50 protein-coding genes are annotated in these 54,810 nt (G+C 65.5%); 18 read left to right on the top strand and 32 right to left on the bottom strand.

What is annotated here, in order from left to right; genetic code table 11:
• Positions 1-5 precede the first annotated feature (5 nt).
• Both AC3WJD_RS12825 and AC3WJD_RS12820 read left to right on the top strand, forming a co-directional pair.
• A complete protein-coding gene (locus tag AC3WJD_RS12825) occupies positions 6-1,685 on the top strand; it encodes an amidohydrolase (protein ID WP_492747053.1) in 1,680 nt (559 codons plus the stop codon).
• A 411-nt stretch (positions 1,686-2,096) separates the two neighbouring features.
• A complete protein-coding gene (locus AC3WJD_RS12820; RefSeq protein ID WP_492747049.1) occupies positions 2,097-2,906 on the top strand; it encodes a hypothetical protein in 810 nt (269 codons plus the stop codon).
• Between the two features lie 10 nt (positions 2,907-2,916).
• On the opposite strand, the gene AC3WJD_RS12815 is transcribed toward AC3WJD_RS12820, so the two are convergent.
• Together AC3WJD_RS12815 and AC3WJD_RS12810 are read right to left on the bottom strand one after the other, a co-directional pair.
• Positions 2,917-3,534, bottom strand: coding sequence for a thioredoxin family protein (locus AC3WJD_RS12815; protein ID WP_492747048.1), 618 nt, complete (start codon positions 3,532-3,534; stop codon positions 2,917-2,919).
• A 20-nt stretch (positions 3,535-3,554) separates the two neighbouring features.
• Positions 3,555-5,624: a protein-disulfide reductase DsbD family protein gene (locus AC3WJD_RS12810; RefSeq protein ID WP_492747047.1), complete on the bottom strand. Its 2,070-nt coding sequence runs from the start codon at positions 5,622-5,624 to the stop codon at positions 3,555-3,557.
• 69 nt (positions 5,625-5,693) lie between these two features.
• Here AC3WJD_RS12810 and AC3WJD_RS12805 point away from each other — a divergent pair, with 69 nt between their 5' ends.
• Complete coding sequence (locus AC3WJD_RS12805; RefSeq protein ID WP_492747046.1) at positions 5,694-7,328, top strand: alkaline phosphatase family protein; 1,635 nt, start codon at positions 5,694-5,696, stop codon at positions 7,326-7,328.
• A 3-nt stretch (positions 7,329-7,331) separates the two neighbouring features.
• Here the strand turns inward: AC3WJD_RS12805 and AC3WJD_RS12800 are convergent, their stop codons facing one another.
• From AC3WJD_RS12800 to AC3WJD_RS12780, 5 genes are all read right to left on the bottom strand, one after another.
• Complete coding sequence (locus tag AC3WJD_RS12800) at positions 7,332-8,255, bottom strand: right-handed parallel beta-helix repeat-containing protein (RefSeq protein WP_492747045.1); 924 nt, start codon at positions 8,253-8,255, stop codon at positions 7,332-7,334.
• Positions 8,256-8,348: 93 nt separating this feature from the next.
• Complete coding sequence (metH, locus tag AC3WJD_RS12795) at positions 8,349-10,955, bottom strand: methionine synthase (RefSeq protein WP_492747044.1); 2,607 nt, start codon at positions 10,953-10,955, stop codon at positions 8,349-8,351.
• Between the two features lie 137 nt (positions 10,956-11,092).
• Positions 11,093-12,139 carry a homocysteine S-methyltransferase family protein gene (locus tag AC3WJD_RS12790; protein ID WP_492747043.1) on the bottom strand — a complete coding sequence of 349 codons (1,047 nt, stop codon included), beginning with the start codon at positions 12,137-12,139 and terminating at the stop codon, positions 11,093-11,095.
• Positions 12,136-13,077, bottom strand: a complete 942-nt coding sequence (metF, locus tag AC3WJD_RS12785) for a methylenetetrahydrofolate reductase (RefSeq protein ID WP_492747041.1) — start codon at positions 13,075-13,077, stop codon at positions 12,136-12,138. The genes AC3WJD_RS12790 and metF overlap by 4 nt, the downstream gene beginning before the upstream one ends.
• Positions 13,074-14,033, bottom strand: a complete 960-nt coding sequence (locus tag AC3WJD_RS12780; RefSeq protein WP_492747039.1) for an ArsR/SmtB family transcription factor — start codon at positions 14,031-14,033, stop codon at positions 13,074-13,076. Before AC3WJD_RS12780 ends, metF begins: the two co-directional genes overlap by 4 nt.
• Before the next feature lie 232 nt (positions 14,034-14,265).
• Here AC3WJD_RS12780 and AC3WJD_RS12775 point away from each other — a divergent pair, with 232 nt between their 5' ends.
• Positions 14,266-14,556: a hypothetical protein gene (locus AC3WJD_RS12775; RefSeq protein WP_492747038.1), complete on the top strand. Its 291-nt coding sequence runs from the start codon at positions 14,266-14,268 to the stop codon at positions 14,554-14,556.
• 83 nt (positions 14,557-14,639) lie between these two features.
• On the top strand, positions 14,640-14,846 hold the full coding sequence (locus AC3WJD_RS12770) for a hypothetical protein (RefSeq protein ID WP_492747037.1): 207 nt from the start codon (positions 14,640-14,642) through the stop codon (positions 14,844-14,846).
• 117 nt (positions 14,847-14,963) lie between these two features.
• Here the strand turns inward: AC3WJD_RS12770 and groL are convergent, their stop codons facing one another.
• Both groL and groES read right to left on the bottom strand, forming a co-directional pair.
• A complete protein-coding gene (gene groL, locus AC3WJD_RS12765) occupies positions 14,964-16,601 on the bottom strand; it encodes a chaperonin GroEL (protein ID WP_492747036.1) in 1,638 nt (545 codons plus the stop codon).
• A gap of 87 nt (positions 16,602-16,688) precedes the next feature.
• Complete coding sequence (gene groES, locus AC3WJD_RS12760; protein WP_492747035.1) at positions 16,689-16,976, bottom strand: co-chaperone GroES; 288 nt, start codon at positions 16,974-16,976, stop codon at positions 16,689-16,691.
• A gap of 428 nt (positions 16,977-17,404) precedes the next feature.
• Here groES and sppA point away from each other — a divergent pair, with 428 nt between their 5' ends.
• Both sppA and AC3WJD_RS12750 read left to right on the top strand, forming a co-directional pair.
• Positions 17,405-19,282, top strand: a complete 1,878-nt coding sequence (gene sppA, locus AC3WJD_RS12755) for a signal peptide peptidase SppA (RefSeq protein ID WP_492747034.1) — start codon at positions 17,405-17,407, stop codon at positions 19,280-19,282.
• Complete coding sequence (locus AC3WJD_RS12750; RefSeq protein ID WP_492747033.1) at positions 19,279-19,842, top strand: GNAT family N-acetyltransferase; 564 nt, start codon at positions 19,279-19,281, stop codon at positions 19,840-19,842. Before sppA ends, AC3WJD_RS12750 begins: the two co-directional genes overlap by 4 nt.
• On the opposite strand, the gene AC3WJD_RS12745 is transcribed toward AC3WJD_RS12750, so the two are convergent.
• The 13 genes from AC3WJD_RS12745 to AC3WJD_RS12685 form a co-directional block, all read right to left on the bottom strand.
• Positions 19,839-20,423 (bottom strand): trimeric intracellular cation channel family protein, encoded by a 585-nt coding sequence (locus tag AC3WJD_RS12745; protein WP_492747052.1) that lies wholly within the window; start codon positions 20,421-20,423, stop codon positions 19,839-19,841. The two genes, AC3WJD_RS12750 and AC3WJD_RS12745, sit on opposite strands and share 4 nt — an antisense overlap.
• 177 nt (positions 20,424-20,600) lie before the next feature.
• Positions 20,601-21,233: a hypothetical protein gene (locus AC3WJD_RS12740; protein WP_492747031.1), complete on the bottom strand. Its 633-nt coding sequence runs from the start codon at positions 21,231-21,233 to the stop codon at positions 20,601-20,603.
• Between the two features lie 72 nt (positions 21,234-21,305).
• Positions 21,306-22,700, bottom strand: a complete 1,395-nt coding sequence (gene lpdA, locus AC3WJD_RS12735; protein WP_492747030.1) for a dihydrolipoyl dehydrogenase — start codon at positions 22,698-22,700, stop codon at positions 21,306-21,308.
• Between the two features lie 46 nt (positions 22,701-22,746).
• Complete coding sequence (gene odhB, locus AC3WJD_RS12730) at positions 22,747-23,982, bottom strand: 2-oxoglutarate dehydrogenase complex dihydrolipoyllysine-residue succinyltransferase (RefSeq protein ID WP_492747029.1); 1,236 nt, start codon at positions 23,980-23,982, stop codon at positions 22,747-22,749.
• An 8-nt stretch (positions 23,983-23,990) separates the two neighbouring features.
• A complete protein-coding gene (locus AC3WJD_RS12725; protein WP_492747028.1) occupies positions 23,991-26,912 on the bottom strand; it encodes a 2-oxoglutarate dehydrogenase E1 component in 2,922 nt (973 codons plus the stop codon).
• A 58-nt stretch (positions 26,913-26,970) separates the two neighbouring features.
• Positions 26,971-27,855 carry a succinate--CoA ligase subunit alpha gene (gene sucD / locus AC3WJD_RS12720; protein WP_492747027.1) on the bottom strand — a complete coding sequence of 295 codons (885 nt, stop codon included), beginning with the start codon at positions 27,853-27,855 and terminating at the stop codon, positions 26,971-26,973.
• Positions 27,856-27,954: 99 nt separating this feature from the next.
• Complete coding sequence (gene mdh / locus AC3WJD_RS12715) at positions 27,955-28,917, bottom strand: malate dehydrogenase (RefSeq protein ID WP_492747025.1); 963 nt, start codon at positions 28,915-28,917, stop codon at positions 27,955-27,957.
• A gap of 156 nt (positions 28,918-29,073) precedes the next feature.
• The gene (locus AC3WJD_RS12710; RefSeq protein ID WP_492747024.1) at positions 29,074-29,892 is read right to left on the bottom strand and encodes a shikimate 5-dehydrogenase; all 819 of its coding nucleotides are present in this window, start codon (positions 29,890-29,892) and stop codon (positions 29,074-29,076) included.
• 104 nt (positions 29,893-29,996) lie between these two features.
• Positions 29,997-31,139 carry a cell division protein ZapE gene (zapE, locus tag AC3WJD_RS12705; RefSeq protein ID WP_492747023.1) on the bottom strand — a complete coding sequence of 381 codons (1,143 nt, stop codon included), beginning with the start codon at positions 31,137-31,139 and terminating at the stop codon, positions 29,997-29,999.
• Positions 31,136-31,591 carry a PaaI family thioesterase gene (locus tag AC3WJD_RS12700; RefSeq protein WP_492747022.1) on the bottom strand — a complete coding sequence of 152 codons (456 nt, stop codon included), beginning with the start codon at positions 31,589-31,591 and terminating at the stop codon, positions 31,136-31,138. The genes zapE and AC3WJD_RS12700 overlap by 4 nt, the downstream gene beginning before the upstream one ends.
• A gap of 28 nt (positions 31,592-31,619) precedes the next feature.
• Complete coding sequence (locus tag AC3WJD_RS12695) at positions 31,620-32,405, bottom strand: succinate dehydrogenase iron-sulfur subunit (RefSeq protein ID WP_492747021.1); 786 nt, start codon at positions 32,403-32,405, stop codon at positions 31,620-31,622.
• Between the two features lie 69 nt (positions 32,406-32,474).
• Positions 32,475-33,275: an NTP transferase domain-containing protein gene (locus AC3WJD_RS12690; protein ID WP_492747020.1), complete on the bottom strand. Its 801-nt coding sequence runs from the start codon at positions 33,273-33,275 to the stop codon at positions 32,475-32,477.
• The gene (locus AC3WJD_RS12685; RefSeq protein WP_492747019.1) at positions 33,272-34,294 is read right to left on the bottom strand and encodes a D-alanine--D-alanine ligase family protein; all 1,023 of its coding nucleotides are present in this window, start codon (positions 34,292-34,294) and stop codon (positions 33,272-33,274) included. The genes AC3WJD_RS12690 and AC3WJD_RS12685 overlap by 4 nt, the downstream gene beginning before the upstream one ends.
• A gap of 164 nt (positions 34,295-34,458) precedes the next feature.
• Here AC3WJD_RS12685 and AC3WJD_RS12680 point away from each other — a divergent pair, with 164 nt between their 5' ends.
• From AC3WJD_RS12680 to AC3WJD_RS12670, 3 genes are all read left to right on the top strand, one after another.
• Entirely contained in the window at positions 34,459-35,943 is a 1,485-nt protein-coding gene (locus AC3WJD_RS12680) for a hypothetical protein (RefSeq protein WP_492747018.1), read from the top strand.
• 34 nt (positions 35,944-35,977) lie between these two features.
• Positions 35,978-36,547, top strand: coding sequence for a pseudouridine synthase (locus AC3WJD_RS12675; RefSeq protein ID WP_492747017.1), 570 nt, complete (start codon positions 35,978-35,980; stop codon positions 36,545-36,547).
• A gap of 74 nt (positions 36,548-36,621) precedes the next feature.
• On the top strand, positions 36,622-36,942 hold the full coding sequence (locus tag AC3WJD_RS12670; protein ID WP_492747016.1) for a hypothetical protein: 321 nt from the start codon (positions 36,622-36,624) through the stop codon (positions 36,940-36,942).
• Between the two features lie 9 nt (positions 36,943-36,951).
• On the opposite strand, the gene AC3WJD_RS12665 is transcribed toward AC3WJD_RS12670, so the two are convergent.
• Positions 36,952-37,977: a D-alanine--D-alanine ligase family protein gene (locus tag AC3WJD_RS12665; protein WP_492747015.1), complete on the bottom strand. Its 1,026-nt coding sequence runs from the start codon at positions 37,975-37,977 to the stop codon at positions 36,952-36,954.
• Between the two features lie 56 nt (positions 37,978-38,033).
• Between AC3WJD_RS12665 and AC3WJD_RS12660 the strand changes: the two genes are divergently transcribed.
• Together AC3WJD_RS12660 and AC3WJD_RS12655 are read left to right on the top strand one after the other, a co-directional pair.
• On the top strand, positions 38,034-39,608 hold the full coding sequence (locus AC3WJD_RS12660; protein ID WP_492747014.1) for an oligosaccharide flippase family protein: 1,575 nt from the start codon (positions 38,034-38,036) through the stop codon (positions 39,606-39,608).
• A 13-nt stretch (positions 39,609-39,621) separates the two neighbouring features.
• Entirely contained in the window at positions 39,622-40,770 is a 1,149-nt protein-coding gene (locus AC3WJD_RS12655; RefSeq protein ID WP_492747013.1) for an alpha-hydroxy acid oxidase, read from the top strand.
• 3 nt (positions 40,771-40,773) lie between these two features.
• Here AC3WJD_RS12655 and AC3WJD_RS12650 read toward each other — a convergent pair whose 3' ends face one another.
• Genes AC3WJD_RS12650 through sdhC form a run of 6 tightly spaced genes read right to left on the bottom strand, consistent with a single transcriptional unit; the run spans position 40,774 to position 45,395 of the window.
• A complete protein-coding gene (locus AC3WJD_RS12650) occupies positions 40,774-41,178 on the bottom strand; it encodes a thiol-disulfide oxidoreductase DCC family protein (protein WP_492747012.1) in 405 nt (134 codons plus the stop codon).
• 34 nt (positions 41,179-41,212) lie between these two features.
• Positions 41,213-42,307: a saccharopine dehydrogenase family protein gene (locus AC3WJD_RS12645; protein WP_492747011.1), complete on the bottom strand. Its 1,095-nt coding sequence runs from the start codon at positions 42,305-42,307 to the stop codon at positions 41,213-41,215.
• Between the two features lie 5 nt (positions 42,308-42,312).
• Entirely contained in the window at positions 42,313-42,783 is a 471-nt protein-coding gene (locus AC3WJD_RS12640) for a DUF2269 family protein (RefSeq protein ID WP_492747010.1), read from the bottom strand.
• A 22-nt stretch (positions 42,784-42,805) separates the two neighbouring features.
• On the bottom strand, positions 42,806-44,611 hold the full coding sequence (sdhA, locus tag AC3WJD_RS12635; RefSeq protein ID WP_492747009.1) for a succinate dehydrogenase flavoprotein subunit: 1,806 nt from the start codon (positions 44,609-44,611) through the stop codon (positions 42,806-42,808).
• Positions 44,611-45,000, bottom strand: coding sequence for a succinate dehydrogenase, hydrophobic membrane anchor protein (gene sdhD, locus AC3WJD_RS12630; protein WP_492747008.1), 390 nt, complete (start codon positions 44,998-45,000; stop codon positions 44,611-44,613). Before sdhD ends, sdhA begins: the two co-directional genes overlap by 1 nt.
• Positions 45,000-45,395 (bottom strand): succinate dehydrogenase, cytochrome b556 subunit, encoded by a 396-nt coding sequence (gene sdhC, locus AC3WJD_RS12625; RefSeq protein ID WP_492747007.1) that lies wholly within the window; start codon positions 45,393-45,395, stop codon positions 45,000-45,002. The genes sdhD and sdhC overlap by 1 nt, the downstream gene beginning before the upstream one ends.
• Positions 45,396-45,801: 406 nt before the next feature.
• Here sdhC and AC3WJD_RS12620 point away from each other — a divergent pair, with 406 nt between their 5' ends.
• Genes AC3WJD_RS12620 through AC3WJD_RS12605 form a run of 4 tightly spaced genes read left to right on the top strand, consistent with a single transcriptional unit; the run spans position 45,802 to position 50,084 of the window.
• Positions 45,802-46,947: a methyl-accepting chemotaxis protein gene (locus AC3WJD_RS12620; RefSeq protein ID WP_492747051.1), complete on the top strand. Its 1,146-nt coding sequence runs from the start codon at positions 45,802-45,804 to the stop codon at positions 46,945-46,947.
• Positions 46,948-46,985: 38 nt separating this feature from the next.
• Positions 46,986-48,353 carry a methyl-accepting chemotaxis protein gene (locus AC3WJD_RS12615; protein WP_492747006.1) on the top strand — a complete coding sequence of 456 codons (1,368 nt, stop codon included), beginning with the start codon at positions 46,986-46,988 and terminating at the stop codon, positions 48,351-48,353.
• Between the two features lie 47 nt (positions 48,354-48,400).
• On the top strand, positions 48,401-49,117 hold the full coding sequence (locus AC3WJD_RS12610; RefSeq protein WP_492747005.1) for an SDR family NAD(P)-dependent oxidoreductase: 717 nt from the start codon (positions 48,401-48,403) through the stop codon (positions 49,115-49,117).
• Positions 49,107-50,084 (top strand): 50S ribosomal protein L11 methyltransferase, encoded by a 978-nt coding sequence (locus AC3WJD_RS12605; protein ID WP_492747004.1) that lies wholly within the window; start codon positions 49,107-49,109, stop codon positions 50,082-50,084. Before AC3WJD_RS12610 ends, AC3WJD_RS12605 begins: the two co-directional genes overlap by 11 nt.
• 11 nt (positions 50,085-50,095) lie before the next feature.
• Here the strand turns inward: AC3WJD_RS12605 and phhA are convergent, their stop codons facing one another.
• Entirely contained in the window at positions 50,096-50,968 is an 873-nt protein-coding gene (gene phhA / locus AC3WJD_RS12600; protein ID WP_492747003.1) for a phenylalanine 4-monooxygenase, read from the bottom strand.
• 105 nt (positions 50,969-51,073) lie between these two features.
• Here phhA and AC3WJD_RS12595 point away from each other — a divergent pair, with 105 nt between their 5' ends.
• Positions 51,074-51,421 (top strand): DUF6152 family protein, encoded by a 348-nt coding sequence (locus AC3WJD_RS12595; protein ID WP_492747002.1) that lies wholly within the window; start codon positions 51,074-51,076, stop codon positions 51,419-51,421.
• Between the two features lie 4 nt (positions 51,422-51,425).
• Entirely contained in the window at positions 51,426-51,908 is a 483-nt protein-coding gene (locus AC3WJD_RS12590) for a hypothetical protein (protein WP_492747001.1), read from the top strand.
• Here AC3WJD_RS12590 and AC3WJD_RS12585 read toward each other — a convergent pair.
• Positions 51,899-52,528 carry a PilZ domain-containing protein gene (locus tag AC3WJD_RS12585; RefSeq protein ID WP_492747000.1) on the bottom strand — a complete coding sequence of 210 codons (630 nt, stop codon included), beginning with the start codon at positions 52,526-52,528 and terminating at the stop codon, positions 51,899-51,901. The two genes, AC3WJD_RS12590 and AC3WJD_RS12585, sit on opposite strands and share 10 nt — an antisense overlap.
• Before the next feature lie 120 nt (positions 52,529-52,648).
• Positions 52,649-54,781, bottom strand: a complete 2,133-nt coding sequence (gene ligA, locus AC3WJD_RS12580; RefSeq protein WP_492747050.1) for an NAD-dependent DNA ligase LigA — start codon at positions 54,779-54,781, stop codon at positions 52,649-52,651.
• Positions 54,782-54,810 lie beyond the last annotated feature (29 nt).

Below are 54,810 nucleotides of genomic sequence, written 5' to 3'. Positions count from 1 at the left end.
CTCCCCTGAAGGGGAGGGGCTTTATATTGGCAGCCCTCTTCGCCCTCCTCCCCAGCCCCGCGCTCGCCGATGGGCTGGTCGACAATGTCAACGGCCTGACGCTCGACAAGCAGGGCAAGGTCGTCCGTTTCAACGGCCTGCTGATCGACAAGGACGGCAAGGTCTCGAAGTTGCTCGAGCGCAAGGACAAGCGCCCCGAGCGCCCCGATTTCAAGACCGACGGCAAGGGCATGACATTGATGCCCGGGATCATCGACGCGCACGGCCATGTGATGGCGGTTGGATTCCAGGCGCTGACGCTCGATCTGTCCGCGGCCAAGTCGCTCGATGAGGCCAAGGCGATGATCGCGGCCTATGTCCAGCGCTACCCCGACCGCAAATGGGTGCTCGGCAGCGGGTGGAACCAGGAGGCATGGGGACTGGGTCGCTTCCCGACCGCCGCCGATCTCGACAGCGTGGTGTCCGATCGCCCGGTGTGGCTCCAGCGCGTCGACGGCCATGCGGGCTGGGCCAACAGCGCGGCGATGGCGGCGGCAGGCGTGACCGCCAAAACGGTGTCGCCGGCAGGTGGGCGCATCGAGAAGACCGGGACAGCCCCGAGCGGGGTCTTCGTCGATGCGGCGACCGCGCTGATCGACAAGTTCGTGCCCGCACCGCTGGCGCGCGAGCGCGACCTTGCCTTCGTCAAGGCGCAACAGGCGCTGCTTTCCTATGGCATCACCGCGATCGCCGATATGGGCACCAGCCTTGACGACTGGATGACCTACCGCCGCGCGGGCGACAATGGCGGGCTCAGTATCCGTATTCTTTCCTACGCGGGCGGCGTCCCCGCGATGATCCAGATCGGCGGCCCCGGCCCCAGCGCCTGGCTCTACAGCGACAAGCTGCGCATGGTCGGCGTGAAGCTCTATTCGGACGGCGCGCTCGGTTCGCGGGGGGCATGGCTCAAGCGGCCCTATCACGATGCGCCCAATGAAAGCGGGCTCGGTTTCCTGACCGACGCGCAGCTGCGCAACCTGATGAGCAGGGCGGCGATGGACAATTTCCAGGTGGCGGTCCACGCGATCGGCGACAAGGCGAACGAACAGCTGCTGGGCGCCATCGAGGAACTGTCCGAATCCTACACCGGCGATCGCCGCTGGCGCGTCGAGCATGCGCAGATCGTCGACCCCGTCGATATCGCGCGTTTCGGCAAGCATGGCATCATCGCCTCGATGCAGCCCGTCCACCAGACCTCGGACCGTCTGATGGCCGAGGCGCGGCTGGGTCCCGACCGGCTGGCGGGCGCCTATGCGTGGGAATCGATGATCAAGGCTGGGAGCAAGCTGGCCTTCGGATCGGACACGCCGGTCGAGAGCCCCGACCCCTTTGCGGGCATCGCTGCGGCCTTCACGCGCGAGGACGCCAGGGGCCAGCCCTTTGGCGGATGGCAGCCGCAGGAGCGTGTGACGCGCGAGCAGGCGCTTGCAGGCTTCACCACGGGCGGCGCTTATGCTGCCTTCGCGGAGGATCGGCTGGGCAGCCTGATGCCCGGCATGCGCGCCGACTTCATCCTGATCGATACCGACCCGCTGATGGCTACCCCCACCGAGATCCGCGCCACGAAGGTGCAGGAAACCTGGGTCGGCGGCCGTCCCGTCTGGACGCGCAGCCGCGCGGCCCGCGATGGAGAGCAGTCCAGATGAGGATCGAGCCCTTCAATATCGGTGTTTTGATCGCCTGACGGCGACACCCACCCCCCTTCCTTGAAAGGGAGGGGCAAAGATGCTCACGCCAGCGAAGATGGAAAAAAAAGCGTGCCGTTACGGCACTTTCCCTCTGCCCGAGGGTTATGCCCCGATCGCATGCCCGTGAGGCGATCCGGAGTGCTTGCTATGAGAGACGGGATCTCGAGACGCAACTTTGCCGCCGCTGTGTTGGCGGCGCCGATGCTACCCGGCCCGCTGCGGGCGCAGACTACGCTCATCGGCCGCACCTTTTCGGGCACGCGGAGCCTAACGGGCAGCGGCGGAGAGGGTGGCGAGGGACTGCGCGCGAAATCGGGCACGGTGATCCGAAACTGCCAGTTCCTCAATCTGGGCAACGGCGCGGTTAGGGTGAATGTCGCCACCGACAACCTGATCATGGAGGATTGTGAGGCGAACAATCTTTATCGCTTCCTCGAGGACACCTCATCTGCATCTACCAGTCCAGCGGTGCTCAGCAATTTCGCGCTGCGTCGCATCGTCGCGCGCGAACTCGATCACGGGATGACCCGTATTCGTTACGGATCGCATCAGGGGATAATCGAGGACGTCACCGCTTATGGCAGTGCGCAGGCTGACGCCTATTGCGTCGGCTTCCAGCTCGACGACACGGCCCACGACATCACCTATCAGCGATGCGGAGCACATGGCTTTCGCGAAACCGGCACCTCTTCTGGAAAATACTGGAATGGTGACGGTTTCTCCGACGAACGCGGCAACCGTGCGATCCGCTACATTGCCTGTACCGCCACCGACTCCACCGATGGAGGCTTCGACCTGAAGTCAGCCGACATGTATCTCGATGCTTGTGTCGCGCGCGGCAACAAGCGAAACTACCGGCTGTGGAGCACCGGCGAACTCCACGGCTGCAGAAGCGAGGAGCCCAAGTGGCAGGGCGGCACCGGAGGGCCTGCACACTTCTCCTTCCATGGCGAGACGGGCCGGTTCCTGCTCGACCGCCCGGTCGTGCGGGCCGGCGCGGACAACACGGCGCCCGTATTCCTGATCGAGACGACAACCCCACTCACGCTCGATATCGTCAACGCGGATATCGATGCAGCCGGTGCCCCGCTGTTTGCGATCAATGGTCCGGCGCCGCAGATCAACTGGTCGCCCGCGCGGGATCAGCAGACAATCCGCGTCGCGCGCGAGCGGGCGTGAACCGTACGCCTCAGCTCACATCGGAATATTTGACCGAGCAGCCATAGGGGCGCGATTCCTTGGCGGAGACGGGCTTGCCCGCCTTCATCTCGGCGAGTGCCGCGGTGACGTAGTTCTTCGCGCCGGCGATGTCGGAAGCCTTGGCGGTCGCCTTGTCGTCGATGCCGCCCTGATAGACGAGCGTGCCGTCCTTATCGATGATGAACATCTGCGGCGTGGTCTTGGCGCCATAGCCCTTGCCGACGACACCCTTGGGATCGAGCAGATAATAGCTGGCGTTGCTCTTCTGCTCCTTCATGAATGCCAGCGCCTCGGGCCCCGTCATATAGCCCTGCTTGCCCGGCGCGCCCGAATTGATCGTGAGCCAGACAACCCCGTCCTTGCGTGCGGCTCCCTGGAGTTTCTGCATGTTGCCGCTGTTATAGTGCTTCTGGACGAAGGGGCAGCCGGGGTTGTTCCATTCGAGCACCACGGTCTTGCCCTTGAACTGGCTGAGCTCGACCACCTTTCCGCTCGCGTCGTTGACGCGGAAGTTGCCCGCCTTCTGGCCCGTCACCTGCGCGCCGATCACGGGCGCCGCGACCGCGATCGCGGCAGCACCCAGCATTCCACCGATCCAGTATTTCATGATCCGTCTCCTCAGAAGGTTCAAACCGCCAGCGCCTTGAGCCGTTCCGGCGTCAGCACCTGCGGCAGGATTTGGGGCGCAGCGCCCGGCTTGTAGAAGAGGTAGAGCGGCACGCCCGACCGGCCATGGCTTTCGATGAAGCGACCGATCACCGGATCGCCGTCGGTCCAGTCGCCGACCAGCACCGCGACGCGCTTCGAGGCAAAGGCGTCCGCGACTTCCTGCCGCTCGATCGCCGCCTTTTCGTTGACCTTGCAGCTGAGGCACCAGTCGGCGGTGAAATAGACGAAGACGGGCCGCCCTTCCTTCTGAAGCGCTGCGAGGCGCGCCTCGCTGAAGGGCTCGGCAGCGAGCACGCCCGCGGTGCGCGCTTCCGCCGACTCCCGCGGCGCAGGCGAGATCGTAAGGATCATCGCGACCGCAACCGCCGCGGCCGGGGCGAGCGCGATCCAGCTACGGCCGCCGCCATGCGCCTGACGACGCCCGATCCACCAGAGAGCGAGCCCGATCGCAAGCGCGGCGGCGAGCCCCATCGCCATGCCGTCGACCCCGGCCTGGCGCCCGAGGATCCAAGCGAGGCCGAGCGCGGTGATGAACATCGGGATGGCAAGGAAGCGCTGGAAACGCTCCATCCATGCACCGGGCTTTGGCAGGCGCTTGCGCAGCGCGGGGATGAAGCCGAGCGCGAGGAAGGGAAGCGCAAGCCCTAGCCCGAGCCCCGCGAAGATCGTCAACGCGGCAAGCGGCGGAAGCACCAGCGCCGCGCCGAGCGCCACCCCCATGAAGGGTCCGGTGCACGGCGTGGCGACAAAAGCGGCGAGCGCGCCCGTCCAGAAGGCGCCCGCGGTGCCTCCACTACCGGCAAGCCCACTGCCAAAGCCCATCGGCACGAAATCGAACAGCCCGGCGAGATTGAGTGCGGCCGCGCTTACGAGCAGCAGCAGGAAAAGGATCACCCGCGGATCCTGTAACTGGAAGGCCCAGCCCGCCGCGCTTCCGCCCGCGCGCAGCCCGAGCAGCACGGCGCCAAGCCCGACGCAGACGAGCACGATCCCCGCGGTATAGGCTAGCGCCTCGCGCCGTGCGGCCGCTTCATGACCGCCCGCGCGGGCAAGGCTGAGCGCCTTGAGACTGAGGATCGGAAAGACGCAGGGCATGATGTTGAGCAGCAGGCCCCCGAGCAGTGCTGCGCCGAACGAGACAAGGAGCGTCCCGGCGAGCCCGCCCGTGGCCTCGGGGGCACCCTTGTCCCCGGCCCCGACAATCGCGCCCGCGGTCGAGACGTCGCCCGGCACCGCCTTCAGCTCGAGCCCGGTTTCCTTGTCGAGCGCGAGTACGCCCTCGATCGCCTTGAGCTCGCCGGCCTGCCCGCCCGCCTTGACCTCGATCGTCAGCATGTCGCCGTCGCGGCGGACGGTCTGGGGCGCAGCATAGTCGATCGCCCCATCGGTCAGGGGGAAGAAATAGACGTCACCCAGTTCAACCGAGGCGGGCAGCGGAACGCCAAGCCGGAAGCTGCCATTGGCGAGCTGGAAGCGTCCCTCGCTGCCGAGCGGCCGCGGCAACACCGCGCGCCAGCGGTCGAACTGCGCCTTCTTCGCGGGGTCAATCGCGCCGTCGCCGACGACAAGATCGATGTCCATCGTGCCACTTTCGGGGACGCAGACCTGATCGGTACAGGCCAGCCAGTCGGCGGCGAGCCGGATCGGCAGCTTCGTCCCCGGCGCCAGCCCCGCAGGTAACGTCAGCGTGATCAGATGCGCGTAGTCGCCCTCATAGACATAGTTCATCAGCCCCGCGAGCAGCAGCCGGTGGGGCACGGGATATTGCGCGTCGCCTGCGGTCACGCCCGCGGGCAGCGTCCAGTTGAATTCGGGCGTGATTCCCGCGTCGCCGGGGTTCTTCCAATAGCCATGCCAGCCCTTGGCGGGCTTCATCGCGAGCGCGAGCGTCACATTTCCGCCCGGCGCGGGCATCGCGCTTTCGGCGATCAGCGTGGGCGTGATGTTGGGCGCCTGCCCCTGCGCCAGCGCGGCCGTGCCCAGCAACAGGCCAAGCAACGTCATCATCACGAAACGCAATTTCATCATGCGGTCTTTATCCCTCGGGGTTCACCCTATACTAGCCGATCCGCCGGATATGGCGACAAGGAGTTATTCGTGAAAACATTTGCGCGCGTTACAGCTCTGCTCACCACGCTTTCGCTCCCCGCCATCGCCGCAGCGCAGCCCGCCGAAAAGCCCCGGCTGATCGTCGCGATCTCGGTCGACCAGTTCTCGGCCGACGTCTTCGCCGAATATCGTCCGCTGTTCAAGGACGGCATGAAACGGCTGCAGGACGGCGTGGTCTTCCCATCGGGCTATCAGAGCCATGCCGCGACCGAGACCTGCCCGGGCCATTCGACGATCCTGACCGGGTCGCACCCGGCGCGCACCGGGATCATCGCCAATAACTGGTTCGACCTGAGCCTCGGCCGCGAGGACAAGAAGGTCTATTGCTCCGAGGATGTGACCGCGCCGGGCAGCAGCTCGGACAAATATGTCGTCTCGACCAAATTCCTGAAGGTGCCGACGCTGGGCGACCGGCTGAAGGCCGCCGACCCCAAGACACGCGTCGTCGCGGTTGCAGGCAAGGACCGCGCCGCGGTGATGATGGGCGGGCACGAAACCGACCAGATGTGGTTCTGGGGCGGCAAGAGCTATGTGACGCTGCCCGAGCGCACCGGCGCTGCCCCCGCCACGGTCGCCCGGATCAACGCACGCGTCGCCGACGAGGTCGCGCGCCAGTACAAGGTCGCACTCCCCGCGCAATGCGCGTCCCGCGCGTTGGCGGTGCCGATCGGCGCGGGCAAGCAGGTGGGTGAGCTCGCCGGGCGCAAGGCCGAGGATTTTCGCGGCTTTCGCGCCGCAACCGCGTTCGACACCGCAACCGCTGACCTCGCGATCGGGCTGATGAAGGAAATGAAGCTCGGTCAGGGCAGCTCGACCGATGTGCTCACCATCGGCCTCTCGGCGACCGACTATGTCGGCCACGCCTTCGGCACCGGCGGCGCGGAGATGTGCAACCAGATGATGGGGCTCGATGCGAATGTCGGCCGCATCCTCTCGGCGCTCGACGCGAGCGGCGTTCCATATGCCGTCGTGCTGACCGCCGATCATGGCGGGCACGACCTGCCCGAGCGCAATCGCCTGCACGCCTTCCCCGACGCCGAGCGTGTCGACCCCGGGCTGATGCCCGAAAACTTCGGCAAGGCGCTCGCCGCCGAATATGGCCTGAAGCTGACCGGCCCGCTGTTCTACGCCGACGGCCCCTTTGGCGACTGGTATCTCGCGCGCGAGGTTCCCGCCGATCTCCGTCCGCGCCTGATCGCGGCCGCGCGCGCAAAGCTGCTCGCGCACTTCCAGGTCGCGGCCGTCCTCACCGCCGAGGAGCTGCGCCGCATGCCTTCGCCCCGGCCCCCCGTCGATGAATGGGACCTCGCCCAGCGCGCGCGCGCGTCGTTCGATCCCGAGCGGTCGGGCGATCTGATCGTGCTGCTGAAGCCCCATGTCACCCCGATCGCCGACCCGACCAAAGGCTATGTCGCGACGCACGGATCGCCCTGGATCTATGACCGCCGCGTGCCGATCATCTTCTATCGCCCCGGCGCCACGGGCTTCGAGCAGCCGCTGAGTGTCGAGACGGTCGATATCCTGCCGACACTGGCGGGACTGGCGGGGCTCAAGGTGCCCGCCGAAGAGATTGACGGGCGCTGCCTCGATCTCGATGCAGGGGCGGGCTCGACCTGCCCCTGATCGTCACTGACGCCTGAACGCCGTCAGTCCGCGCCCGAGCTGGTTGTTGGCAAGGACCACGCGCTCGCCGCTCCAGTCGACGACGAAAACGCTGGCCCGATTGATCCCGGGCGCGATCGAGGCGCGATTGTCGGCCACGACAAGACCTTCAGTGGGATTTTCGCGCTCCTCGGCCGCGACAGCGACGAGCGCGCTGTAATTCTCCTTGTCGCGTCCCTGGACAAAGGTGTTGCCGCGGATGGCGCCGACCGCGCCCGAAGGCAGGTCGATCATATAGTTGGTCGCGCGCCCCTGCGTGTCGTCAAAGCTCGATCCGGTGATCTCGACGCGCGCCGCGCGGCTCTTGACATAGTGCCCCCCGGTGCCGCGTTCGAAGCGCGAATTGGCCACGTTCAGTGCCCCGTAATGGCCGATATAGATGCTGTGCGCGCATGAACCGCCGTCGGGGCAATAGCCAAGTCCCGAGAAGGTCGAATCCTCTATCCGGATCGAACCAGCGGGGTCGTTGGCGGTCAGTATCCCCTGCTGCGAATCGAGGAACATCGCCTTGAAGACGTCGAGATCGCCCTTTTCCAGCCTGATGCCCGCGCCATTGTCGTCGGCGACGCGAAGGTTGCGAAAAACGATGCCGTCCACGGTCGCCGCTCGACCGCGGAGCACGAGCGCAGCCTTGCCCTCGCAGGTGGTCCGCTCGAAGACCACCTGGCCCGGGATCGCGGCGCGATAGGTGATCTCGCCCCTCTCCTGCACGGCGCATTGGCGATAGGTGCCGGGCGCGATGCGGATCGTCGCCTGCGCATCGCCGATCGCGTCGACCGCCTCGAACAGCTTTTCGAATTGCTGTCCCGTCTCGACGATCGTGAAGGGCGCACCATTCTCCTGCGCGAGCGTCGGACTCGCCAGCAGCGGGATCGCAATCATGAGCATCGCTTTACGCATCATGCGCCCCGGGTGACTCGCAAGCGCGCGCGAGTCGATGACGAATGTCGGTTAATTCGACGCGCTAACCATTTTTTGCGGTCAGTCCAGATTGGGCCTGAGCCAGCGTTCCGCGGTCGCCAGATCGACGCCGCGCCGTACCGCATATTCCTCGAGCTGGTCGCGGTCGATCCGCGCCACGCCGAAATATTCGCTGTCGGGATGGCCGAAATAGAAACCCGAGACCGCGGCCGTCGGCAGCATGGCGAAGCTGTCGGTCAGCGTGATGCCCGCAGGCGTCTCGCCGTTCTCATCGCGCAGCATGTCGAACAGGATCGGCTTCTGGCTGTGATCGGGGCACGCGGGATAGCCCGGCGCGGGGCGGATGCCGCGATACTGTTCCTTGATCAGCGCCTCGTTGGTCAGCTGCTCGCCCTCGGCATAGCCCCAGAGCGTGGTGCGGACATGATGATGCATCCGCTCGGCAAAGGCCTCGGCAAGACGGTCGGCCAGCGCTTTCAGGAGGATATCGGAATAATCGTCATTGTCGGCCTTGAAGCGCGCGAGATGCGGCTCGATCCCGTGGCCCGCGGTGACCGCGAAGCCGCCGATCCAGTCGCCCGAAGGGTCGATGAAGTCGGCAAGGCACATGTTGGCGCGCCCCTCGCGCTTCTGGATCTGCTGGCGGAGGAAGGGCATTCGCACCTCGCTGCCATTGGCGCCGATCAGCACGTCGTCACCCTCACGCCGGCACGGCCAGAGCGCGGCGACGCCCTTCGCGGTCAGCCATTTCTCGGCGATGATCTGGTCGAGCATCACCTGCGCGTCGGCGAACAGGCTGCGCGCGCTCTCGCCGACGATCGCGTCGTCGAGGATCGCGGGATAGTTGCCCGCAAGCTCCCACGAGCGGAAAAAAGGCGTCCAGTCGATATAGTCGCGCAGGTCCGCGAGCGACCAGTCGTCGAAGCGGTGCACGCCCGGCTGGTTCGGCGCACCGGGCTTTTGCGCATAATCGGTCGGGAAGGCGTTGGCGCGCGCGGCCTCGATCGGCACCAGTGCGTTCTGCCCCTTACCCTCGCGTGCTTCACGCACCGCCTGATAGTCGGCGGCAGTCTTCGCGACGAAGGGATCGCGCTGGGTATCGCTGACCAGCGTCGAGGCAACGCCGACCGCGCGGCTCGCGTCGAGCACATGGACGACGGGCCCTTTATAGGCGGGATCGATGCGGAGCGCAGTATGGACTCTGGACGTGGTCGCGCCGCCGATCAGCAGCGGGATCGCCATCTCGGCGCGCTGCATTTCCTCAGCCACGGTCACCATCTCGTCGAGCGAGGGCGTGATGAGGCCCGACAGCCCGATCATGTCCGCATCATTCTCGTTGGCGGCCTTCAGGATATCGGTCCACGCCACCATCACGCCGAGATCGATGACCTCGAAGCCGTTGCACTGGAGCACGACGCCGACGATGTTCTTGCCGATATCGTGGACGTCTCCCTTGACGGTCGCCATCACGACGCAGCCCTTGGCCTTGGCGCCCGCTTCCTTCTGCGCCTCGATAAAGGGGAGCAGGTGCGCGACCGCCTTCTTCATGACGCGCGCCGATTTCACGACCTGCGGCAGGAACATCTTGCCCGAGCCGAACAGGTCTCCGACGACGTTCATGCCGTCCATCAGCGGGCCCTCGATCACCTCGATCGGCCTTGCGAAGAGCTGGCGCGCCTCCTCGGTGTCATCGACGACATGCGCGTCTATGCCCTTGACCAGCGCATGTTCGAGCCGCTTGGCGACCTCCCAGCCGCGCCATTCCTCGGCGGCCTTTTCGGCGACGGCGTCGGTGCCCTTGAACTTCTCGGCGAGCGCGATCAGCCGGTCGGTCGCTTCCGGATCGCGGTTGAGGATCACATCCTCGCACGCCTGGCGCAGCTCGGGATCGATCGTGTCATAGACGTCGAGCTGGCCGGCATTGACGATGCCCATGTCCATGCCCGCGGGAATGGCGTGATAGAGGAAGACCGAGTGCATCGCGCGGCGCACGGGCTCGTTGCCGCGGAAGCTGAAGCTCAGGTTTGAAAGCCCGCCCGAGATATGGACGTGCGGGCAGCGCTTCCGGATCTCGCGCGTCGCCTCGATGAAGTCGACGCCGTAATTGTTGTGCTCCTCGATCCCCGTCGCCACCGCGAAGATATTGGGATCGAAGATGATGTCCTCGGGCGGGAAGCCGATGCCCATCAGCAGTTTGTAGGCGCGCTCGCAGATCTCGATCTTGCGCTGCTGGGTGTCGGCCTGTCCCGTCTCGTCGAACGCCATGACCACAACCGCGGCGCCATAGGCCATCACCTTGCGCGCGTGCTTGAGGAACTCCTCCTCGCCCTCCTTCATACTGATCGAGTTGACGATCGGCTTGCCTGAGACGCATTTCAGGCCCGCCTCGATCACGCTCCATTTGGAGCTGTCGATCATGATCGGCACGCGCGCGATGTCGGGCTCGGCGGCGATGAGCTTGAGGAAGGTCGTCATCGCATGCTCGGCGTCGAGCAGCCCCTCGTCCATGTTGACGTCGACGACCTGCGCACCATTCTCGACCTGCTGGCGCGCGACCTCGACCGCCCTGGCGTAGTCGCCCGCCATGATGAGCTTCTTGAACGCCGCGGAACCCGTGACGTTGGTGCGTTCACCGATATTGACGAAAGAGGCGGTCGATTGGGTCATTTGTATCCGTGTTCATTCTGCTCCCTCTCCCGTAAGCGGGAGAGGGTTGGGGTGAGGGAGCGAGCGCGGTACGCGCGAGCCTTCGGCACGCGCGCCCTCACCCTGCCCTCTCCCGCAAGCGGGAGAGGGTAAAACGATCACGCCGCCATGATCATCGGCTCGAGGCCGGCGAGACGCGTCACCACGGGCGGGCTGGGAAGCCGGCGGGGTTCGAGCCCGGTCACGGTCCGTGCCATCGCCGCGATATGCGCGGGGGTCGATCCGCAGCAGCCGCCGAGGATGTTGACCTGGCCCTTGCCCGCCCATTCGCCGACGAGCTTCGCGGTCTGCTCGGGCAGCTCGTCATACTGGCCGAGCTCGTTGGGCAGGCCCGCATTGGGATAGACCATGATCAGCGTGTCGGCGATGCCTGAGAGAACCTGGACATGCGGACGGAGCTGTTCGGCGCCGAAGGAGCAGTTGAGCCCGATCGTCACGGGCCGTGCGTGCCGTACGGCGTGCCAGAAGGCCTCGACCGTATGCCCCGAGAGATTGCGTCCCGACAGGTCGGTGAGCGTCATCGAGATCATTAGCGGTACGTCGCGACCCAGCGCCTCGCCCGCCTCGATCGCCGCCATGATCCCGGCCTTGGCATTGAGCGTGTCGAAGATCGTCTCGATCAGGATGAAGTCCACCCCGCCCTCGATCAGCGCGTCGATCTGCTCGCGATAGACCGATTTCAGATAGTCGAAGTCGATCTCGCGAAAGCCGGGATCGTTGACGTCTGGCGAAAGCGACAGCGTCTTGTTGGTGGGCCCGATCGCCCCCGCGACGAAGCGCGGGCGGCCGTCGCGGTTCTGCATCGCATCGGCCTCGCGCCGCGCGATCCGGGCGGAGGCGATGTTGATCTCGCGCACCAGATGCTCGGCGGCATAGTCCGCCTGACTGATGACATTGGCCGAAAAGGTGTTGGTCGAGACGATGTCCGACCCCGCTTCCAGATAGGCACGCGTGATCGCCTCGACGATCTCGGGCCGCGTCAGCGCGAGAATGTCATTATTGCCCTTCTGGTCGCGCGCGAGATCGAGATCGCCACGATAGGCTGCCTCGTCGAGCCTGTAGTTCTGGATCTCGGTGCCGAAGGCGCCATCGGTGAGCAGGATGCGGCTCGAAGCGGCCTCGATCAGTTTCTGGCGCGCGCTCATGCGGCCTTCTCCTCAACATTGGACTTGGGCCGAAGCCCGAGCAGATGGCAGATCGCGTAGCTCAGCTCGGCGCGGTTCAGCGTGTAGAAGTGGAAATGGCGAACGCCGCCCGCATAAAGCTTGCGGCAGAGCTCGGCCGAGATCGTCGCGGCGACCAGCTGGCGCGCGGCGGGCATGTCGTCGAGCCCCTCGAACAGCCGGTCCATCCAGGGCGGGATCGCCGCACCGCACATCGCGGCGAACTTGCGCGTCTGCGCGACATTGGAGACCGGCAGGATGCCGGGCACAATCTCGGCATCGATCCCCGCCGCGGCTGCACGGTCGCGGAAGCGGAAGAAGCAGTCGGGCGAGAAGAAGAACTGGCTGATCGCGCGATTGGCGCCAGCATCGAGCTTGCGTTTCAGATTGTCGAGATCGGCCTGCCCGCTCTGCGCCTCGGGATGCGTTTCAGGATAGGCCGCGACCGAAATCTCGAAGGGCGCGATTTCCCTAAGGCCTGCGACCAGATCGGCGGCCCCCGAAAACCCTTCCGGATGCGGTGCGAACCTGGTGCCCATAACGGGCGGGTCGCCGCGCAGCGCAACGATATGGCGCACGCCCGCCTCCCAATAGGCCTCCGCGATCTCACGGATATCGGCCTTGCTCGCCTCGACACAGGTCAGATGCGCGGCGGCGGGGATCGGGGTTTCCTGCTGGATGCGCGCGACAGTCGCGTGCGTGCGTTCCCGCGTCGAGCCGCCCGCGCCATAGGTCACCGAGACGAAGCGCGGCCCGAGCGGCACCAGCGCCTGGATCGCATCCCACAAGGTCTGTTCCATCTTCTCGGTCTTCGGCGGGAAGAACTCGAACGAAACCTGCGCGTCGCCCGCCAGATCGGCGAACAGCGGGGCGTCGAGCGCGCGGCGCGCTTCCTCCAGCTGACTGAGGGTGAAGGTCATGCCGCTTTCCTTTGTGTCATATCCTGTTCCTCGCGGCGGCCGAGCCAGAGCTTCACGGTCAGCTCGCCCCCCTTCAATTCCTCGATCGCGCCGAGCGAGAGCCCGGCGTCGGCGAACCAGTGCCGGATCTGATCGTCGCCAAAACCCAGGCGCGCATGCGCGTCCTCGCTGCGCAGTTCCTCGCGCTCGTGCGGCGCGAAATCGGCGATCAGCAGGCGTCCACCGGGTGCCAGCAGGCGCGCGGCTTCGGCAATTGCCGCTTCGGGTATCTGCGCGAAATGGAGCAGCTGGTGGAGCACCACGGTATCGGCCGAACCGTCGGCGAGCGGCAGCGCGTACATGTCGCCCTGACGCAGCTCCGCGGAACCGAGACCCGCCTCGGCAAGTTTGGCGCGCGCAAGCCGCAGCATCTGGGGGCTGCGATCGACGCCAAGCGCGCTTGTCGAGTCGTGGCCGAAGAGTGCAAGCATCCGCCCCGTCCCCGTCCCGATATCGACCAGCCGGCCGATCGGCTCACCGCTCAGCAGCTGGCGCATCGCTGCCTCGACCTCGCTCTCGGCGACATAGAGGCCGCGGATCGCATCCCATTGCTCGGCATGCGCATCGAAATAACGTTCGGCCGCGACCGCACGGTCGGCGCGCACCGCGGCGAGACGCGCGGCATCCGCCGCCTGCCAGGGATCGGCGCCGCCCTTTGTCCAGGCGTCCAGCGCGGGAAGCAGCGGCGCCACCGCCGCTTGCTCGCCCAGCGTCAGGAACACCCAGCTACCCTCGCGACGACGCGCGGTGAGCCCGGCGTCCGCCAGAATCTTGACATGGCGCGACACGCGCGGCTGGCTCTGCCCCAGCGTCTGCGCAAGTTCACCCACCGACAGCTCCATCTGGCGCAGCAGCGCGAAGATACGCAGCCGCGTCGGATCGCCAAGTGCGCGAAAGATGTCGAGAGATCGGCTCATGTGAACATGATATAAAGATATCTTTATATGTGGTCAACGAAGCACTTCTATCCGCACCGGAAAGCCGGCTGTTGTGTCCCACGCCGGAGCAGTCGTCGCGCCTGCCCCGTCGCGTGTTGCGCCGCGGGAATCGAGCGGTTAGAAAATGCGGCGCATGAGCGAAAGGATCGGTCGCGGCCAGGCCGGCGCATGCGCGAACTTGGCCACAGGGTTCAAACAGGAGAGAAAATCCATGAAGAAATCGATCACCGCGTCGCTCGTTCTCGCGGCCGCGCTCGGGCTCGCAGCCTGCAGCGAAAAGGCGCAGGACGAAAGCGCCGAAGCCGCGAACGCGCTGGCAGGCGACGCCGCCGCCACCGTTGACAACGCTGCGGCCGATGTCGCCAATGTCGGTGAAAACGCGATCGGCGCGGCCGAAGCGGCTGCGGACAATGCCGCCGCGGCCACCGCGAATGCGACCGCCAACACGCTGGACGCTGCCGGCAACGCGCTCAAGGAAGGCGCCGAGGAAGTGAAGCACTGATCGCTTTATTCTTCGATCGATCGGGGGTCGCGTTCCGCCATGGGACGCGGCCCTTTTTCATTGGACGCAAGGGAGAACCGGTCGTGACCCGTTTGCTGATGCTCCTTCTGCCGATCGCACTCACCGCCTGTGGCGAATCCGACACCGAAACCGAGGTCAACCCCGCCACCGCCGATGAAGCGCAAGCACTGAACGAAGCCGCCGAAATGCTCGATGGGCATGTCAACAATGCGACGGAGACGCTTCCGGTAGTCGAGGCGGCCGCGAACGCCGCCAACAGTCAGCAATAGCGTAAGACTGTCGCTCCAGCGAAAACTGGGGCGACAGGGCAGCGCATGATACCGGACACACAAGAAAAGGGCCGGAGGTTTCCCCCGGCCCCTTCTTTTTCACCTGAACGGCGCGACTTAGAAGTCCATGCCGCCCATGCCGCCGCCGGGCATCGCCGGCATCGCCGGCTTGTCGTCGGGCAGTTCGGCAATCGTCGCTTCGGTCGTGATGAGCAGACCGGCAACCGACGCCGCATCCTGGAGCGCGGTGCGCACGACCTTGGTGGGGTCGATCACGCCGGCCGAAACCAGGTTCTCATAGGTGTCGGTCGCGGCGTTGAAGCCCTTGGTCTCGTCATTCTCGCGCAGAAGGTTGCCCGAGACGACCGCACCGTCATGACCGGCATTCTGCGCGATCTGGCGGAGCGGCGCGGTGATCGCCTTGCGGACGATGTCGATGCCGCGGGTCTGGTCGTCGTTGATGCCCTTCAGGCCGTCGAGCGCCTTGGTGGCATAGAGCAGCGCCGTACCGCCGCCGGGAACGATGCCTTCCTCGACCGCAGCGCGCGTGGCGTGCAGCGCGTCGTCGACGCGATCCTTGCGCTCCTTGACCTCGACCTCGGTCGCACCCCCGACCTTGATCACGGCAACACCGCCGGCGAGCTTGGCGAGACGCTCCTGGAGCTTCTCGCGGTCATAGTCGCTGGTGGTGTTCTCGATCTGCTGGCGGATCGCCTCGGTGCGAGCCTTGATCGCATCGGACTCACCCGCGCCATCGACGATGGTGGTGTTGTCCTTGTCGATCGTGACGCGCTTGGCCTGGCCGAGCATGCCGAGCGTGACGGACTCGAGCTTGATGCCGAGGTCTTCGGAGATCATCTCGCCCTTGGTCAGGATCGCTATGTCCTCGAGCATCGCCTTGCGGCGATCGCCGAAGCCGGGAGCCTTGACCGCCGCGACCTTGAGGCCGCCGCGCAGCTTGTTGACGACGAGCGTGGCCAGAGCCTCACCCTCGATGTCCTCGGCGATGATGAGCAGCGGACGGCCGCTCTGCACCACGGCCTCGAGGATCGGAAGCATCGCCTGGAGGTTGGAGAGCTTCTTCTCATGGATGAGGATGTAGGGGTCGTTGAGCTCGACCTGCATCTTCTCGGGGTTGGTGATGAAATAGGGCGACAGATAGCCGCGGTCGAACTGCATGCCCTCGACGACGTCGAGCTCGAATTCGAGACCCTTCGCCTCTTCGACGGTGATCACGCCTTCCTTGCCGACCTTTTCCATGGCCTCGGCGATCTTCTCGCCGACTTCCTTGTCGCCATTGGCCGAGATGATGCCGACCTGAGCGATCTCGTTCGAACCCGAAACGGGCTTCGAGCGACCCTTGAGGTCCTCGACGACCTTCGCAACCGCCAGATCGACGCCGCGCTTCAGGTCCATCGGGTTCATGCCGGCGGCAACCGACTTCATGCCCTCGCGGACGATCGCCTGTGCAAGCACGGTGGCGGTAGTGGTGCCGTCACCCGCGATGTCGTTGGTCTTCGAGGCCACTTCGCGCACCATCTGGGCGCCCATGTTCTCGAACTTGTCCTTGAGCTCGATCTCCTTGGCGACGGTCACGCCGTCCTTGGTGATGCGGGGCGCGCCGAAGCTCTTGTCGATGACGACGTTGCGGCCCTTGGGACCCAGCGTGACCTTCACCGCGTCGGCGAGGATATCGACACCCTTCAGGATGCGCTCGCGCGCGTCGCGCGAAAATTTGACGTCTTTCGCTGCCATGGTCTTCAACCTCTACTTTCTGACTATTCTCGAATGGATGGAAAAAGGTCGTGGGGTTCAGGCGCCGATGCCCAGCCCCGTTGGCGTTCAGCCAACAATACCCAGGATGTCCGATTCCTTCATGATCAGCAGGTCTTCACCGTCGATCTTGACCTCGGTGCCCGACCACTTGCCGAACAGGATGCGGTCGCCCGCCTTGACGTCGAGCGGGGTCACCTTGCCGTCTTCGGCCTTCAGGCCGGCGCCGGCGGCGACGACTTCGCCTTCCTGCGGCTTTTCCTTGGCCGTATCGGGGATGATGATCCCGCCAGCGGTCTTTTCTTCGGCCTCGACGCGGCGGACGAGGACGCGATCGTGCAACGGACGGAACTTCATGCGCGTCACCTTCTCTCTCTGTGCGGACTCAGGGATGCTGCAACCAATGCCGATGCCCCCTTTGGTCCGACGGTTGTGATGTAAATCGGAATTAGCACTCACCGCGAGTGAGTGCTAATGGCGGGGATATGTGACGCCCCCAGCCGACGGTCAAGTGCGATAGCAGCGATTTTTTGCAACTGCGTGTAACGAATCGACAAGGCGGGCAAGGCGGCGGATCAGCGCCCCATGGCCACTAGAGCCTGATCGTTTGAGGTGGAAGCGCAATGCGCTTCCACCGAAAGCGTGAATCAGGCTCTATTCAAAGAGTTGAGACCTTGATTCACGTTTCAGGCTGATTCAGCCTGAAACGATCAAGGTCTAGGCGTTTACAGCGCCGCCGCCCTCCTATAGCCCGGAACAATCCAATCGATGTGGGAGGCGAGTTCGTGTCGTTCGTACGCGGTGCCTGGAAATTGCTGGTGGGCGTCAAGGACGCGCTCGTACTGCTCTTCATGCTGCTCTTTTTCGCGTTGCTCTGGGCGGCGCTGTCCGCGCGACCCAATCCGGCGAACGTCACCTCGGGCGCGCTTCTCGTCGACCTGACGGGAACGCTGGTCGAACAGCCCGAGGAAGCCGATCCGTTCTCGCTGTTTGCGGGCATGACCGACGGCGTGAAGCAGCACCGGCTGCGGGACGTGGTGCGCGCGATCGAGACCGCAGCGACCGACGACCGCATCAAGGTCGTGGTGCTCGATCTCGACGCCTTTATCGGCGGAGGCCAGGCCGCGATCGACCGTGCCGCAGAAGCGGTCGACGTAGCACGGAAGGCCAAGAAGCCCGTGCTTGCCTATGCCACGGGGTATAGCGACGATTCGTACCAGCTCGCCGCGCACGCATCCGAGGTCTGGCTCGATCCGATGGGCCTCACGCTCTTCACCGGCCCGGGTGGCTCGCGGCTCTACTACAAGGGGCTGATCGACAAGCTCGGCGTCACCACCAAGGTCTATCGCGTCGGCACCTATAAATCGTTCGTCGAGCCCTATACGCGCGCAGACCAGTCGCCCGAGGCCAAGGAGGCCGATCAGGCGCTTGCCTCGGCGCTGTGGCAGAGCTGGCAGGACGGCGTCGCAAAGGCCCGCCCCAAGGCGCAGCTCGCGGCCTTCATCGCGCAGCCGCAGCAGCAGATCGCAGCGGCCGGGGGCGATCTGGCGCAGGCGGCGCTCAAGGCCGGACTGGTCGACAAGCTCGGCGACCGGATCGCCTTCGGCAAGCGCGTGGCGGAGATCGCGGGCGAAGACGGCGACAAGGGCGCGGGCGCTTTCAAGCACACCAAACTCGCCAACTGGATCGCTGCCAACCCCGCTCCGGAAAAGGGCAACGCGATCGGCGTGATCACGATCGCGGGCGAGATCGTCGACGGCGAGGCGCTGCCCGGCACCGCGGGCGGCGACAGCATCTCGAAGCTGATCCTCAAGGGTCTGGCCGAAGATGACCTCAAAGCGCTCGTCGTCCGCGTCGATTCGCCGGGCGGCTCGGTGCTCGCCTCCGAAAAGATCCGCCAGGCGATCCTCCAGGCCAAGGCCAAGGGGCTGCCCGTAGTCGTCTCGATGGGTTCGGTTGCGGCCTCGGGCGGCTATTGGGTCTCGACGCCCGCCGACCGCATCTTCGCCGAACCCTCGACGATCACCGGCTCGATCGGCGTGTTCGGGATCATCCCGACCTTCGAGAACGCGCTCGCCAAGATCGGGGTCACCAGCGACGGCGTCACCACCACCCCGCTTTCGGGCCAGCCCGACATCATCGGCGGCACCAACGAGACCTTCGACGCGGTGATCCAGTCGAGCATCGAGAATGTCTATGCGCGCTTCCTCGGGCTGGTGAGCAAGGCGCGCAACATGCCCGTGCAGCGCGTCGATCAGGTTGCGCAGGGTCGCGTCTGGGACGGCGGCACCGCGCGCCAGCTCGGCCTTGTAGACCAGTTCGGCGGGATCGAGGATGCGATCGCGGAGGCCGCCAGGCGCGCCAAGCTTGATCCCGCCAAGGTTCATGCCGAATATCTTGAGCGCGAGCCGAGCTGGCCGGCGACGCTGCTTCAGGGCTGGACACGCGATGACGAGGATGACAGCAGGAAGCAGGCTGATCTGCTCGCGCGTCTCGCCCAGGCCCGTGCCATGACGCTGTTCCGCGCAGTCAGCGACGCCGAACGGCTGGCCCAGGGGCCCGTCGTCCGTGCCCAATGTCTCGAATGTCCGCTTGAAGGGGGAAAAATGCCCGTAGTCGATAGCTCGCTCGTTACCCGTATGCTGGGATGGCTCGCGCAATGATCCGGATCCGCGCCGCCGAGCCGAAGGATGCCGCACAGATCGCGGCGATCTACATGCCCTATGTGACGACGACCGCGATCTCGTTCGAGACGACGCCGCCCACGGCCGAGGAGATGGAACACCGCATGACGCATTGCGGTGGCTATTATCCCTGGCTCGTCGCTACGACCGAGGATGACGATGCGGTGATGGGTTACGCCTATGCGGGCAAGTTCCGCGAGCGCCCCGCCTATCGCTACACCGTCGAGACCTCGATCTATCTGGGCGGCAACGTCCAGCGCGGCCAGGGCTTTGGCCGGCTGCTCTATTCGGCGCTGATCGAGACGCTGACCGCGCAGGATTTCACGCAGGCGATCGCGGTGCTCTCGCTGCCCAACGAGTACAGCATCGGACTGCATGAATCGCTCGGCTTCCGCCGAGCCGGCGTGTGCCGCGAAATGGGCTTCAAGAACGGCCAGTGGTACGACATCGGCATGTGGCAGCGAGAGCTCAACGAGGCGACCAACCCGCCGCTCGACCCCAAGCCGTTCAAGGATGTCGGAGTCGTCGGCCCGAGCTAGCCGCGATAGGCGGGCAGCGCGAGTTGCTTCCAGATCGCGAGCCCCCTCAGGCCGAACCCCGCCAGCGCCGCGATCACCGCGGCAACCGGGTGGGGAACACCGAGTACGACCAGCCCCATGAACAGTGCTGCCGCGAACGCCGCCGCGGTGACATAGAGTTCAGGCCGGATAAGGATCGACGGTTCATTCGCCAGAATGTCGCGGATGATGCCGCCGACACAGGCAGTGATCACGCCCATCATCACCGCGGGCAGCGGGCCGATGCCGAAAGCAAGCGACTTGGCGGCGCCGAACACGGCATAGGCCGCAAGCCCGATCGCGTCGAACCAGTCGAGCGCCTTGGGACGCCACCAGTGCCGCGGCGTGAACCAGACGAGCATGGCGGTCAAAAGGCTCACCGCGGGATAGCGCCAGTCATGCACCCAGAAGACGGGCGCGCCGATCAGCAGGTCGCGCACCGTCCCGCCGCCGACCCCCGTCACCAGCGCGAAAAAGGCGAAGGTGACGATCGTCTGCTGTTTCTGCGCCGCCGCGAGCGCGCCCGAGGCGGCGAACACCGCGATCCCGAGCAGGTCGAGCATCGCCAGCAATGTGCCGATATGGACTTCCTGCAAGACGCCCTCCCCGCTCCCCTTTCGGTGTCATCCCCGCGAAAGCGGGGATCCAGCCGCGAGATGCACGGAATACCCTGCCCTTCGACACTGGATTCCCGCTTTCGCGGGAATGACATCAACTACATGAGGCCTTGCCTAGCGGGATCAGGTGTAACGGGCAACGCAGGCGTCCATTACCTGGTCGGGCCGACCGAGCTTGGCGAAGGTGCTGAGCGCCTTGCGCTTCTCGACCTGGGTTGCATCGGTATCCGTCACGCCCTTTTTTGCGAGTAACGGCGCGACCTTGGTGTCGAGGCTGCTCTCGAGCTTGTTGTAACGCGCGAGCACCGCCTCATAGCGGCCGTCACTCGCCAGCGCGGCGCGCATGAAGCGGCCAAGCGCATCGCAACCGAGCGCGGCGGTCAGCCCATCGTCCGGAAGTTTCGGCGGGCCGGCGGGCGTGGGAAAGGCGCTCGCGCACGGCGCCACCAGCTTTTCCCAGTCGCTGTCGGTGACCGCATCGACGCGTTCGGACATTTGCTTGACGACCGCATTGGCCTTTTCCTGCGCGAATTCGGGAGTCTCAGCGCCGACGGTCAGCGCGGGATGCAGAATCTTGCCCTGCGCCTCGATGCTGAGTGGCGCCTTGAAGTCAGCCTGACCCTGGCGCGCCTCGGCTGCAGCTACGACGCCGCATGTCGCCGCACGCTCGACCGGGTCGTCGGACAATGCCAGCGGGCGGCTACAGCCACCGCTCATCAGCAAACCCGGCAACGCCAGCAAAAGGGCCTTCTTCACACATTTCTCCCATTCGTACTCGAACGGGAAAGGACGGCTGGGGCCGCGTTTTGTTCCGCGGCCCGTCGTGTCTCAGATGTGGATCGGCTTGCCCAGCACCGCCATCGCGGCTTCCTTGAAGGCTTCCGAATGCGTCGGGTGCGCGTGGCAGGTATAGGCGACGTCCTCGGACGTCGCGCCGAACTCCATCGCCTGCGCCGCCTGCGCGATCATCGTGCCCGCAACCGAGCTGACCATCCACACGCCGAGCACGCGGTCGGTCTCGGCATCGGCGATCACCTTCACGAAGCCTTCGGTGTCGCGGATCGTCTTGGCGCGGCTGTTGGCCATCATCGGGAACTTGCCCGTCTTGACCGCGCCCTTCTCCTTGGCCTCTTCCTCGGTCAGGCCGACGCCCGCGATCTCGGGATGCGTGTAGACCACGCTCGGGATCACGTCATGGTTCACGATGCCCGTCATTCCCGCGATGAACTCGGCCGCAGCAATGCCCTCGTCCTCGGCCTTGTGCGCGAGCATCGGGCCCGGGGTCACGTCGCCGATCGCATAGACGCCCTTCACCTTCGTCTGGAAATCATGCCCGACCTCGACCTGCCCGCGATTGTTGGTCTGGAGCCCGATCGCGTCGAGGTTGAGACGTTCGGTATTGGGCCTGCGCCCGATCGAGACAAGCACCGCATCGGCCTCAATCGTCTCGGAAGCGCCGCCGGCTGCGGGCTCTACGGTCAGTGTCGCCTTCTTGCCCTTGACCGTGACGCCCGTGACCTTGGTCGAGGTGCGGATCTCGAAACCCTGTTTCTTGAAGAGCTTGTTCGATTCCTTGCGGACCTCGCCATCGAAGCCTGGCAGGATCTGATCGAGGAACTCGACCACCGTCACCCTGGCGCCGAGGCGACGCCAGACGGAACCGAGCTCGAGCCCGATCACGCCGCCGCCGATCACGACCATGTGCTCGGGCACCTTGGGCAGCGCCAGCGCGCCCGTCGAATCCACGACGATCTTCTGGTCGATCTCGACACCGGGCAGCGGCGTGACGCTCGAACCCGTCGCGATGATGATGTTCTTCGCGGTCACCGTCTTGCCACCGACATCGACGGTGTTCGGGCCGGTGAACTTGCCATGGCCCTTCAGCCACTCGACCTTGTTCTTCTTGAACAGGAAGGCGATGCCGCCGGTCAGCTCACTCACCGCCTTGTCCTTCTCGCCGTGCATCGCGTCGAGATCGAGGCTGAGCCCCTTGGTGACGACGCCGAACTTGGCGAGCGCTCCGTTATGCGCCTCCTCATAGAGCTCGGACGCGTGAAGCAGCGCCTTGGAGGGGATGCAGCCGACATTGAGGCAGGTGCCGCCCAGCGTTTCGCGGCTCTCGACGCAGGCGGTCTTGAGGCCAAGCTGCGCCGCGCGGATCGCAGCCACATAACCGCCCGGACCCGAACCGATCACAAGCACGTCGAAATCAAACTCAGCCATACGTCACCTCATTGTGTTCCTGCGAAAGCAGGAACGCCATTGAAACTTACAGGTCGATCAGCAACCGCGTCGGATCCTCGATCGCGTTCTTGAGCGCGACGAGGAAGGTCACCGCCTCGCGGCCGTCGATCAGACGGTGGTCGTAGCTGAGCGCGAGATACATCATCGGGCGGATGACGATCTGGCCATCGACGACGACCGGGCGCTGGTCGATGCGGTGGAGGCCGAGCACCGCCGACTGCGGCGGGTTGATGATCGGGGTCGAGAGCAGGGAACCGAACACGCCGCCGTTGGAGATGGTGAAGGTACCGCCCTTCATTTCCTCCATCTTGAGCGTACCGTCCTTGGCGCGCTTGCCGAAATCGCCGATCGTCTTTTCGACCTGCGCCACGCTCATGTCCTGCGCATCACGGATCACCGGAACCACGAGGCCGTTGGGCGCCGAGACCGCGACCGAGATGTCGACATAATCGCGATAGACGATTTCATCGCCCTCGATCGAGGCGTTGACCGCGGGCATGTCCTTCAGCGCCATCACGGCCGCCTTCACGAAGAAGCCCATGAAACCGAGACGGACGCCGTGCTTCTTCTCGAACAGGTCCTTATACTTCGCGCGTGCCTCCATGACCGCGGTCATGTCGACATCGTTGAAAGTGGTGAGGATCGCGGCGGTATCCTGCGCGTCCTTCAGCCGCTTGGCGATCGTCTGGCGCAGCCGCGTCATGCGTACACGCTCTTCCTTGCGGGCACCGATAGGCGCCAGCACCGCAGCGGCGACGGGTGCCGCCGCCGGCGCTTCCGCCTTGTGCCCCTCGGCCGCCGCAAGCACGTCTTCCTTGGTCAGTCGGCCATCGCGGCCCGTACCCTTGATCGCGCTCGGATCGAGGCCATGCTCGAGCACGAGACGGCGCACCGCGGGCGAAAGCGTCATGATGTGATCGTCGTTCGCGGGTGCGGCGGAAGGCGCCTCGACCTTGGGCGCGGGCGCAGCAGCCTCGGCCTTTGCGGGCTCGGGCGCGGCGGCCTTGGGTGCGGCAGCGGCGCCACCTTCCTCGATGATCGCGATCAGCGCGCCCACCTGGACGGTATCGCCCGGCTTGGCGACCTGCTCGCCCATCACACCCGCGACGGGCGAAGGCACCTCGACCGCGACCTTGTCGGTCTCGAGGCTGGCGATGGGCTCGTCGACCGCAACGGGGTCACCCGGCTTCTTGAGCCACTCGCCAACGGTGGCTTCGGTGATCGATTCGCCCAGCGCGGGGACTTTGACTTCGGTTGCCATGATTGTCTTCAACCCTTCTTCTGGCGGCGAACTTCTTCGCGGACATTATGTCCGAGTGCATCGGCGATGAGCGCGCCCTGTTCGAGCAGGTGGCGCGAAGCGAAGCCGGTAGCAGGCGATGCGGAACCCGCACGGCCGGCATAGCGCGCGCGCATCGGCGCTTTGCCTGCATCGGCGAGGCACTGTTCGATATAGGGCTCGACGAGAAACCAGGCGCCGTTGTTCTTGGGCTCTTCCTGCGCCCAGACCACGTCCTCGAGGTTGGTCATGCGCTTCAGACGCGTGGTGAGCTGCTCGCCGGGGAAGGGATAGAGCTGCTCGATCCGGACGATCTGCGTGTTCCTGTCGCCCGCCGCATCGCGCGCCTCGATCAGGTCATAGGCGACCTTACCCGAGCACAGCACCAGTCGCCTGGTGTCCTTGTCGGCCGCCGGATTGGTGTCCGAGACGATGCGGTTGAAGTGGCTGTCGCTCAGGAAGTCCTCGGTCTTCGACACCGCCAGCTTGTGGCGGAGCAGCGACTTGGGGGTCATGATGATCAGCGGCTTGCGGAAGGTGCGGTGCATCTGCCGGCGCAGCGCATGGTAGTAGTTGGCAGGGGTGGTGATGTTGCACACCTGCATGTTGTCGCCGGCGCAAAGCTGGAGGTAGCGCTCGAGGCGCGCCGAGCTGTGCTCCGGCCCCTGCCCCTCATAGCCGTGCGGCAGCAGCATCACGAGGCCGTTGGCGCGAAGCCACTTCGCCTCGCCCGCGGCGATGAACTGGTCGATCATCACCTGCGCACCATTGGCGAAGTCGCCGAACTGGCCTTCCCAGAGCACGAGCGACTTCGGGTCGGCCATCGCGTAGCCATATTCGAAGCCAAGCACGCCGAACTCGGAGAGCGGGCTGTCGAGCACGTCGAAGCGGCCGTGCGGCACCTGGCTCAGCGGTACATAGCGACGCTCGTCGGTCTGATCGACCCAGACGGCGTGACGCTGGCTGAAGGTGCCGCGACCCGAGTCCTGGCCCGAAAGGCGAACGCTGAAGCCTTCCGAAAGCAGCGTGCCGAACGCGAGCGCCTCGCCCGTCGCCCAGTCGAAGCCCTCACCCGACCTGAACATCTCACGCTTGGCGTCGATCACGCGCGCCAGCGTCTTGTGGATGTTCAGCCCCTCGGGCACCTCGGTCAGCGTGCGGCCGATGCTGTCGAACAGCTTCTTTTCCACGCCCGTTTCGATCGCGCGGTTGGTGATGTCTCTGTCCGCGGGCAGGCTGAGGCCCGACCAACGGCCGGCGAACCAGTCGGCCTTGTTGGGCTTGTAGCCCTTGGCCGAAGCAAACTCGTCCTCGAGCAGGTCGGTATAGGCCTTGGTCGTCTCATCGACCCACTGGGCGTCGATCACGCGCTCGGCTACCAGCCGGTCGCCATAGATCTTGCTGACGCCGGGATGTTGTTTGATCGCGGCATACATCAGCGGCTGCGTGAAGCTCGGCTCGTCGCTCTCGTTGTGGCCGAAGCGGCGATAGCACCACATGTCGATCACGATGTCCTTGTCGAACTTCTGGCGGAACTCGATCGCCATCTTGCACGCGAAGGTCACCGCCTCGGGATCGTCGCCGTTGACGTGGAAGATCGGCGCCTGGACGCCCTTGGCGACATCCGACGGATAGGGCGAGTTGCGCGCGAATTGCGGGCTCGTCGTGAAGCCGATCTGGTTGTTGATGATGAAGTGGATGCAGCCGCCGGTGGCGTAGCCCCGGATGCCTTGGAACCCGAGCGTTTCCCAGACGATGCCCTGGCCGGCAAAGGCCGCATCGCCGTGGATCAGCACGGGGAGCACCTGGTCGTGCTCCTCGAGGTCGTCGTAGAAGGTCTGCTGCGCGCGAACCTTGCCGAGCACGACGGGGTCGACCGCCTCGAGGTGCGAGGGGTTGGGGACCAGCGACATATGGACGTTGATGCCGTCGAACTCGCGGTCGGTCGAGGTGCCGAGATGGTATTTCACGTCGCCCGAGCCGCCGACATCGTCGGGGTTGGCCGAACCGCCCGAGAATTCGTGGAAGATCACGCGATAGGGCTTGGCCATCACATTCGCCAGCACGTTGAGACGGCCGCGGTGCGCCATGCCATAGACGATCTCGCGCACGCCGAGCTGCCCGCCATATTTGATCACCGCTTCGAGCGCGGGGATCATCGACTCGCCACCATCCAGGCCGAAGCGCTTGGTGCCGACATATTTCTTGCCGAGGAACCTCTCGTACTGCTCGCCGCGGATCACCGCGGCCAGGATCGCGCGCTTGCCCTCGGGGGTGAACTCGATCGCCTTGTCGCGGCCCTCCATGTGATCCTGAAGGAAGCGGCGCTCCTCGACATCGGCGATGTGCATATATTCGAGGCCGACATTGCCACAGTAATTGGCGCGAAGGATGTCGACGATCTCGCGCACCGTCGCCTTTTCGAGGCCGAGCGTGCCACCCAGATAGACCGGCCGGTCGAGATCGGCGGCCGAAAAGCCGTGATATTCGGGGGTCAGGTCGGCGGGAAGCTCGCGCTTGGTCAGGCCCAGCGGGTCGAGATTGGCGGCGAGGTGACCGCGCACGCGATAGGTGCGGATCAGCATCTGCGCACGGATCGCGTCGGCAGCGGCCGAGGCGACGTCGCCTGCCAGCGCTGTCGGCGCCGGCGCCGCGGGCTTCTTCGCGTCGGCCTTAGGCTCGACCTGCATCTGCATGGGATCGAGCGCCGCGGTCAGCGCGTCGGTGTCTTTGGGCGGCCAGTTGGTCTTTGCCCAGCTCGGCCCCGCAACCGCGGTGTCGAGCCCTTCGAAAAAGGCGCGCCATTGTGGCTCCACCTTGTCCGGCTGCGTCTGATAGACGCGGTAAAGCCCCTCGACAAAGCCCGGGCTCACGCCCGCGATGTCGTCGAAATCCTGGCCTTCGTAACCCATTTCACTGTCCTTTTTACCGGCCCACCCATTCTAGAGGCGCGGCGGACCGGCGGTACGGTTAACCCTTCAAAACCTCGACCAGCGTCGTGCCGAGCTCCGACGGGCTGGGGGAGACGCGGATGCCCGCGGCTTCCATCGCCGCGATCTTGTCCTCGGCGCCGCCCTGGCCGCCCGAGACGATCGCGCCGGCATGACCCATGCGCCGGCCCGGAGGGGCGGTGCGGCCCGCGATGAAGCCGACCATCGGCTTCTTGCGGCCACGCTTTGCCTCGTCGCGGAGGAACTGCGCGGCCTCTTCCTCGGCCGAGCCGCCGATCTCGCCGATCATGATGATCGACTCGGTCGCGTCGTCGGCAAGGAACAGCTCGAGCACGTCGATGAAGTTGGTCCCGTTGACCGGGTCGCCGCCGATGCCGACTGCGGTGGTCTGGCCGAGGCCCTCGTTGGAAGTCTGGAACACGGCCTCATAGGTAAGCGTGCCCGAGCGCGAGACAACACCCACCGAACCCTTCTTGAAGATGCCGCCGGGCATGATGCCGATCTTGCACTCATTGGGGGTCAGCACGCCGGGGCAGTTGGGGCCGATCAGGCGCGACTTCGAACCCGAAAGCGCACGCTTCACCTTGACCATGTCGAGCACCGGAATGCCCTCGGTGATGCACACGATCAGGGGAACCTCGGCGTCGATCGCCTCGAGGATCGAATCCGCGGCGAACGGCGGCGGAACGTAGATCACCGACGCATCGGCACCGGTCTTTTTCACCGCTTCCTCGACGGTATCGAACACGGGCAGGCCGATATGCGTCGTGCCGCCCTTGCCCGGCGTCACCCCGCCGACGACCCTGGTGCCGTAGGCCAGCGCCTGCTCGGAGTGAAAGGTGCCCTGCGCGCCGGTAAAGCCCTGCGTGATCACCTTGGTATTCGCGTTTACGAGGATGCTCATTGCCGCAAAAATCCTTCAAATGTCATCCCCGCGGAAGCGGGGATCCAGCTTCTTCTTTCCGCATCGTCTGGATCCCCGCTTCCGCGGGGATGACACGGATTACTTCAGGCTCTCGTCGATGGCCTTGCACGCGTCGAGCAGTTCCTTGACCGCATCCACCGAGACCTGGAGGTTGCCCTTGGCCTCGTCATCGAGCTCGATCTCGACGATCTGCTCGACGCCGTCCTTGCCGATGATCACGGGGACGCCAACATACAGGCCGTCGAGGCCATACTTGCCCTCGACATAGGCGGCGCAGGGCAGCAGGCGCTTCTGGTCGCGGAGATAAGCCTCGGCCATCGCGATGCCGCTGGTGGCCGGCGCATAATAGGCCGAGCCGGTCTTGAGCAGCGCGACGATCTCGCCGCCGCCCGAACGCGTACGCTGGACGATCGCGTCGATGCGCTCCTTGGTCGAGCGGCCCTGCTTGATGAGGTCGGGCACGGGGATACCCGCGACCGTCGAATACTGGACGACGGGGACCATCGTGTCGCCATGGCCGCCGAGCACGAAGGTGTTCACGTCGCGCACCGAAACCTCGAATTCATCCGCGAGGAAGTGGCTGAAGCGCGCCGAGTCCAGCACACCCGCCATGCCGACGACCTTGTTGTGCGGGAGCCCTGAGAATTCCCGCAGCGCCCAGACCATCGCGTCGAGCGGATTGGTGATGCAGATGACGAAGGCATCGGGGGCGTTGTTCTTGATACCCTCGCCCACCGCCTTCATGACCTTGAGGTTGATGCCCAGGAGGTCGTCGCGGCTCATGCCCGGCTTGCGGGCGACGCCGGCGGTGACGATGATGACGTCCGCGCCCGCAATGTCGGCATAGTCGTTCGAGCCGGTGATCTTCGCATCGAAGCCCTCGATGGGACCGCACTGGCTGAGGTCGAGCGCCTTGCCCTGGGGAACGCCCTCGACGACGTCGAACAGGACGATGTCGCCGAGTTCCTTGATCGCCGCGAGATGCGCGAGCGTTCCGCCGATATTGCCAGCGCCGATCAGCGCGATCTTCTTACGGGCCATGCAGTCAAACTCCCTTATCGGGGCCAGGCGACCACAGGACTCGGGCCGCAGCCATCAAGATTGGCGACCGCTTAGGCCGATAAAGTTAATAGGGCAACCACGCATAAGTTTGATTGACAAGAAATCTTTGCGATTGCGAATGAATTGCAATAAGCGTTAGGACAAGGCGAAAGCTGCGGCCGCCGCCACCTGCGCATCCGTCGGCACAGTACCCGTATAGAGCCTGAATTGTTCCAATCCCTGCAACACGAGTACCTCACCGCCGGTGATAACCGGCTTGCCGAGAGAGCGCGCGCGGCGGATCAGCGGAGTTTCCACGGGGATGGCAACGCAGTCGAACACAAGATCGGCCGCGACGATTGCCGCCTCGTCAAACGCCAGCATATCGGCCTCCGCCCCGCCGGCCATGCCGATCGGCGTGACGTTGATCAGCATCCGCGCGTCATCCGGTGTCTCGCTGCGCCATTCCCAGCCGCAGCGCTGGGCGAGCGCACGTCCTGCCTCCTCGTTGCGCGCGACGATCACGCCATTGCCGAAGCCTTTGTCGGCGAGCGCCGCGGCGACCGCCTTGCCCATCCCGCCGCTGCCTTTCAGCGCGAAACGGATGTCGCGCGGCACGGCGTGGCGCTCGACGAGCGCCGCCGCGGCGATGTAATCGGTGTTGTAACCCATCAGCCAGCCGTCATCATTGACGATGGTGTTGACCGATCCGATCGCCTCGGCCGAGGGCGCCAGAGCGTCGAGATGGTCCATCACCGCTTCCTTGAAGGGCATCGACACCGCGCAACCACGGATGCCCAGCGCACGTATTCCCGAAATTGCGCCTGGCAGATCGGTGGTGGTGAAAGCCTTGTAGACGAAGTCGAGCCCGAGCGCTTCGTAGAGATGGTTCTGGAAGCGTGTTCCGAAATTGCCGGGACGGGCGGAGAGCGACATGCACAGTTTTGTGTCGCGGTTGATCGAAAGCTTTGTCATGGGATTCCTGAAACCACCGTTTGTCCCGAGCGAAGTCGAGGGACGTTCAACACACTACAACGTGTCTCGACTGCGCTCGACACGGACGGAGCAGCCAATGGCCGCTAGGAGGCCCGGATAATGTTCAGCGCCGAGCCATTCTCGCCATGCCCGAGCGCCAGATATTCGTCGGACTGCATTTCCATCAGCCGGCTCACCGTCCGCTCGAACTCGAACTTGCCGTCGCCTTCGGGATAAAGCTCGGCGGGCTCGGCGGCCGCGCTTGCGAGCAGCTTCACCTTGTATTCGTAGAGCGCGTCGATCAGCGTCACGAAGCGCGCGGCCTCGTTGCGGTTCTCGGGCCCGAGCCTGGGGATACCGACCACGAACACGGTATGGTAGCGCCGCGCGATCGCGAGATAGTCCGCCGCGCCGCGCGCCTCGACGCAGAGCCGCTTGAACGAGAAGACCGCCACGCCCTTGAGGCTTTTGGGCACATGCATCATGCGGCCGCCGGGAACGGGAATATCCTCGCTGGGCACATGCGCGGCATCCTCGGGCGGATAGTCGGTGAGGCGGAAAAAGGCCGAGCGCAACGCCACCGTCGCAACGGGGTCGGCGGGCACATACCAGGTGTCGCAACCCCCGAGCCGCTCGAGCCGGTAGTCGACCGGGCCGTTGAGCGTCAGCACGTCGAGCCGTTGCTCGATCAGGTCGATGAACGGCAGGAAATGTTCGCGGTTGAGCCCGTCCTTGTAAAGCTCGCGCGGCGGCCGGTTCGATGTCGCGACCACGGTCACGTCAAGCTCGAGCAGCGCGGTGAACAGCCGTGACAGGATCATCGCATCGGCGCTGTTGTTGACGACCATCTCGTCGAAGGCGAGCAGCCGCACCTCGCCCGCGATCGCCTCGGCGACGGGCTGGATCGGATTGCCCGCCTCCTTCTGGCGCTCGACCCGCAGCCGCTCGTGCACCTCCATCATGAACTCGTGGAAATGGACGCGGCGTTTTCTGCGGATGTCGAGGCAGGAGAAGAACAGGTCCATCAGCATCGACTTGCCGCGCCCCACCCCGCCCCAGACATAGAGCCCGCGCGGAACCTCGGGCTTCGATCGCGCCAGCCGCCACAGAATCGATCCCTTGCGCGGCGCGGCCTGCAACGCCTGCTGCAGGGCATCGAGCCGGGCGGCGACCGCGCGCTGCTCCGAGTCTTCCTTCAACTCGCCCGCGCGCAGCAGCGCCTCATATTTCTGGAGGACCGTGATCATCGCCTGGTCGGCTTTCGGATCGTACCCGCAAAGCTCGCGATCGCGTCATCGGCCTGGACGATAAGCCCGCGCAGGAAGAGCAGTCGTCCCGTCTCGCGCAGCAATTCGACCTTGGCGTCGAGCGGTTCGCCCACGCGTCCCGCGCCCATGAATTGCGTCGAGAGGTCCAGCGTCACCGCCGTCCCCGCTTCGATCAGCCCGAACATGCGCGAAGCGGCAAAGAGCGCCACGTCGATGAACGCAAGTGTCACCCCGCCATGGACATTGTTCGCAAGGTTCGAATGCTGCCGCTCGGGGAACATGCGAACACGAGCTTGCCCGTCGGGCTCCATCCGCACCAGCATCTTGCCCAGCAGCGCGTTGAAACGCGTCGGATCGCTCAGCCGCCAGCTCAGCCAGCCGGCATTGTCGATGTCGGGTTCATGGATGAAGGCGGGTGCGTCGATCGTCATGCTGTTGCCTCGACGTCGCCCGGGCCGCTCAGAGCTGCCGTTCGACCACCATCTTCTTGACCTCGGCGATCGCGCGCGCAGGGCTCAGCCCCTTGGGGCAGACATTCGAGCAGTTCATGATCGTGTGGCAACGATAGAGGCGGAACGGATCCTCGAGTTCGTCGAGGCGCTCGCCCGTCATCTCGTCGCGACTGTCGGCGAGCCAGCGATAGGCCTGGAGCAGGATCGCGGGGCCGAGGAACTTGTCGCTATTCCACCAGTAACTCGGGCATGAGGTCGAGCAGCAGGCGCACAGGATGCACTCATAAAGGCCGTCGAGCTTGGCACGATCCTCGGGGCTCTGCAGCCGCTCCTTGCCCGCGGGCGCCGGCGTCACCGTCTGCAGCCAGGGCTTGATCGAGGCGTACTGCGCATAGAAGTGCGTGAAATCGGGAACGAGGTCCTTGATCACTTCCATATGCGGAAGCGGCGTGATCCGGACGTCCTTGTTGCAGTCCTCGATCGCGTGCGTGCAGGCTAGCGTGTTGCGGCCGTCGATATTCATCGAGCACGAACCACAGATGCCCTCGCGGCACGAGCGACGGAAGGTGAGCGACGGGTCCTGCTCATTCTTCATCTTGATGAGCGCGTCGAGCACCATCGGTCCGCACGTGTCGAGGTCGATCTCGAAGGTATCGTAGCGCGGGTTTTCGCCCGAGTCGGGATCGTAGCGATAGACCTTGAACGTCTTCACATTGGTCGCGCCCTGGGGCGCCTTGTTGACCTTGCCCTTGGAATTGATCTTGCTGTTCTTGGGCAGCGTGAATTCGGCCATCTCGCTCAGGTCCTTCGCGTCACAATTGCGGACAGCCGATAGTCAATCGGGGCACAGGATGAAAGACCCTTATGCCTGTCCCAGCCTTTTTGCGAGCAACCCCTCGGCAATCCGGTAGGTCCGCTCATTGTCGACGTCGATCGCATGGCTGCCGTCAATCAGCACCACGCCCTCGAATTTCAGCCCGAAACGCCGCGAGACTCGCTTCATCGCGCCCCTGAGCGAGATCAGCTTGTACTTCATCAGCAGGATGTTGAAGAGCCCGAAGGCGTTGATCAGCCGCTTCGGGTTCTTGGCGAACTGCCCGCCCTCGCGGAACACCTCGGCTGCCTTGAGCCCGCCCCGCCCCGCAATCCCGTAGAGATTGCAGTTGGAATAGGCGTCGTCGCTAAACTCGTAGAAACGCCGCTGCCCCTCGGGATGCGCCGCGAGCACGCCCGCCCGGGTCGTCAGCGCCGCGGTGACCTCGGCGCCTTCCGCAAAGGCACGCCGCATCTCGTTGACCGCAAAATGCGTCAGCAGCACATTGTCGGCGGTGGTGATGACATAGGGGCCGTCGACACCCTCAGCCGCGATCAGCACGCTGTCGGCAATGCTTTCCGCCGAGGGCACGAACTCGATCCTCACACCGCGCGGCGCATAGCTCTCGATCAATGGGGTCAATTCGAGCACCGCCTCGGGCTCGATCGAGATGCGGATCAGCCGCAACTCGTCCATCGTCGTCAGCGTGTCGAGCACATGCGCGATCAGGGGCTTTCCGCAGATCGGCACGAGGCATTTGTGGCTGACGCCGTGCGCGACCGCGAGCGGATTGTCCTGCCCCGCGCGCTGCGCGGCGAGGATCAGTACGGTAAAGGGGCCGTAGCTCAAGCGATCGCCTCGCGATCGATCAGGCCGTGGCGCGCGAGACTTTCACACAGGATCGTCTCGATCAGCTGCTCCTGCGTCCAACCGGCAGCCAGCGCCGAGCGGCCGTAAACCTTTTGCGACCAGAGATTGCAGTTGAGGTTGACCTCGAGCATCTGCACCTCACCCTTTTCCTCGTCGAGGCGGAACTCATAGCGGCCATAGTCGAAGGGCCGGAACACCTCGACCATCTTGCGCGTCAGCGCATCGATCCGGGGTTGCCATTCCTTGTCCTCGAACGCGAACAGCTCGTACTTCTGCGTCCGGTCGACGAGATCGCGCTTTTCCCAATAGGTGCGAAGGTGCGTCGGATCGGCCTGGCGGAACATCATCATCGGCATGACGACGGGTTCGCCGCCCACCGTGATGACGGGAACCTCGACATCGCTGCCGTTGAGGAAGGGCTCGACGATCGCGTCGTGGCCCTGTTCATGGATGCCCTCGACCGCCGCTTTGACCCCGGCCCAGTCGTGCGCGTCGCCCACGCCCCAGCTTGCCGAGGACGCATTCGGCTTGATGACCATGCGCTCGGCCATCGGGCAGTCCGCCTCGCGTACGGGCGCACCGCGGCGATAGATCGCCCAGGGAGCGGTCGGAATGCCGCGCGCCTTTGCCTCGAGCTTGGTCAGGTGCTTGTCGTCGGAAAGCCCGCGCAGGATCGGCGTCGCGCCCAGATAGGGTATGCCCAGCCGCGTGCAGAGCAGCGGCAGCATCATCTCCGAATTGAGGAAGCCGCCGCGGTTGAGCAGCGGGAAGACGAAATCCACCCCGGGATTCTCGAACAGCGCCTCATATTTGTTGGCCAGCACGAGGTTGAGCCCCAGCCGTTCAAGGATCGTCCGCACCTCATAATGATAGACGGCATGGTTGCCATCCTCGGGGTGCGGCGTGCCGTCGCCGAGCGCATGCTTGGCGATGAACATGATCTTGAGGCGGTCCTTGGCTTCCTGCGGAACGCGGAGCGGCTTGATAGGCTGAGTCACGTGGAGAACCTTCGCAATATGTCGGCCCGGCGCAAGGCTTGCACCCGCCGGCGCGGCGCATATAGGGAATAATCATTGCAAGCGCCAATGAGCCTTTTTTTCGCCGTAATGCAGGCGTCAAAGTGCGCGCAAAATCCGCCTGACCCTAGGGATTGACCGATTTTATGAAGATGACCGCAACCGCGATGGAAGCGCAGGCCTTTGCCGATTCCGCCGCAGAACTGCTCACCCGGGGCGGCGACGCGCGTATCGTCCTCGACCCCGTCACCCGACTCAACCAGTATTTCTCACAGCCGCGCCCCTCGGAGGCGGTCGCCTATGCCTCCTCGACCGCGAACGATATCTCGGCGCCCGCCTTTGCGCATGTCTGCCGCCGCCTCGCCGAAGTCGCGCCCGACCTGACGCTCTCGCCCCAGGGCTATGCCGAGGCGCTCGAAGGACTGCGCGGCCGCATCCGCAACTCATACAGCCTTGCCGACGATGTCGAGATCGTCTTCTCGCCCTCGGGCACCGATCTCGAATATGTCGGCCTCGCGCTCGCCAAGGAAAAGGCGGCTGGCGGTATCCGCAATATCCTGCTCGGCGCCGATGAGGTCGGCAGCGGCTGCATCTATTCGGCGCGCGGACAGTATTTCGCCAAGGAAACCGCACGCGGCATCAGGGTCGCGCCGGGCGAGCCCGTGGGCGGCCGCATTCCCGAAAAGATCGAGCTTACCAACGTCCCGGTGCGCGACGATCTTGGCGCGGCGTGGCGTCCCGAGTCGGTGGCCGAGGAGATCGACCGCCAGGTGATCGAGGCCAAGGCCGAAGACCGCCACACCGTCGTCCATGTCGTCCACGGCTCGAAAACAGGCCTCGTTCTCCCCTCGCTCGAACATATCGACGCTCTGGTCGCAAAGCATGGCGCCGCACTCAGCTTCATCGTCGATGCCTGCCAGGCGCGGATCACCACACAGGCGATCCACGACTATCTCGCGCGCGGCTGCACCGTGCTCCTCACCGGATCCAAGTTCATGGGCGGCCCGCCCTTCAGCGGCTTCGCGCTCGTCCCGCGCGCCGCGGTCGAGGCCGCGGCGCTGATGCCGATCGCGTTCTGCAAGATCTTCCGCCGCGGTGAATGGCCCGACAACTGGCCCGATGTCGACCTGTTGCCGCGCGAATCCAATCTCGGCCTGCTGCTCCGCCTCGAAGCTTCGGTCTTCGAACTCGAGCGCTTCCAGGCACTGAGCATCGAACGCGTCGAGCGCGTCGTGCTCGCCTTCCACGCCGCGGTCCGCAAGGCGATGGTCGATCGCCTCCACGGCCGCCGCATCGCGCCTTATGCGCCCGGCGAGCGTGCCGAAGGCGACGCACACCCGATCGAGATGCGCACGCTGTCGACGATCGACATCTCGCGCATGCCCGGCCAGCCCGATTTCGACGAGGCAAAGCGCATCCACCGCGCGCTCGTCGATCACGGCGTCCGGCTCGGCCAGCCCGTCAAATGCGTCCGCCTCCCCGACGGCCGCTGGGGCGGCACGCTGCGCGTGGGCCTGTCGATGCCGCAGGTGAGCGCCTTCGATGCGCTCGACGACGATGCGCTCGCGACGCAGTTCGAAAGCGACATGACGAGGATCGCCGACGCGATGGAAAAGGTGCTGAAGGGCTGAGCGCGCACGAGCAACAGCATCCGCGGGGCAACCGATGTCGCGGCTGATCCTGTTCAATAAGCCCTATGGCGTGCTGTCGCAGTTCACCGATCGCGGCACCGACGGTGCGCGCGCCACGCTGTCGTACTTCATCGATCTGCCGGGCGTCTATCCCGCAGGCCGGCTCGATCGCGACAGCGAAGGGCTGCTGCTGCTGACCGATGACGGCCGCCTTCAGGCGCGGATCGCCGATCCCCGGTTCAAGATGGCCAAGACCTATCTCGTCCAGGTCGAGGGCGATCCCGACGCGGTGAGCCTCGACCGGCTGCGGCGGGGCGTCGAACTGAACGATGGCCCGACCCGCCCGGCCGAGGTCGAACGCATCGCCGATCCCGCGCTCTGGCCGCGCGACCCGCCCGTGCGTTTCCGCAAGACCGTGCCCGATTGCTGGCTCAGGCTGACGATCCGCGAGGGACGCAACCGGCAGGTGCGCCGGATGACTGCTGCGGTGGGCCTTCCGACGCTCAGGCTGGTGCGGTGGCGGATCGGCGACTGGACGCTCGAGGGGATCGCCCCCGGCGAATGGCGACCGGCACCCGACGGACGGGACGCGCGCCAGCGATAAGGGGCCTGCCCGGTTGCGCGCGGCCGGTCGCAGCAATATAAAATCGCAAATCAGCACTTGGCAGGAGCAGTTGGATGACTGTTCGCGCGGTATTGCTTGCAACCATCATGCTATCGACGTCCGGCCCCGCCCTCGCGCAAGCCTGGTGGCCGCAGCCGGCCTATGTCGCGCCTCTCAAGACACCGCGAGAGATGACAGATCGTCAGTTCGCCGAGCGTATGGAAGCGCTGAGGCAGGAGGCGCTTGCCCAACAGAAATCGGACGGCGGGATTCTCACACCCGAACGCAAGGCCGAGTTGCAGGCGAAGCTCGATCGTATCCATGCCGTCTACTGGCGCACGATCAGGCGCAACGATCCGATGAGCGTCAACTCGGACGGCTCGTCGAGATACTGAGCTCCGGCATCACGCCGCCAGCCGCACGCGCTCGGCACGGATCAGCCCCTGCCGTTCCATGCTGTGGGCGACGATCGTCTCGACCAGTTCGGCGTGGCTCACGCCCAGCGAACGCGCCGAACGGCTGATCGTCTTCTTCGACCAGAGGTTGCACGAAAGGTTCACTTCCATGAAGCGCACCTCGCCCGTCGCGGGGTCGTGGCGGAATTCGAAGCGGCCATAGTCGAACGGCCAAAGCTCGGGCAGCATCGCGCGCACGTACATTTCGAGCCGCGCGACCAGCGCACGGTCGCCGATCGCCTCGAGCGGATCGTCGCCCGTGGCTATCAGATTGCGCTTCTCCTCATAGGACCTGACATCGCCCGGACGATCGACGGGGTAATAGCCGAAGGGCGGCAACAGCCACGGTCCGTCGGCGCCGACTACGGGCACCGCGATGTCGATCAGCGGCGCATAAGGCTCGATGATCACGTCGTGCCCCGATGCCAGGATCCCTTCTGCATGGTCGCGCGCCTCGACCCAGTTGTCGATGATCTTCACCCCCCAGCTCGCCGAGCTCGCATTGGGTTTGACGACCAGCCGCTGCCAGACGAAATCGGGCTCGCGTATGCCTCCCTGTCCCTGCCGGGTGATCGCCCAGGGCGTCACGGGGACGCCGCGCCGCTCGGCGACCGCCTTCATCAGATGCTTGTCGTCGGACAGTCCCCGCAGGATCGGCGCGGCGCCCAGAAAGGGCAGGCCGTGGCGGCGCAGCAGCAGGGGGCCAAGCATTTCGCTGTTCACGAAGCCGCCGCGGTTGAGCAGCGTCACGACGAAATCGACATCGGGCCGATCGAACAGCGCCGCATAGCTGTCGGCGGGCGTCACATCGAGCCCGATCTCCCGAAGCGTGGTCAGCATTTCATGGTGATAGACCGCGTGCGTCCCGTCTTCGGCATGCGGGACGCCACCCGAAAGCGCATGTTTGGCGAGGAACATGATCTTGAGCCGGGCCTTGTCGGCGGGCGCGATGCGGAGCGTATTGGGATGGGGCATTGCAACACCTTGGGAGGGAACGAGGACTTTGTATAGTAATTTAGTAGACAATTACAATGCACCCCCGCGTTGACAAGCATGCGGCGCGCGTCGATCACCGCGCGATGACCACAGCGCCGCGCGACCCCGTCACCAGCCGCGACTTCGCCAAGGGGCTCGGCACCACCTTGCTCGCGCGCCTCGGCGGGGTGATCGATGTTGTTTCCCAACCCGTCTATGTCTGGCTGTTCGGGCTTTCGGGCTACGGCATCTACGCGGTGCTGTGGGCGGCGGTGAACCTGATCGAGAATATCGCTGATCTGGGCATGACATCCTCGCTGCAAAGGGTGGTGCCGCAAGCGAAGACCGAGCGCGATGCAGTCGCCGCGCTGCGGTCGGCGCTACTGATCGGCGTCGTCCCGTGCCTCACCGTCGCTGCCCTGATCTCGCTGCTCGCGCCGCAGGTCGCGCCGCTGTTCAACGCGGCCCCGCGCGACCAGGCGATGCTCGTCGGTGCCGTGCGCCTCTTCGTCTGGGCACTCCCGCTATGGGCTTTTGTCGAGATATCGACCTCGGCGCTGCGAGCGCGCCGCGTCTTCGGGGCGGAGATCCGACTGCGCATCTTCTGGGAGCAGATCATTCGGCTGATCCTCGCCGCTGCGCTCTACGCCGCCGGTTTCGGCATCATGGCGCTGTTCACCGCGCACCTGATCTCGCTTGGCGTCATCTGCCTGCTGAGCATCCGTCTGCTCGCGCGCCAATATGATCTGCGCCTGTTGTTGCGCGGGCCGCTGATCGATCCGGTCTTTTTCGATACCTTCCGCGCGGGCCTCGCCATCCTGCCCGCCAACGCGGTTGCGCGGTTGTTCGGCGACGCGCCCCCGATCATCCTCAACGCGCTGATCCCAGGCGCCGCGGGTGCGACCGCGGCCGGGCTTTATACGATCGCCCGCAAGATCTCGAGCGTCGTCCAGCTCGTGCGCACCGCCTTTGCCTATGTCCTCGCCCCGCTCGCCTCGGCGGCGGCGCATGGTGGCAAGGCCGAGGTCCAGCCGATCTACGCCTTCGCAACGCGGCTCGCGGTGGCGATCGTCGTTCCGCTCGGCTGCGCGATGGCCGGCGGCGGCGAAGCGATCCTCGGGCTGTTCGGGCGCGGCGCCGATGCCGCGCATGCCGCACTCGTCGTCCTGATCCTTGCGCGCATGGCCGAGGCGGTGTTCGGCGCGGCAGTGCCCGTGCAGCAGGTGATCGGCGGCTATCGCCAGCAGGTGGTCGCCAGCGCGATCGGCCTCGCCGCCGCGGCCGCGATCGGCTGGCCGCTCGTCCAGCGCTTCGGGCTGACGGGCATGGCACTCGCGACGAGCGCAGGCTTCATCGTCGCCGCGATCATCCCGCTCTTCCAGCTCCACCGTTATGATAGCGTCCACCCGTTCGAACGCCCTTTCGCGCGCACCGCGCTTATCGCGATCCTCATCGCGCTTCCCGGCCTCGCGCTCGCGATCCCCGCCGCCAAGCTTCAGCCCGATATCGTCCAGTTCCCGTTGGTCAGCCTGATCGCGGCCGCCGCGATCTGGGCAAGCTGCCGTTTCGCGCTGCCCCATGCCGACCGTGCGGCGCTCGGCAAGACCGCGCGAAAGCTACGACTGATCTGAGGAAGGAAGGCGCATGCGGCTGAAGCACTGTCACAATGTCGACGACTTCCGCCGTCTCGCCCGACGCCGCCTCCCTGGCCCTGTCTTCCATTATATCGACGGCGCCGCCGACGACGAGGTGACGTACCGCCGCAACACCGAGGCCTATGAAGGCTGTGACCTCGTCCCCAACGTCCTTGCGGGCGTCGAGGCGGTGGACATGTCGACCACCGTCATGGGCAGGAAGATCGCGATGCCGCTCTTCCTCTCGCCCACCGCACTCCAGCGCCTCTTCCACTGGCAGGGCGAGCGCGGGGTCGGACGCGCCGCGGAGAAGTTCGGCACATTCTTCGGCATCTCCTCGCTCGCTACGGTGAGCATCGAGGAGGTCGGCCGGACCATCTCCACGCCCAGGATGTTCCAGCTCTATGTCCACAAGGACAGGGGGCTCAACCATGCGATGATCCAGCGGTGCAAGGACGCGCAATTCGACGCACTGACCTTGACCGTCGACACGATCGTAGGGGGCAACCGCGAGCGCTGCCTGCGCACGGGCTTCACCTCGCCGCCGCGCCTCACCCCGCGCTCGGCGCTGAGCTTCGCGACGCACCCGCGCTGGACGCTCGATTATCTCTTCTGCGAGAAGTTCGAGCTCTCCAACCTCAAGGATCATGTGGCTGAGGGCACCAATGTCGCACTCTCGGTTGCCGACTATTTCAACACCATGCTCGACCAGTCCATGGACTGGAAAATGGCCGAGGCGATCCGCGCCGAATGGGGCGGCGAATTCTGCCTGAAGGGCATCATGTCGGTGGAGGATGCGCGCCGCGCGGTCGATATCGGCGCAAGCGCGATCATGGTCTCCAACCATGGCGGCCGCCAGCTCGACGGCAGCCGCGCCCCCTTCGACCAGCTTGCCGAGATCGTCGACGCGGTCGGCGACCGGATCGACGTCATCTGCGACGGCGGCATCCGCCGCGGCAGTCACGTCCTGAAGGCATTGAGTGTCGGGGCCAAGGCCTGCTCAGGCGGCCGCCTCTATCTCTACGCGCTCGCCGCCGCGGGCCAGCCGGGCGTCGAACGCGCGCTCGGCCGGCTCAGAGACGAGATCGAGCGCGACATGAAGCTGATGGGGGTGCGGTCGGTATCAGAGCTGTCGCGCAGCAACCTGCGCTGGCGGTGAGGCTCAGAGCAGGCGGCGGCGCTGATCCTCGCTCAGCAGCGCACACGTTTCGACCTTGCCGAACCAGCGATAGCGGTTCGCGGCGATCAGGCCATAGACCCAGTCGCGTATCGGACGCGGAATCAGCGATAGAGGTCGCAATAGTGTCCACCAGCCGCCGAGGATCGCGAAAAGGCGGAAATATCCCCCGCTCATGCTAAAGGCCCGGCCACGATCGATCAGCAGGTAGGTTTCGTCCATCTCCATGCCGAAATGCCGGTAGAGCGCCTGTCCTAGCGGCGACTGCGCCGAGGTGAAGTTGACGCGTCCTTGGCGATCATGGCGCATCAACCACGCCGCGCCACCCGAGCAGAGCACGCATACGCCATCGAAGACGAACAGCGGCTTCGAATCGTCGAAATCCGGCATCGCCGGATCGCTCCGGTATTCATGGGCGTGCCGTTCATGCATCGCGGATCACCGAAATGTCGAGCGTCTCCAGCGCCGCCAGATACTCATCCAGCGCGATCAGATCGAGACAGGGTCGCGCACCGCGGGGCAACGCCACGCCATGCGCGAGCCTTTTCGCAAGCAGTATCGCCGGCATGCAGGGAATATAGGGACCGTGCCCCGATCGCGCGATAATGAAGAAACGCTGCACGCGCGCCGCGCCATCATGCCCGATACCCGAGAGCTTCATGTGAAAGCCGCTGCGGCTGCTTCCCAGCGGATCAAACAGAAAGGACGTACGGAGCAGTGCCTTCGCATGCCGATCCAGCAGCGGCAACAGCCGCAAACGAACTAGCCAGCTCAAAAGCCATGTGCCCCAATGCAGCACGGCGATCTCGTGCCCCGCCGAAAAACGGATCGAGCGAAGCTCAGGATAGCGCTCCGGAAACAACGCCAGATCAGGGATATCGCAATTTCCGAACCAGCGACGGCCAAGCTCGGGATAGACCTCGCTATGGATATCCTGCCAGCCGAATATCCGCTCTTCGCTGCCATGGCGGAGCGATCGGAAAGGCTTGCCCACATAGCTCAGAATCGCGGACGCGGTCGCCAGTCCGCGATTGGTCTGCTGGGCCGCGCTGATACCATAGTCGACCGCCTCGAGCCGGGCGAAGCGGGGGCGCGCGTCGTCGATCACGGCGGCGGTCAGACACGGCACCGAACTCGCGCCGCTGACCACCAGGACATCGCGTTCTCGCGCCGCCTCATCCAGCGCGCCGATCGTCGCAACGAAGTCCCGCGCATCCGCCAGATCGAGATAGTGGCACCCTGCGGCAATGCATGCCCGCGCAACCCGGTGATCCTGCGTCTGGAAGGGCCCCGTGGTGTGGATCACAATGTCGGGCCGGATCCGCGCCAGCGCCGCCGAAAGATCGCCATCGATATCGATGGCATGCCCCTCTGCGGCATTGTGCGCGTCGAGCGCGCCTGCAAAAGTCTCCGCCCTCTCGCCGGATCGGCCGCCCACCAAAAGCCGGATCGCCGGTTCCTTGGCCAGTTCACGGCCGATATAGCCGCCGAAATTGCCATAGCCGCCGATGACCAGCACGCGGCTCACCATGAAGGCTTGGCAACCATCAGCCAGAACACCGCGACTAGCCCCGCAAAGGCCGGCCAGCCGAGCACGAACCACCGGTGAAGCAGCCGGGAATAGCCCGCCTCGTCGATCGCCTCACCGGCATGTCGGCGCAGCAGCAGCGTCTTGAGCCGCATCTGGATGAATACTACCGGCACCCAGCAGAGCGCAGCGACGAAATAGAGGATGTAGGTCCAGATCAGCCAGCGATCCGCCCAGTCGAAGCCGCCCTGCCAGATCAGCCATCCGCCGCTGAGCGGCTGGATGAGCACGGCCGGCGTCGTGAACAGGAAGTCGGCAAGCACCGTGGTGCGTGCCGCAAACAACCGGGCGGGGCCCTCTTGCGTATGGTGCGCAGCGAGGAAGAAGAAGGCCGTTCCGATACCCGTCCCGAAGATGACGGTCGCACTGAGGATATGCAGCGTCTTGACGAGGGAATAGGCGTCCACCGGCTATTCCCTCGTCAGGCGCTCAATACACCCGAGCCTTGGGCTTGATGTACTCGACCTCGTCGGTCAGCGTGTAGTCGTGGACCGGGCGGTAATCGAGGGTCACCTTGCCGCCCTTGCCGCCCCAGCCTTCGAACCAGCTGATCGTGTGCTTCATCCAGTTCGCGTCGTCGCGATTGGGGAAATCCTCGTGCGCGTGGGCGCCGCGGCTTTCCTTGCGGTTGTTCGCGCTCTCCATCGTGCAGACCGCCTGCGCCATCAGGTTGTCGAGCTCGAGCGTTTCGACGAGGTCGGTGTTCCAGATCAGCGAACGATCGGTGACCGCGAGATCGGTCATCCGCCTGTTGACCTTCTGCATCAGCTCGACACCCTCGGCGAGCAGCGCAGTGTCGCGGAACACCGCGGCGTGCCTCTGCATCGTGTGCTGCATCTCGAGACGGACCTGCGCGGTCGGCGAGCCGCCCTTGGCATTGCGGAAGTGATCGATGCGGCCGAGCGCGAAGTCAGCCGAATCCTTGGGAAGCGGCTTGTGCGTTGTGCCGGGCTTGAGGGTTTCCTTGAGGTGCAGGCCGGTTGCGCGACCGAACACGACAAGGTCGATCAGCGAGTTGGAGCCGAGGCGGTTGGCGCCATGGACCGAGACGCATGCCGCCTCGCCCACCGCGTAAAGGCCGGGGACGATCACCTCGGGATCGTCACCGACCTTGGTCACGACCTGGCCGTGATAGTTACAGGGAATGCCGCCCATATTGTAGTGGACGGTCGGGCTGACGGGCAGCGGCTGGCGCGTAAGGTCGACGCCCGCGAAGATCTTGCCGCTCTCGGTGATGCCCGGCAGGCGCTCGGCCAGCACCTTGGGATCGATGTGATCGAGGTGCAGGTGGATATGGTCCTTGTGCTGGCCATGGCCGCGGCCCTCGCGCATCTCCATCGCCATCGAGCGCGATACGACGTCGCGCGAGGCGAGATCCTTGGCCGAGGGCGCATAGCGCTCCATGAAGCGCTCGCCCTCCGAATTGGTGAGGTAGCCGCCCTCGCCGCGCGCGCCCTCGGTTATGAGCACGCCCGCGCCATAGATGCCCGTCGGGTGGAACTGGACGAATTCGAGGTCCTGCAGCGGAAGGCCCGCGCGCAGCACCATGCCACCGCCGTCGCCCGTGCAGGTGTGCGCCGACGTCGCCGAGAAATAGGCGCGGCCGTATCCGCCCGTCGCCAGCACCACGGCATGGCTGCGGAAGCGGTGGATGCTGCCATCCTCCATGCACAGCGCGATCACGCCACGGCACGCGCCGTTCTCCATGATCAGGTCGATCGCGAAATATTCGATGAAGAAGTCCGCGTCGTACTTCAGGCTCTGCTGGTAGAGCGCGTGGAGCATCGCGTGGCCGGTGCGGTCGGCGGCGGCGCAGGTACGCTGCACCGGCGGGCCTTCGCCCATATTCTGCATGTGGCCGCCGAACGGGCGCTGATAGATCGTGCCGTTCTGATTGCGGCTGAAGGGCACGCCGGCGTGCTCGAGCTCATAGACCGCGGCAGGCGCCTCGCGCACCATGTACTCGATCGCATCCTGGTCGCCCAGCCAGTCCGACCCCTTGACGGTGTCATACATGTGCCAGGTCCAGTGGTCCGGGCTGTTGTTGCCGAGGCTGGCGGCGATACCGCCCTGCGCCGCGACGGTGTGGCTGCGCGTCGGGAACACCTTGGTGATGCACGCTGTCTTCAGACCCGCCTCGGCCGCGCCCATCGTTGCGCGCAGGCCCGAGCCGCCCGCGCCGACCACGACGGTGTCGTAGCTGTGGTCGATGATCTTGTACGATGCGTCAGCCATCAGAGCGCGGCTCCCGTGAATGCGATTTTGGCGATCGAGAACAGCGCGAGCGCCGCCGCGCCGACCGCGTAGAAATTGATTGCGACAAGGCTCAGAAGCTTGAGCCCCTCGTCATGCACATAGTCTTCCATCATGACCTGCATGCCGAGCTTCAGATGCCAGAAGACGCTGACCACCATCAGCATGAATGGCACCGCGACGATCGGGCTCGAAAGCCAGGCGACGACTGCGCCATGATCGAGCGAGGGCAGGCTGAGCAGCGAAAAGAACAGCCACAGTACGAGCACGAGGTTGCCCGCTGCGGTGAGGCGCTGGCGCAGCCAGTGCTGCGAGCCGTGCCTGGCCGAGCCGAGACCGCGGACGCGGCCGATTCCCGTTCCCGTACCCATCAGAGCGCCTTCCAGAAGATGAAGAGCCAGACAATGGCGGTCGCGACGGGCGCGGCCGCAAAGATGAAGAGCGACCAGGCCTTGTTCGTCTTGAGCTCGTAGCCCGCGCCGGTATCAAGGACGAGGTGGCGCACCCCCCCGAAGAGGTGCTGGAAGAAGAACCAGGTCAGTCCGATGCCGATCAGCTTGCCGAACCAGCTCGTCGCGAAGGCCATGAAGGTGGCATAGGCCTCGGGCCCGCTCGCGGCGGCGGCGAGCCACCACACCAGCCCCATCGCGCCGACGGTGGCAAGGCCGTTGCCCGTCACGCGATGCCCGATCGAGGCGGCCATGGCCGGGCCCCATTTCCAGATCGTCATGTGCGGCGAAAGCGGCCGAGCTTTCTCGCTTGTCATGCTTCTAACCCCTCGTGATTTTCGGCACCCCCTTAAGACAAGCGCGCGCGGTTGCAAACAGGCAATGCGGCCCGCGCGCCGATCGCGGGACTAACACGCCTTTAACCATTTCCGCTTACGGGATGTGGATGCCCTCAAAGGGGCGGACCAATTCGAAGCGGAGCAAGACGTGACCGACAGCATCAGGAGCGCGGCCCCAGCCGCCAACGCGACCCCGTTCACCGCAACGATCGACATCGCCCAGCGCCTTGCGATCTTCGACGTCGACGGCACGCTGGCTTCGGTTTCGCGCGATCTCTGGGCGATCCTCGAGGATGATGCCTACGCGATTTCAAAGGCCTATTGGGATCATTGGCGGATCTGCTTCCCCAATGAACGCACCTGGTCGGCGGCCGATTATGACCGGATGATCGAGATCGGCTGCACCTTCCTGCGCGATCGCTTTTGCAACACCCAGCAGATGGCATGGATCGAGTCGATCGAACGCTCGGTCATTCAGGCCTATAACGCCAATATCGAGGCGACCACGCTGCGCGCGATGATCATCGCCAGCGATCGTGCCGCCCTCGAAATCCTGATCCGCAAGATCCCCCATGACGACCCGCGCCTCTTCAGCATGATCGACGCGCTGCTGCGGCTTTCGGCGCTCGAGGGCGATATCACCGCCTCGCTCTTCAGCTGCTATATCGTCGCTGCCAGCGATCGCGAGCGGACCCGCATGGCTGACGAATTCCGGTCCAAGATCGGTGCCTCGCTCGAAACCGTCTCGCGCGGCAGCGAGGACCTGCGCGTCCAGACAAGCAAGGTCGCCTCGAGCGCCCGCGGCATGCACGGCAAGACGTCGGAGGTGGCTGCGGCTGCCGAGCAATCGGCGGTGGCGATGCGCGAGGCCGCGCAGACCGCGGCGGGGCTGATCCGCGCGATCGAGGATGCGCGCAGCGAGGTCGAGATCGCCGCCGATGTCGCCACGCGCGCCTCCGAACAGGCGGGCGAGGCGGTCTCGATGTCCGAAATGCTCTCCGCCCATGCCCAGTCGATCGAATCGATCCTCGGCCTCATCCGCGACATTGCCGGGCAGACCAACCTGCTTGCCCTGAACGCCACGATCGAGGCCGCGCGCGCGGGCGACGCCGGCCGCGGCTTCGCGGTCGTCGCACAGGAGGTCAAGTCGCTCGCCTCGCAGACCGCGCGCGCCACCGACGACATCGCCGCCAAGATCGAGGCGATCCAGTCCGCCACGCGCACCACCGTCGACACCAATGCCTCGATCCGCGACACCGTCGCCGAGGTCCAGACCTCCGCCCAGCGCATCCGCCAGGCGATGGAAGTCCAGGCGCAGACCGTCACCATGATCACCGCCGCCGTGGACGAAACCGCGCTCGCCGCCGACTCCATGTCCTCCACCATCGCCGCCATCCGCGCCGATACCGAGAGTGTGGCGTCCGAGATCGATCAGGCGGGCACCGGCTTCGGCAATCTCGACACGCAGCTGGGCGCGCTTCGCGCCAGCGCCAACAGCTTTGTCGCCAGCGTAGCGGGCGGACGGCGCTAATCGCCCACGCCCGGCAAGGGCAGCAACGGGAGAGGAACATGGAAGGCCAAGGCAAAAGCCAGCCTCGCTACGAACGCGCCACCGAGATCAAGGTCGCGCTGGCAGAACGCCTGCCGGATTTCGACCGCGGCCATACGCTCGCGCGCGACTGCCTCGAAATCTGGTCGTTGATCGAGGGGCGCGAGCGCGACATCGCGGCGTGTTTCTGGGATCATTATGGGGCCGCAAGTTCGATCGTCGATCGCCTGACCGCGCAGCAGCGCGCCAAGATGCTCGATGTCAGCACCGCCTATGTCCGCGTAAAATATTCGGGCCCGATCGCGCAGCAATGGGCCGACATGGCGCGCGACAATGCCTGGGCGTCGCAGGAGGCGAAGGTGCCGCTGCGCACCGTGCTTGCCGCGCTCGCAACCTCGCACCAGTACACGATCGCGCTCATCGCCGAGGCAGTGGGCGATGATTGCGCGCGGATGACCCGGCTCGCCGGCGCGGTGATGCAGATGTCGCTGATCGAGGCCGAGCTGATGTCGTCCTACGTCCATGAACGCCGCACGCTCGAGGCCAGTCGCCAGCGCACACATCACGCAGAGATCTTCAACGCACAGATCGCTGGCGAGGTGGCCGACGTCGCCGCGCGCGGCGCGGGCCTCCAGGCGCAGGCGGTCAGCGCGGTCAAGGCTGCGCGCGGCATGCACGGCAAGACGTCGGAGGTGGCTGCGGCTGCCGAGCAATCGGCGGTGGCGATGCGCGAGGCCGCGCAGACCGCGGCGGGGCTGATCCGCGCGATCGAGGATGCGCGCAGCGAGGTCGAGATCGCCGCCGATGTCGCCACGCGCGCCTCCGAACAGGCGGGCGAGGCGGTCTCGATGTCCGAAATGCTCTCCGCCCATGCCCAGTCGATCGAATCGATCCTCGGCCTCATCCGCGACATTGCCGGGCAGACCAACCTGCTTGCCCTGAACGCCACGATCGAGGCCGCGCGCGCGGGCGACGCCGGCCGCGGCTTCGCGGTCGTCGCACAGGAGGTCAAGTCGCTCGCCTCGCAGACCGCGCGCGCCACCGACGACATCGCCGCCAAGATCGAGGCGATCCAGTCCGCCACGCGCACCACCGTCGACACCAATGCCTCGATCCGCGACACCGTCGCCGAGGTCCAGACCTCCGCCCAGCGCATCCGCCAGGCGATGGAAGTCCAGGCGCAGACCGTCACCATGATCACCGCCGCCGTGGACGAAACCGCGCTCGCCGCCGACTCCATGTCCTCCACCATCGCCGCCATCCGCGCCGACACCGAGAGCATGACCGCGCAGATGGAGGGGATGCGCCACGGCTTCGCAGAGGCCGATGGCAGCTTCGGCCGGCTGCGCACGGGCGCCGACGAATTCCTGCGCAAGATCGCGGGCTGACCTTTCTTCATTTGGGATTCATGCACGGCCTGTTCTAAGGGGCCGGGATGACTGATCCCGTTCATATCCTCGTCACCGGCAGCAGCCGGGGCATCGGCGCCGCCATCGTCGCGCGGCTCGCACAATCCGGTGCACGTGTCATCGGCCATTCGAGCCGCGCCGCGTCGGACACTACGATCGCCTGCGACCTCGCCGTGCCGGGCAGCGCCTCCGCGCTCTGGCAGGCGGCGCTCGACCGACTCGACGGCCGCATCGACGTGCTCGTCAACAATGCCGGCATCTTTGAGGCGTCGCCGCTCGAGGCCGCGCACGACGAGTGGGTCGCGCAGTGGGACCGCACGATGCAGATAAACCTCACCGCCTCGGCCGAGCTCAGCCGCCTCGCGGTGCTGCATTTCCGCGAACATGGCGGCGGGCGCATCGTCAACATAGCGAGCCGCGCCGCCTATCGCGGCGACAGCCCCGCGCACTGGCACTATGCCGCGTCAAAGGCGGGGATGATCGGCATGACCAAGTCGATCGCGCGGGGTTATGCCGCCGAAGGGATCTATGCCTTTGCGATCTGTCCAGGCTTCACCATGACGGGGATGGCGGAAGACTATGTTTCGAGCCGTGGCGGCGACGAGTTGCTCGCCGACATCCCGCTCGGCCGCGTCGCCGAACCCGAGGAGGTCGCCGAGGCCGCGCGCTTCCTCGCGCTCGACGCCCCGCCCTCGATGACGGGCGCGGTGCTCGACATCAACGGAGCGTCCTATGTCCGCTAAGCGCCCGCCAGAAAAACCGGGAACCGATTTTTCGTCCGGCGGCGCGTCCGCCAACGAAAGCTGGAAGCTGACTTTGCCCTGCACCGCGCAGGAGGCCAGGGTGCTCGAAGAGGACATCGGCGCGCTCGCCGAACTCGACCCGCTGCCCGTGCTGATGACGAGCGAGCCAGATCCGGCACGCCCCGATCACTGGCAGCTCGACGCCTATTTCGAGGCTGCACCCGATGACGTCACCATCGCACTCATCAAGGCGCTCATCCCCAGCGCCGCCGGCTTGACCCCGAAGATCGAGAAGGTCGAGGAAGCCGACTGGGTCACGCTCAGCCAGGCCGGGCTCGAGCCCGTCCGCGCGGGCCGCTTCTTCGTTCACACCTCGACCAATGCCGCTGAGATTCCGGCGGGCACCAAGCCCTTTCTGATCGAGGCGGGGCTCGCCTTCGGCACCGGTCAGCACGAGACCACGACCGGCTGCCTGATGATGCTCGACCGGCTGAAGCGTGAGGGCAATCTCTATCGCGACCTGATCGACGTCGGCACCGGCACGGGCCTGCTCGCCTTCGCCGCGATGCATCTCTGGCCGCGTGCCTTCGCGACGGCATCGGACATCGATCCGATTGCGATCGACGTGACGCGCGACAATGCCGGGGTGAACGGAATCCGGCTGGGCACGCGCGAGGGGCAGCTCGCGCTCGTCGTCGCGCCGGGGGTCGAACACAGGACCATCAAGCGCCGCGCGCCCTATGACCTGATCATCGCCAATATCCTCGCGGGTCCGCTGATCGAGATAGCACCGTCGATCGCCGCCGAACTCGACGAGGGCGGCACGCTGATTCTCGCGGGCCTGCTCGACAGCCAGGCGCACCGCGTCGCCACGGCCTATCGCCGCCAGGGCCTGCGCCTTGCCGGCCGCATAGATCGCGGCGAATGGCCTACGCTGATGCTGCGGAAACGCCGCGGCTTCGGCTGATCCGCCGAAGCTCAGCCCGCCGCGCGGCTTCGCGCATACTCCTGCGTGCCGTGCGTGATCACATCATCCTCGGGCAGGATGTCGGCGATCGCGATGTCGGGCAGCCCCTTTAGCTCCTCGTAGAGCGGCGCGAAGTCGGTCTCGACCGTGGTGCGCAGCAGCGTCTCGAAATCGGGGATGACGAAATAATTCTGCTGATAGTCGTCGATCCGGTAGTCGGTCCGCATCACGCGCTTCAGGTCGAAGCGGATGCGGTTGGGGCTCGGATCGTCGAGCGCGAAGACGCTTTCGCCATGGCTCGAGACGATGCCGGAGCCGTAGATCCGCAGCCCCTCGGGCTCCTCGATCAGCCCGAACTCGACCGTGTACCAGTACAGCCGCGCGAGCTGCTTCAATGAACCATGTTCGAGCGCGCGTTGCCCGCCCCGCCCATAGGCCGCCATGTAATCCGCGAACACCGGATCGGCGAGCATCGGGACATGGCCGAACACGTCATGGAAGACATCGGGCTCCTGGATATAGTCGAGCTGGTCGGGCCGGCGGATGAAATTGCCCGCGACGAAGCGGCGATTGGCCATATGGTCGAAAAACACGTCATCGGGCACGAGGCCCGGCACCGCGACGACCTGCCACCCGGTCAACTTCATCAGCCGCTCGGACAGTTCCTCGAAATCGGGGATGCCCGGCTTTGAAAGGCGCAGCACGTCGATGCCGCGCAGCCAGGTCTCCGACGCGCGGCCCGGCAGCTGTTTTGCCTGGCGTGCGAACAGCGTGTCCCAAACGGCATGTTCGGCCGCGCTATACGCTTCCCAGTTCTGCGGAATAGTCCAATCCGCGCCGGCTCCTTCGGGCGGGCGCTCGAGCACATGAGATTCGGTTTCCATTGCAACAAAATAGCACAACGCGCTTCCGGGACGAAATCGGCCCGGGCGATTGATGGATATTTGCGCCGGATCGGGCGTATATTCAGGCAACCGAGGAGAATGCCGATGCTTCGCCCGCTGCTCGCCGCCGCCATCGCACTGGCCATCCCCGCCGCCGCGCTCGCGCATCATGGCTGGAGTTCCTATGACGACAAAAAGGTCATCAAGGTCACCGCGCCGCTGCAATCGCTCAGCTGGGGCAATCCTCACGGCACCGCAAAGGTGGTCTATCAGAAGCGCACCTGGCATGTGATCCTGGCGCCCGTCGCACGCATGGAAGCGCGGGGACTGACCAAGGAGATGCTTGCCCCCAACAAGAAGGTGACGCTGGAGGGCTATCCGCGCAGCGATGGCACCCCGGAGATGCGGATCGAGCGGATCACCGCGGGCGGCAAGACGGTCGAGCTGCGCTAATCCCTTGGAATCCCTGACCCAGCTCGCGGCAATACTCCAGGAATCGGGCTTCGGCGCATGGGCGCGCGGTTCGGCCTGGGCCTATCCCGTCGCCAATCTCATCCATCTGCTCGGGCTGGTGCTGATCCTCGGCGGAATCGGGCTGCTCGACCTCAGGATCATCGGACTGTTTCGGGCGCTGCCCGTGGCGGCGCTGTCGCGGGCGGTGGTGCCGCTGGCGATCGCGGGGCTCGCGCTGATGGCGACGAGCGGCTCGGTGCTCTTTGCCGCCGATGCCAAATCGCTTGCAACATCGGCGCTATTGCAATGGAAACTCGGCCTCATCCTCGCTGCGCTCGTCAACGCGCTCGCGTTCCGGTTGCTATGGAATCGAAGGATGCGCGACTGGGACGGTGCAGCGCCTCAGGCGGCGCGAATCATGGCATTCGCCTCGCTTGCGATATGGCTGGGCGTGGCGTCGGCGGGACGGCTGATCGCCTATAGCTGATCGCCGCCCTCTTGGTCCTGCCCGTCGAGCCAGCGGATGAGTTCGTCGAACGCGATCGGCTTGATGAACGACAGCCCCGCCTGGCCGCCCTGCGACCAGCGCACGATTCCCTTGACCGGGTGCATCCCCTCGATCGTGATCACCGCGTCCTCGCCCACGCGCAGCTGCTCGTCGATCTCGACCTTGATGCCGCCCTGCGAAAGGTCGCGCACCGTCACCTCGTGGCGCTCGTCACCGACCTTGATTCGCGCGCGTCCCTGCACCTCGATCCGTGGCGGACGCGATTTGCGGCCGTCGGCGGCGGTGCGGTGCGTCAGTATGTCGCTGACCTCGACCTCGCCCTCGAAGCGGACGCCGACGCGTCCCTCCTCGACCCAGACGACCTCGCCCGAAAGCCGTTCGTCGGACTTGAGCTCGATCTCGACGCGATCGCCCACCTCGTGCTGCGCATAGACATGCGCCATCAGCCCGCCCGTCGAGATGTTGCGGATCAGGCACAGCTCCTGCCCCTTGCCGTTCACCAGCTTGCCGACGCGCAGGATCGTCATGAAGCGCTGCGCGCCGCGCCGATCGGCGCCCGTGTCGGGCGCGGAGTCCTTGATGGTTTCTACGTGACCCATGGGTTTGTGGCCGTCCCTCGCCGAAAATGCACCCAATTGTCGTTCGCCCCCACGAATCGACGTCGTCCCCCACAGAACGACCATGGACCTCGGCGGTTAAAATGCCGTGAAGGATGGCCCCTATCCCGCCGCCGTGACGATCTCGGCCCAGTCTGCCTCGTCGATCACACGGATGCCCAGATCAGTCGCCTTTTTGAGCTTCGAGCCGGCTCCCGGTCCGGCGACCACCAGATCGGTCTTCGCCGATACCGAGCCCGATACCTTGGCGCCCAGCGATTCGGCCTGCGCCTTGGCCTCGTCGCGACTCATCGTCTCGAGGCTGCCCGTGAACACCACGGTCTTGCCGCTCACATCCGAGGCGCGCGTTTGGTGGACGACGGGCTGGATATCCATCTGGGCCAGCAGATCAGCCAGCACCTGCTGGTTGTGCTCCTCGGCAAAGAAGTCGAGCAGCGCCATCGCCACCTCGGGGCCGACGCCGGGCGTCTCGACGATCGCCGCCACCTCCTTGCCCTGGCGTTGCCGGAACTTGTCCTCGCTCTCGCCAACCGCGGGGATCAGCGCGGCGCGCCTGGCGAGCGCCGCATCGATCATCGTGCGCAGCGCGCCCATCGTCGAATAGCGCCGCGCCAGATCACGCGCGGTCACCTGGCCGACATGGCGGATGCCGAGCGCGAACAGGAATCGGTCGAGCGGCGAGGCGCGCTTGGCGTCGATCGCGGCGAGCAGATTGTCGACCGATGTCTCGGCCCACCGCTCGCGGCCGATCAGCTCGTCGCGCATGGCCGTCAGGCGGAAGATGTCGGCGGGGGATTCGATCAGCCGGTCGTTGAAGAAGGCGATGATGCTCGTTTCGCCCAGCCCTTCGATGTCGAGCGCCTGACGGCTGACGAAGTGCCGCAATCGCTCGACGCGTTGCGCGGGACAGATCAGCCCGCCGGTGCACCGCACATCGACCTCGCCCTCCTCGCGCACGGCGTCCGAATCGCATTCGGGACATTTGTCGGGAAAGACGAAGGCTGGCCGCTCCTCATCCTTCGTCAGAACCTCGACGATCTGCGGGATGACGTCGCCCGCGCGCTGGACGACGACGCGGTCGCCTGGCCGCGCGCCGAGCCGTTCGATCTCGTCGGCATTGTGGAGCGTTGCATTGGTGACGATCACCCCGCCCACGCCGACGGGCTCGAGCCGCGCGACGGGGGTCAGCTTGCCCGTGCGCCCCACCTGGATGTCGATCGCGCGCAGGATCGTCTGCGCCTGCTCGGCGGGGAATTTGTGCGCGAGCCCCCAGCGCGGCGCCTTGGCTACGAAGCCCAGCCGTTGCTGCCAGTCGAGCCGGTCGACCTTGTAAACAACGCCGTCAATGTCATAGGGCAGTTCGGCGCGCAGCGCCTCGATCTTGCGATATTGCGCGAGCGCGCCTTCGATCAGCTCGGCACGGACCAGCAGGTCGCTCACCGGAATCCCCCAGCGCTCGATCGCCTTCATCACGCCAAATTGCGTGTCGGCGGGCATTGCCGAGGTCTCACCCCAGCCATGTGCCCAGAACCGCAGCGGCCGCGAGGCGGTGATCGCGGGATCCTTCTGGCGCAGCGATCCCGCCGCGGCATTGCGCGGATTGGCGAACTGCCGCGCCCTGGCGGGGTCCCCGGCCTCGGCGAGCAGCCTTTCATTGAGCGCCGCGAAATCGGCCTTGGCCATATAGACCTCGCCGCGCACCTCGAAGACGTCGGGCACGTCGCCCTTCAGCCGCTCGGGGATGTCGGCGATCGTCCGTGCATTGGCGGTCACATCCTCGCCCACTTGCCCGTCGCCGCGCGTCGCAGCGAGCACGAGCACGCCCTTTTCATAGCGTAGCGAGCAGGAGAGGCCGTCGATCTTGGGCTCCGCGGTAAAGGCGACGCGGTCCTCGGCGCCCAGCGCCAGGAAACGCCGCACACGCACGACGAATTCGAGCACGTCCGATTCGTCGAACGCATTGTCGAGGCTGAACATCTGCCGCGCGTGCCGCACCTTGCCGAGATGCTCGGCGGGCGCTGCGCCCACCTGCTTGCTGGGCGAATCGGCGCGTATAAGGTGCGGGAACGCCTCTTCGATCGCGGTATTGCGCCGCACCAGCGCGTCATAGTCGGCGTCCGAAATCTCGGGCGCGTCCTCGGTGTGATAGAGCCGGCTGTGATGCGCGATCTCGGCGGCGAGCCGCTCGAGCTCGGCGGCGGCTTCAAGATCGGTCTGGGGAAGCGGAGCGGTCATGCGCGAGCGGTAAGGGATGAGGGCGGGCG

This window comes from Sphingobium sp. FW306-1B-F04DB (assembly GCF_058781925.1).
This window is presented reverse-complemented; position numbering and strand designations above follow the sequence as displayed.

Bases quoted from the DNA above. Each gene is read 5' to 3' on its own strand.
- sdhA (WP_492747009.1), bottom strand. From the start codon at position 44,611: ATGGCTGACGCATCGTACAAGATCATCGACCACAGCTACGACACCGTC.
- AC3WJD_RS12780 (WP_492747039.1), bottom strand. From the start codon at position 14,033: ATGAGCCGATCTCTCGACATCTTTCGCGCACTTGGCGATCCGACGCGG.
- AC3WJD_RS12725 (WP_492747028.1), bottom strand. From the start codon at position 26,912: ATGGGTTACGAAGGCCAGGATTTCGACGACATCGCGGGCGTGAGCCCG.
- AC3WJD_RS12620 (WP_492747051.1), top strand. From the start codon at position 45,802: ATGATCGAGATCGGCTGCACCTTCCTGCGCGATCGCTTTTGCAACACC.
- AC3WJD_RS12695 (WP_492747021.1), bottom strand. From the start codon at position 32,405: ATGGCCGAATTCACGCTGCCCAAGAACAGCAAGATCAATTCCAAGGGC.
- AC3WJD_RS12750 (WP_492747033.1), top strand. From the start codon at position 19,279: ATGATCCGGATCCGCGCCGCCGAGCCGAAGGATGCCGCACAGATCGCG.
- AC3WJD_RS12810 (WP_492747047.1), bottom strand. From the start codon at position 5,624: ATGATGAAATTGCGTTTCGTGATGATGACGTTGCTTGGCCTGTTGCTG.
- AC3WJD_RS12775 (WP_492747038.1), top strand. From the start codon at position 14,266: ATGAAGAAATCGATCACCGCGTCGCTCGTTCTCGCGGCCGCGCTCGGG.
- AC3WJD_RS12655 (WP_492747013.1), top strand. From the start codon at position 39,622: ATGCGGCTGAAGCACTGTCACAATGTCGACGACTTCCGCCGTCTCGCC.
- AC3WJD_RS12665 (WP_492747015.1), bottom strand. From the start codon at position 37,977: ATGCCCCATCCCAATACGCTCCGCATCGCGCCCGCCGACAAGGCCCGG.
- AC3WJD_RS12670 (WP_492747016.1), top strand. From the start codon at position 36,622: ATGACTGTTCGCGCGGTATTGCTTGCAACCATCATGCTATCGACGTCC.
- phhA (WP_492747003.1), bottom strand. From the start codon at position 50,968: ATGGAAACCGAATCTCATGTGCTCGAGCGCCCGCCCGAAGGAGCCGGC.
- ligA (WP_492747050.1), bottom strand. From the start codon at position 54,781: ATGACCGCTCCGCTTCCCCAGACCGATCTTGAAGCCGCCGCCGAGCTC.
- AC3WJD_RS12595 (WP_492747002.1), top strand. From the start codon at position 51,074: ATGCTTCGCCCGCTGCTCGCCGCCGCCATCGCACTGGCCATCCCCGCC.
- AC3WJD_RS12790 (WP_492747043.1), bottom strand. From the start codon at position 12,139: ATGAGCGCGCGCCAGAAACTGATCGAGGCCGCTTCGAGCCGCATCCTG.
- AC3WJD_RS12605 (WP_492747004.1), top strand. From the start codon at position 49,107: ATGTCCGCTAAGCGCCCGCCAGAAAAACCGGGAACCGATTTTTCGTCC.
- sdhD (WP_492747008.1), bottom strand. From the start codon at position 45,000: ATGGGTACGGGAACGGGAATCGGCCGCGTCCGCGGTCTCGGCTCGGCC.
- groES (WP_492747035.1), bottom strand. From the start codon at position 16,976: ATGAAGTTCCGTCCGTTGCACGATCGCGTCCTCGTCCGCCGCGTCGAG.
- metH (WP_492747044.1), bottom strand. From the start codon at position 10,955: ATGACCCAATCGACCGCCTCTTTCGTCAATATCGGTGAACGCACCAAC.
- AC3WJD_RS12610 (WP_492747005.1), top strand. From the start codon at position 48,401: ATGACTGATCCCGTTCATATCCTCGTCACCGGCAGCAGCCGGGGCATC.
- AC3WJD_RS12700 (WP_492747022.1), bottom strand. From the start codon at position 31,591: ATGACGATCGACGCACCCGCCTTCATCCATGAACCCGACATCGACAAT.
- AC3WJD_RS12660 (WP_492747014.1), top strand. From the start codon at position 38,034: ATGCACCCCCGCGTTGACAAGCATGCGGCGCGCGTCGATCACCGCGCG.
- AC3WJD_RS12585 (WP_492747000.1), bottom strand. From the start codon at position 52,528: ATGGGTCACGTAGAAACCATCAAGGACTCCGCGCCCGACACGGGCGCC.
- AC3WJD_RS12615 (WP_492747006.1), top strand. From the start codon at position 46,986: ATGGAAGGCCAAGGCAAAAGCCAGCCTCGCTACGAACGCGCCACCGAG.
- AC3WJD_RS12815 (WP_492747048.1), bottom strand. From the start codon at position 3,534: ATGAAATACTGGATCGGTGGAATGCTGGGTGCTGCCGCGATCGCGGTC.
- sucD (WP_492747027.1), bottom strand. From the start codon at position 27,855: ATGAGCATCCTCGTAAACGCGAATACCAAGGTGATCACGCAGGGCTTT.
- AC3WJD_RS12745 (WP_492747052.1), bottom strand. From the start codon at position 20,423: ATGCTCGACCTGCTCGGGATCGCGGTGTTCGCCGCCTCGGGCGCGCTC.
- mdh (WP_492747025.1), bottom strand. From the start codon at position 28,917: ATGGCCCGTAAGAAGATCGCGCTGATCGGCGCTGGCAATATCGGCGGA.
- AC3WJD_RS12650 (WP_492747012.1), bottom strand. From the start codon at position 41,178: ATGCCGGATTTCGACGATTCGAAGCCGCTGTTCGTCTTCGATGGCGTA.
- zapE (WP_492747023.1), bottom strand. From the start codon at position 31,139: ATGATCACGGTCCTCCAGAAATATGAGGCGCTGCTGCGCGCGGGCGAG.
- AC3WJD_RS12680 (WP_492747018.1), top strand. From the start codon at position 34,459: ATGAAGATGACCGCAACCGCGATGGAAGCGCAGGCCTTTGCCGATTCC.
- sdhC (WP_492747007.1), bottom strand. From the start codon at position 45,395: ATGACAAGCGAGAAAGCTCGGCCGCTTTCGCCGCACATGACGATCTGG.
- AC3WJD_RS12675 (WP_492747017.1), top strand. From the start codon at position 35,978: ATGTCGCGGCTGATCCTGTTCAATAAGCCCTATGGCGTGCTGTCGCAG.
- AC3WJD_RS12710 (WP_492747024.1), bottom strand. From the start codon at position 29,892: ATGACAAAGCTTTCGATCAACCGCGACACAAAACTGTGCATGTCGCTC.
- metF (WP_492747041.1), bottom strand. From the start codon at position 13,077: ATGACCTTCACCCTCAGTCAGCTGGAGGAAGCGCGCCGCGCGCTCGAC.
- AC3WJD_RS12800 (WP_492747045.1), bottom strand. From the start codon at position 8,255: ATGCTCATGATTGCGATCCCGCTGCTGGCGAGTCCGACGCTCGCGCAG.
- odhB (WP_492747029.1), bottom strand. From the start codon at position 23,982: ATGGCAACCGAAGTCAAAGTCCCCGCGCTGGGCGAATCGATCACCGAA.
- groL (WP_492747036.1), bottom strand. From the start codon at position 16,601: ATGGCAGCGAAAGACGTCAAATTTTCGCGCGACGCGCGCGAGCGCATC.
- lpdA (WP_492747030.1), bottom strand. From the start codon at position 22,700: ATGGCTGAGTTTGATTTCGACGTGCTTGTGATCGGTTCGGGTCCGGGC.